The 57,671-nt window shown below is 70.9% G+C and carries 45 protein-coding genes and 1 tRNA gene (1 of these 46 only partly in view); 20 read left to right on the top strand and 26 right to left on the bottom strand.

Features of this window, described 5'->3' with window-relative positions; genetic code table 11:
- The first annotated feature begins 20 nt into the window (after positions 1-20).
- The 5 genes from ACX80F_RS01615 to ACX80F_RS01595 all read left to right on the top strand — a co-directional run bounded on the left by ACX80F_RS01615 (position 21) and on the right by ACX80F_RS01595 (position 4,024).
- Positions 21-1,010, top strand: a complete 990-nt coding sequence (locus tag ACX80F_RS01615; protein WP_459334631.1) for a J domain-containing protein — start codon at positions 21-23, stop codon at positions 1,008-1,010.
- A gap of 9 nt (positions 1,011-1,019) precedes the next feature.
- Positions 1,020-1,487 carry a tRNA (cytidine(34)-2'-O)-methyltransferase gene (locus ACX80F_RS01610; RefSeq protein WP_459334630.1) on the top strand — a complete coding sequence of 156 codons (468 nt, stop codon included), beginning with the start codon at positions 1,020-1,022 and terminating at the stop codon, positions 1,485-1,487.
- Positions 1,488-1,506: 19 nt separating this feature from the next.
- The gene (locus tag ACX80F_RS01605) at positions 1,507-2,364 is read left to right on the top strand and encodes a class I SAM-dependent methyltransferase (RefSeq protein WP_459334629.1); all 858 of its coding nucleotides are present in this window, start codon (positions 1,507-1,509) and stop codon (positions 2,362-2,364) included.
- A gap of 180 nt (positions 2,365-2,544) precedes the next feature.
- Complete coding sequence (gene sigK, locus ACX80F_RS01600) at positions 2,545-3,162, top strand: ECF RNA polymerase sigma factor SigK (RefSeq protein ID WP_459334628.1); 618 nt, start codon at positions 2,545-2,547, stop codon at positions 3,160-3,162.
- A gap of 16 nt (positions 3,163-3,178) precedes the next feature.
- Positions 3,179-4,024: an anti-sigma factor gene (locus ACX80F_RS01595; protein ID WP_459334627.1), complete on the top strand. Its 846-nt coding sequence runs from the start codon at positions 3,179-3,181 to the stop codon at positions 4,022-4,024.
- Between the two features lie 70 nt (positions 4,025-4,094).
- On the opposite strand, the gene ACX80F_RS01590 is transcribed toward ACX80F_RS01595, so the two are convergent.
- From ACX80F_RS01590 to ACX80F_RS01575, 4 genes are all read right to left on the bottom strand, one after another.
- Entirely contained in the window at positions 4,095-4,847 is a 753-nt protein-coding gene (locus ACX80F_RS01590; RefSeq protein ID WP_459334626.1) for a PIG-L deacetylase family protein, read from the bottom strand.
- Between the two features lie 2 nt (positions 4,848-4,849).
- Entirely contained in the window at positions 4,850-5,797 is a 948-nt protein-coding gene (locus tag ACX80F_RS01585) for an electron transfer flavoprotein subunit alpha/FixB family protein (RefSeq protein WP_459334625.1), read from the bottom strand.
- A 44-nt stretch (positions 5,798-5,841) separates the two neighbouring features.
- On the bottom strand, positions 5,842-6,669 hold the full coding sequence (locus ACX80F_RS01580) for an electron transfer flavoprotein subunit beta/FixA family protein (RefSeq protein ID WP_459334624.1): 828 nt from the start codon (positions 6,667-6,669) through the stop codon (positions 5,842-5,844).
- 152 nt (positions 6,670-6,821) lie between these two features.
- Positions 6,822-8,222, bottom strand: coding sequence for a S1C family serine protease (locus ACX80F_RS01575; RefSeq protein WP_459334623.1), 1,401 nt, complete (start codon positions 8,220-8,222; stop codon positions 6,822-6,824).
- Between the two features lie 344 nt (positions 8,223-8,566).
- Here ACX80F_RS01575 and ACX80F_RS01570 point away from each other — a divergent pair, with 344 nt between their 5' ends.
- The 5 genes from ACX80F_RS01570 (at position 8,567) to ACX80F_RS01550 (ending at position 15,002) form a co-directional block, all read left to right on the top strand.
- Positions 8,567-10,666, top strand: coding sequence for a TPM domain-containing protein (locus tag ACX80F_RS01570; protein WP_459334622.1), 2,100 nt, complete (start codon positions 8,567-8,569; stop codon positions 10,664-10,666).
- Between the two features lie 60 nt (positions 10,667-10,726).
- On the top strand, positions 10,727-11,533 hold the full coding sequence (locus ACX80F_RS01565; protein ID WP_459334621.1) for a PspA/IM30 family protein: 807 nt from the start codon (positions 10,727-10,729) through the stop codon (positions 11,531-11,533).
- A 125-nt stretch (positions 11,534-11,658) separates the two neighbouring features.
- Complete coding sequence (locus tag ACX80F_RS01560; protein ID WP_459334620.1) at positions 11,659-13,050, top strand: cryptochrome/photolyase family protein; 1,392 nt, start codon at positions 11,659-11,661, stop codon at positions 13,048-13,050.
- 34 nt (positions 13,051-13,084) lie between these two features.
- Positions 13,085-13,453, top strand: a complete 369-nt coding sequence (locus ACX80F_RS01555; protein ID WP_459334943.1) for a DUF7144 family membrane protein — start codon at positions 13,085-13,087, stop codon at positions 13,451-13,453.
- 157 nt (positions 13,454-13,610) lie between these two features.
- Complete coding sequence (locus ACX80F_RS01550) at positions 13,611-15,002, top strand: hypothetical protein (RefSeq protein WP_459334619.1); 1,392 nt, start codon at positions 13,611-13,613, stop codon at positions 15,000-15,002.
- Positions 15,003-15,087: 85 nt separating this feature from the next.
- Here ACX80F_RS01550 and ACX80F_RS01545 read toward each other — a convergent pair.
- The 3 genes from ACX80F_RS01545 to ACX80F_RS01535 all read right to left on the bottom strand — a co-directional run bounded on the left by ACX80F_RS01545 (position 15,088) and on the right by ACX80F_RS01535 (position 19,575).
- Positions 15,088-15,161 (bottom strand) — tRNA-Met (locus tag ACX80F_RS01545).
- 68 nt (positions 15,162-15,229) lie between these two features.
- Complete coding sequence (locus ACX80F_RS01540; RefSeq protein WP_459334942.1) at positions 15,230-18,163, bottom strand: UPF0182 family membrane protein; 2,934 nt, start codon at positions 18,161-18,163, stop codon at positions 15,230-15,232.
- 317 nt (positions 18,164-18,480) lie between these two features.
- The gene (locus ACX80F_RS01535; RefSeq protein WP_459334618.1) at positions 18,481-19,575 is read right to left on the bottom strand and encodes a YlbL family protein; all 1,095 of its coding nucleotides are present in this window, start codon (positions 19,573-19,575) and stop codon (positions 18,481-18,483) included.
- Between the two features lie 353 nt (positions 19,576-19,928).
- On the opposite strand from ACX80F_RS01535, the gene ACX80F_RS01530 reads away from it, so the two are divergent.
- Positions 19,929-21,347: a zinc-dependent metalloprotease gene (locus ACX80F_RS01530; protein ID WP_459334941.1), complete on the top strand. Its 1,419-nt coding sequence runs from the start codon at positions 19,929-19,931 to the stop codon at positions 21,345-21,347.
- Here ACX80F_RS01530 and ACX80F_RS01525 read toward each other — a convergent pair.
- The 3 genes from ACX80F_RS01525 to nudC are packed head-to-tail and all read right to left on the bottom strand — an operon-like array spanning position 21,344 to position 24,967.
- Entirely contained in the window at positions 21,344-21,919 is a 576-nt protein-coding gene (locus ACX80F_RS01525) for a M48 metallopeptidase family protein (RefSeq protein WP_459334617.1), read from the bottom strand. The genes ACX80F_RS01530 and ACX80F_RS01525 overlap by 4 nt on opposite strands.
- A complete protein-coding gene (locus ACX80F_RS01520) occupies positions 21,906-24,059 on the bottom strand; it encodes an ATP-dependent DNA helicase UvrD2 (protein ID WP_459334616.1) in 2,154 nt (717 codons plus the stop codon). Before ACX80F_RS01520 ends, ACX80F_RS01525 begins: the two co-directional genes overlap by 14 nt.
- Positions 24,011-24,967 carry an NAD(+) diphosphatase gene (gene nudC, locus ACX80F_RS01515; RefSeq protein ID WP_459334615.1) on the bottom strand — a complete coding sequence of 319 codons (957 nt, stop codon included), beginning with the start codon at positions 24,965-24,967 and terminating at the stop codon, positions 24,011-24,013. The genes ACX80F_RS01520 and nudC overlap by 49 nt, the downstream gene beginning before the upstream one ends.
- Positions 24,968-25,129: 162 nt before the next feature.
- On the opposite strand from nudC, the gene ACX80F_RS01510 reads away from it, so the two are divergent.
- Entirely contained in the window at positions 25,130-26,689 is a 1,560-nt protein-coding gene (locus tag ACX80F_RS01510; protein ID WP_459334614.1) for a phosphotransferase, read from the top strand.
- A gap of 30 nt (positions 26,690-26,719) precedes the next feature.
- On the opposite strand, the gene ACX80F_RS01505 is transcribed toward ACX80F_RS01510, so the two are convergent.
- The 3 genes from ACX80F_RS01505 to ACX80F_RS01495 are packed head-to-tail and all read right to left on the bottom strand — an operon-like array spanning position 26,720 to position 33,965.
- Positions 26,720-30,166 carry an ATP-dependent helicase gene (locus ACX80F_RS01505; protein ID WP_459334613.1) on the bottom strand — a complete coding sequence of 1,149 codons (3,447 nt, stop codon included), beginning with the start codon at positions 30,164-30,166 and terminating at the stop codon, positions 26,720-26,722.
- The gene (locus ACX80F_RS01500; RefSeq protein ID WP_459334612.1) at positions 30,166-33,474 is read right to left on the bottom strand and encodes an ATP-dependent helicase; all 3,309 of its coding nucleotides are present in this window, start codon (positions 33,472-33,474) and stop codon (positions 30,166-30,168) included. The genes ACX80F_RS01505 and ACX80F_RS01500 overlap by 1 nt, the downstream gene beginning before the upstream one ends.
- 56 nt (positions 33,475-33,530) lie before the next feature.
- Complete coding sequence (locus tag ACX80F_RS01495) at positions 33,531-33,965, bottom strand: MGMT family protein (protein WP_459334611.1); 435 nt, start codon at positions 33,963-33,965, stop codon at positions 33,531-33,533.
- Between the two features lie 92 nt (positions 33,966-34,057).
- Here ACX80F_RS01495 and ACX80F_RS01490 point away from each other — a divergent pair, with 92 nt between their 5' ends.
- The gene (locus ACX80F_RS01490; protein WP_459334610.1) at positions 34,058-34,831 is read left to right on the top strand and encodes an exonuclease domain-containing protein; all 774 of its coding nucleotides are present in this window, start codon (positions 34,058-34,060) and stop codon (positions 34,829-34,831) included.
- Between the two features lie 15 nt (positions 34,832-34,846).
- Here ACX80F_RS01490 and hemL read toward each other — a convergent pair whose 3' ends face one another.
- The 8 genes from hemL to hemE form a co-directional block, all read right to left on the bottom strand.
- Positions 34,847-36,193, bottom strand: a complete 1,347-nt coding sequence (gene hemL / locus ACX80F_RS01485) for a glutamate-1-semialdehyde 2,1-aminomutase (RefSeq protein WP_459334609.1) — start codon at positions 36,191-36,193, stop codon at positions 34,847-34,849.
- A gap of 26 nt (positions 36,194-36,219) precedes the next feature.
- Positions 36,220-37,206 carry a porphobilinogen synthase gene (gene hemB / locus ACX80F_RS01480; protein ID WP_459334608.1) on the bottom strand — a complete coding sequence of 329 codons (987 nt, stop codon included), beginning with the start codon at positions 37,204-37,206 and terminating at the stop codon, positions 36,220-36,222.
- Positions 37,203-38,075, bottom strand: a complete 873-nt coding sequence (locus tag ACX80F_RS01475) for a uroporphyrinogen-III synthase (protein WP_459334607.1) — start codon at positions 38,073-38,075, stop codon at positions 37,203-37,205. Before ACX80F_RS01475 ends, hemB begins: the two co-directional genes overlap by 4 nt.
- Positions 38,076-38,084: 9 nt before the next feature.
- The gene (gene hemC / locus ACX80F_RS01470) at positions 38,085-39,032 is read right to left on the bottom strand and encodes a hydroxymethylbilane synthase (protein WP_459334606.1); all 948 of its coding nucleotides are present in this window, start codon (positions 39,030-39,032) and stop codon (positions 38,085-38,087) included.
- Complete coding sequence (locus ACX80F_RS01465; RefSeq protein ID WP_459334940.1) at positions 39,029-40,186, bottom strand: ferrochelatase; 1,158 nt, start codon at positions 40,184-40,186, stop codon at positions 39,029-39,031. Before ACX80F_RS01465 ends, hemC begins: the two co-directional genes overlap by 4 nt.
- Positions 40,187-40,233: 47 nt before the next feature.
- Positions 40,234-40,953 (bottom strand): hydrogen peroxide-dependent heme synthase, encoded by a 720-nt coding sequence (gene hemQ, locus ACX80F_RS01460; RefSeq protein ID WP_459334605.1) that lies wholly within the window; start codon positions 40,951-40,953, stop codon positions 40,234-40,236.
- Between the two features lie 71 nt (positions 40,954-41,024).
- The gene (hemG, locus tag ACX80F_RS01455) at positions 41,025-42,539 is read right to left on the bottom strand and encodes a protoporphyrinogen oxidase (protein WP_459334604.1); all 1,515 of its coding nucleotides are present in this window, start codon (positions 42,537-42,539) and stop codon (positions 41,025-41,027) included.
- 2 nt (positions 42,540-42,541) lie between these two features.
- Positions 42,542-43,603: a uroporphyrinogen decarboxylase gene (hemE, locus tag ACX80F_RS01450; RefSeq protein WP_459334603.1), complete on the bottom strand. Its 1,062-nt coding sequence runs from the start codon at positions 43,601-43,603 to the stop codon at positions 42,542-42,544.
- A 182-nt stretch (positions 43,604-43,785) separates the two neighbouring features.
- Here hemE and ACX80F_RS01445 point away from each other — a divergent pair, with 182 nt between their 5' ends.
- Positions 43,786-45,156 (top strand): glutamyl-tRNA reductase, encoded by a 1,371-nt coding sequence (locus ACX80F_RS01445; RefSeq protein WP_459334602.1) that lies wholly within the window; start codon positions 43,786-43,788, stop codon positions 45,154-45,156.
- Positions 45,157-45,229: 73 nt separating this feature from the next.
- Here ACX80F_RS01445 and moeB read toward each other — a convergent pair whose 3' ends face one another.
- A complete protein-coding gene (gene moeB / locus ACX80F_RS01440) occupies positions 45,230-46,447 on the bottom strand; it encodes a molybdopterin-synthase adenylyltransferase MoeB (RefSeq protein ID WP_459334601.1) in 1,218 nt (405 codons plus the stop codon).
- 96 nt (positions 46,448-46,543) lie between these two features.
- On the opposite strand from moeB, the gene ACX80F_RS01435 reads away from it, so the two are divergent.
- Both ACX80F_RS01435 and ACX80F_RS01430 read left to right on the top strand, forming a co-directional pair.
- Entirely contained in the window at positions 46,544-47,164 is a 621-nt protein-coding gene (locus tag ACX80F_RS01435) for a TetR/AcrR family transcriptional regulator (protein WP_459334600.1), read from the top strand.
- A gap of 48 nt (positions 47,165-47,212) precedes the next feature.
- Positions 47,213-47,434, top strand: a complete 222-nt coding sequence (locus ACX80F_RS01430) for a DUF3107 domain-containing protein (protein WP_104165992.1) — start codon at positions 47,213-47,215, stop codon at positions 47,432-47,434.
- 111 nt (positions 47,435-47,545) lie between these two features.
- Here ACX80F_RS01430 and ACX80F_RS01425 read toward each other — a convergent pair whose 3' ends face one another.
- Positions 47,546-48,352, bottom strand: coding sequence for a ferritin-like fold-containing protein (locus ACX80F_RS01425; protein ID WP_459334599.1), 807 nt, complete (start codon positions 48,350-48,352; stop codon positions 47,546-47,548).
- A 125-nt stretch (positions 48,353-48,477) separates the two neighbouring features.
- Here ACX80F_RS01425 and ACX80F_RS01420 point away from each other — a divergent pair, with 125 nt between their 5' ends.
- The 3 genes from ACX80F_RS01420 to ACX80F_RS01410 all read left to right on the top strand — a co-directional run bounded on the left by ACX80F_RS01420 (position 48,478) and on the right by ACX80F_RS01410 (position 52,901).
- Positions 48,478-49,977, top strand: coding sequence for an RNB domain-containing ribonuclease (locus tag ACX80F_RS01420; RefSeq protein WP_459334598.1), 1,500 nt, complete (start codon positions 48,478-48,480; stop codon positions 49,975-49,977).
- A 254-nt stretch (positions 49,978-50,231) separates the two neighbouring features.
- Positions 50,232-52,025 carry a DEAD/DEAH box helicase gene (locus ACX80F_RS01415; RefSeq protein WP_459334597.1) on the top strand — a complete coding sequence of 598 codons (1,794 nt, stop codon included), beginning with the start codon at positions 50,232-50,234 and terminating at the stop codon, positions 52,023-52,025.
- 6 nt (positions 52,026-52,031) lie between these two features.
- Positions 52,032-52,901: a DNA-methyltransferase gene (locus tag ACX80F_RS01410; RefSeq protein ID WP_459334596.1), complete on the top strand. Its 870-nt coding sequence runs from the start codon at positions 52,032-52,034 to the stop codon at positions 52,899-52,901.
- 13 nt (positions 52,902-52,914) lie between these two features.
- Here ACX80F_RS01410 and ACX80F_RS01405 read toward each other — a convergent pair whose 3' ends face one another.
- The 3 genes from ACX80F_RS01405 to ACX80F_RS01395 form a co-directional block, all read right to left on the bottom strand.
- A complete protein-coding gene (locus ACX80F_RS01405) occupies positions 52,915-54,378 on the bottom strand; it encodes an HNH endonuclease (protein WP_459334939.1) in 1,464 nt (487 codons plus the stop codon).
- 715 nt (positions 54,379-55,093) lie between these two features.
- Positions 55,094-55,936, bottom strand: a complete 843-nt coding sequence (locus ACX80F_RS01400; protein WP_459334595.1) for a PHP domain-containing protein — start codon at positions 55,934-55,936, stop codon at positions 55,094-55,096.
- Positions 55,937-55,968: 32 nt separating this feature from the next.
- Entirely contained in the window at positions 55,969-56,205 is a 237-nt protein-coding gene (locus tag ACX80F_RS01395) for a hypothetical protein (protein ID WP_459334594.1), read from the bottom strand.
- A gap of 284 nt (positions 56,206-56,489) precedes the next feature.
- Between ACX80F_RS01395 and ACX80F_RS01390 the strand changes: the two genes are divergently transcribed.
- A protein-coding gene (locus ACX80F_RS01390; protein WP_459334593.1) for an aminopeptidase P family protein crosses the window boundary here: on the top strand, positions 56,490-57,671 show its 5' portion. Its footprint extends 399 nt past the window's final position; the window shows 1,182 of its 1,581 coding nt (coding positions 1-1,182); it begins with the start codon at positions 56,490-56,492; its stop codon lies beyond the right edge, outside the window.

Genomic DNA, 57,671 nt, shown 5'->3' with positions numbered 1-57,671 from the left:
ACACCAGAAAGGGCCCATCGATGGCAGAGGCAGCACGGCAGTCGTACTACGACATCCTCGGGGTGCCCCCCGACGCCGACGCCAGGGACATCAAGGGCGCCTACCGCCGTGCGGCCCGCCTGGCGCATCCGGACCTCGGCGGCAGTGCGGAACGGTTCCACGACATCGCCGTCGCGTACGAGACGCTGAGCGACCCGCGGCGCCGTGAGCGCTACGACGCCGACACCGGCCGTGGGCGGGCCTCGGCGACGGGGGCCACCGGTGGGCCCGGCACGGGCCGGACCCCGACCACCGCGACGGCCGGACGTGACGGGACACCGTCGCCCCGCAGCGCGACCCGCACCAGCGTCGAGGACGACGAGGCCGCCCGGTCGGCGCCGGACTACCTGCCGCCGTTCACGCCTTCGTCCCCGCCCGCCGTCCCCCTGATCCTCGCCGGCCGGCAGCTCCACGGCTCCCCGCGGCAACCGGGCATGTTCGCGCGGCTCTCGTCCGGAGTCCGCGCGAGGATCGACGGCGAGCTCCGCACCGCCGCGCTGCTCGAGCGGTCGCTCCTGGCGACCTACCCGGCGGCGCGACTGGTCAACGGTGTCCGGTTCGACGACCGGGACGGGACGACGGCGGGCCACGTACTGCTGGCCGGCTACCGGATCGCGGTGATCGACTCCTTCACCGCCTCCCCCGGCAACTTCTCCTGGGACGGGCAGTCCCTCCTCCATCAGGGGCGGCCGGTGGAGTTCCAGGTGCCGCGGACGGTGCGCGCGGTGCAGGACCTCTTCCCGGAGTGCAACGTGGCCGGCTGGGTGGTGATCCACGGGGCGCCGGACAACCCCTTCTCGCCGGTGATCGACGTCCCGCCGGGCTTCGACCGTGCGTCGACGACCCGCGTCCAGGTCGTGAATGCCGGCACGGCCGTCCGCACCATCCGTTCCTTCCTGTCCTCGGGGCCCACCCCGAACGTGTTGCAGCTCCCCGTGCTCGCGCGCCTGCTGGCAGCGGCCGGAAGCTAGGATGAGAGCGTGTTCCGCATCCTCTTCCACACACCAGAGATCCCCGGCAACACCGGGGCCGCCATCCGACTCGCGGCCGTGGCCGGCGCCGAGCTGCACCTCGTCGAACCGCTCGGGTTCAGCCTCGAGGATTCGAAGCTGAAGCGGGCGGGACTGGACTACCACGACCTCACCGTGCTGCACGTGCACCGGAGCCTCGAGGACGCGTGGGCCGCCCTGCAGCCGGACCGGGTGTTCGCCTTCACCTCCGAGGGCGATGTGTCCTACACGGACATCGCCTACCGGCCCGGCGACGTGCTGCTGTTCGGGCGGGAATCGGACGGACTGCCGCCCGCCGTGAAGCAGGACCCCCGCGTCACGTCCCGGGTCCGGGTGCCCATGCTGCCTGCACGCCGATCGCTCAACCTCGCCAACACCGCATCCATCGTGCTCTACGAAGCCTGGCGTCAACAGGGCTTCGCCGGAGCCCAACGATGATCCACGCCTAGGAGCCCCCATGTCCGCTCGTCATGCCGCAACACTGCCCGACGGCGGGGCCGAGGACTACGACCGCCTCGCTCCGGCCGTGTGGAACCCCGTGGGCAACGCGGTCGTCGCGGCCGCCGACCTCCTCGTCGGGGAACGGGTGCTCGACGTGTTCGCGGGAACCGGCACAGGGACCATTCCGGCCGCGCAGCTCACCGGACCGGACGGGCGGGTCGACGCCGTCGACCGTTCCCCGGCCATGCTGGACCTCGCCGAGGCGAAGGCGGAGGCCCTGGGCCTGGACGGTGTCTTCTTCCAGCGCGTGTATCCGGCCCGGTGGACACCCCAGGCGCCCTACGACGCCGTCGTGAGCTGCTACGGCGTCCTCCTCCTCGATCATCTGGACGCCGATATGGACCAGATCGTCCGCCTTCTGCGGCCCGGAGGGAGGGTGGCCCTGAGCACCTGGGACGACGGCGCGCTGGAACCGTTCGGGGACCTCCTCCTCGGGGTCCTGCGCGAGGAGAGCCGTGTGTCCACGGAACGGGCCCCCACCGACCCGGACGCCACGCGTCAGGAAGGCGCCGACGGTGCGGGCACGGCCTTCGTCGAGAACTGCCGGAAACTCGCCTCCGCCGACCGCCTGGCGGACTGGCTGCACGCACGGGGGCTGACGAACGTGCGGGTCGAGCGTTTCGCCCTGACGGTCCCGCTCGACCCCGACAGCGCGTGGTCGCTGGCGCTCGGCAGCGGATACCGCGGTCTGCTGCCCGAGGAGCCCGAGGCACTTGAGCGCGTGCGGTCGGCCTTCGCGGAAAGGATCGGGCACGGTTTCGTCCTCAACGCCGACTCCCTGATCGCGGTCGCCGAGTACCGGCCTGCGGAATAGGCGCGGCGCCCGGGGCCATCCGCCGACCCGCCAGCATCGAATACCACGTGACAGCGGAGAATTCGACATCGGCGGGGGCGCAGTATGGTGCTTGATCTACAGGGGCGTATCCGGGCACCGCGCCGCGCGGGGATCGGCTCCGTTCGGCACGGCGCCGGCAGCGCTTTATGCTGGAGCCCTATGGAAACGCCACGAGTAAGCCGGGTCGGCCCAGTAGCTCCCGCATCCGACGAGGTCGCCGCTGATCCTGGCGCCGGTCCTACCCTGACCGATCTGCTCCTCAGGATCGCCCGGCAAGATCGCACCGCCTTCTCGCTGTTCTACGAACAGACCTCGAAACGCGTCTACGGGCTGGCACGCCGGGTGCTCATCGATCCGGATCTCAGCGAGGACGCCACCCAGGAGGTCTACCTCCAGGTGTGGAACACCGCGGACCGGTTCGATCCGGGCCTCGGCAGTCCGATGGCCTGGCTCATGACCCTGGCCCACCGCCGCGCCGTGGACAAGGTCCGCTCGGAACAGAGCGCCACGGACCGCGAGGCGCGCTACGGAGCCGCCACCCAGACGGTGGACCACGACGACGTCGTCGACACCGTGACCCAGCGCCTCGAAGCGGAGAGCGTCGTACGGTGCCTGGACACGCTGACGGCAACGCAGCAGGAATCAGTGAAGCTCGCCTACTACGGCGGACTCACCTACCGCGAGGTGGCCGAGAGACTCGGTGTCGCAGTGCCGACCATCAAATCGAGGATCCGCGACGGATTACTCCGACTGAAGACATGCTTGGGGGTGACCTGAGATGCAGGACAAGGATATGAACCGACAATTCGCCGACGACCTCGGCACGGACCTCGCCCGGGGCCACGTCCTCGAGTGGGCCGAACTCTACGCGCTCGACGCCGTCAGCGCGGACGAACGCCGCATCATCGACGCGTTCCTCGCGGATGCCGATCCGGCGGTCCATGCAACGTTCCTCGAGCGCGTCCGCACGTGCCGGGAAACGGTGACGACAGCGTACGCGAGCACGGAACTGGACCCGCCGGCCGATCTCTTCGAACGCATCCTCGCCAAACTGCCCGCGGCCTCCGTCGAGACGGGCCCTGCGCACTCCGGCCCGGCAGGGTCGTCCGCAACCGGTCTGCCCGCCGTATCCGGTACCGGGCACGACGCCGGGGACGAGCTGGCCCGACGCCGGACGGCCAGGGCGTCGATGTCCTCGCGCGCCGCACGCTGGGTGGTGGCGGCCGCTGCTGCCACCGTGCTCGCCGTCGGTGGCGTCACCATCGCCCAGAACCTGCAGCAGTCCACGCTGCAGGAGCAGGTCCTCCAGGCCTCGGACGTCCGGACGGCCGAGCTCGCCCTCGCGCCCGGCGGGACGGCGGCACTCGCAGTCTCCGGCGAGGAGGACGCGGCCGTGGTCACGCTCAGCGGAGTCCCCGCACCGGATCCCGGGTACGTCTACCAGATGTGGCGGATCCCTGAGGACGGTACCGAGCCGGTGTCGGTCGGCACGATGACCGGAGAGGATGTCGCCGGGACGAAGGTCACGGAACTCGAAGACATCAGCGGATTCAGTGCGATCGCGATCACCGTCGAGCCCGACGGCGGGTCGGCGACGCCGACACTACCCATCGTGGCCCAGATCCCGCTCGGGGCCTGAGCACCTCCTGAACGCAGTCCGACCCCGGTGATGGATTCGCCGGGGTCGTAGTGCGTGCGGACGAGGACGGCTAGAAGCCCGCGATCGTCTCGTCGGTGTTGATGCCCACCACGTGGAAGGACTCGGCGCTGCTGCCTTCGGGCAGCCCGCCGCGACGCGCGTTGTCCCGGAGGATGTCCCGGACCCGGGACCGCATGCGCTCGACGTCGGGATGCTGGCTCCGGTGGGCGCTGATCGCGGCGATCTTGGTGTCCTCGGAGCCCGTGACGTCGACGAACCGGTTCTCCAAGTGCGCCGGCCCGCCGTAGAACCACAGCCAGGGCACACGGAAGCTCCTCAGTCCCGCGGCCTCGAGTTCCGGGTAGGCAAAGGGATTCTCGACCGCCGGGTAGATGGCACGTGTGACAGCCTCCCCGCAGGCGAGGTGGTCCGGGTGGCTCTTCTGGATCCGGTCCCAGCTGCGCTCGGGATGCATGGACAGGACGATGTCCGGGCGGACCTCCCGCATCCGCCGGACGATCTGCCGGATCACACCGTCGGTGGGCTGGAGGTAGCCGTCGGGCTCGCCCAAAAAGGTGACGTCGGTGACGCCCACCAGGGCTGCCGCTGCGATCTGCTCCTCGCGGCGGAGGGACGCGAGTCCGGGCCGGTCCTCGTCGGAGAATCCTCCGGCGTCACCGTCCGTGAGGATGCAGTAGCTGACCTCCGCGCCCGCGGCGGTCCACCCGGCGATCGTGGCGGACGCCCCGAAGTCGATATCGTCCGGGTGGGCGGCGAAGACGAGGACGCGCGCCGGCGGCGCGGCATCGGCTGCGGTCGACATCGCTACAGCCCGCGCTTCCGGATCTCCTCGGTGGCCTGCGGCAACACCGTGGTCAGGTCGCCGACGATCCCGAAGTCGGCGATCTCGAAGATGGGCGAATCGGCGTCCTTGTTGACGGCGACGATCACCTTCGAGGTCTGCATCCCGGCCTTCTGCTGGATGGCCCCCGAGATGCCCGCGGAGATGTAGAGCTGGGGCGAGACGGTCTTGCCGGTCTGGCCGATCTGCGCTGAATGCTCGATCCACCCGGCATCGGTGGCGGCCCGCGAGGCGCCGACCGCCCCGCCGAGCGCGTCCGCGAGATCCTCGAGCGGGCCGAAGTCGCCGTCGACGCCGCGGCCGCCGGCGACGATCACGCGCGCCTCCGTGAGCTCGGGCCGGCCGCTGACCGGCTTCTCCACCCGACCCGTGATGCGCGCGGCGGCCACGGGAAGCTCGACGGCCACGCGGACCTCCTCCGGGGAGGACGGAAGACCCGCCTCCACCGCCTCGAAGCTGTTCGGCTTGACGGTGAGGATGGTGACGCCGGTGGTCACCCGGCAGTGCACGGTGTAGGAGCCGGCGAAATCCGACTTCGTCGCCGTCAGGTCCCCCTCCAGCGACACGACATCCGTGATGACTCCGGAGTCGAGCTTGATCCCCAGCCGGGCAGCGATCTCCTTGGACTCGTAGGAGTTGCCGAGCAGCACGATCCCGGCGTCGGAGGCCCGCACGGCCTCGGCCAGGAACGCGGCCTTCCCGGCGACGAGCACCTTCGAGACGGCCGTGTCCTCCGGCCGGTAGTACCGCTGCACGCCGTAGGAACCGATGCCGTCGAGATAGGCCTGCCCGGCCTCGTCGGCGAGGGCGACGGACACGTCGCCGAGCGAGGCGGCGAGCGAGAGGAGTTCGCGCTCGCTCTTGGCGAGACTCGCTGCGGGGTGGTCGAGGAAGACGAGGACCGAGGTCATGAGGGAACCCTCCTGGAAGGAACGGACGAGCGGGCGGGCGCCGGCTAGAGCAGTTTTTGTCCGGCGAGGAAGTCGACGAGCCTGATGCCGGCGTCGCCTTCGTCGGTGATGACGATGCCGCGGCTGCGGGGCGGCCTCGGAGCGGCCGCCTCCACCGTCGTCCATGATCCGGCGAACCCGACCTCGTCCGGCTGCAGGCCGATGTCCGCCAGGGACAGGACCTGGATCTGCTTCTTCTTCGCCGCCATGATGCCCTTGAAGTTCGGGTAGCGGGGATCGTTGATCTGGTCGGTCACCGACACCAGTGCCGGCAGCGGGGCCTCGATGGTCTCCGCATAGGTGTCGCTGTCCCGCCGCGCAGCCAGCGTCCAGCCACCGTCGCCGGGCGCCAGGTCGAGTGACGCCGCGAATGTCACCTGGGGCAGGCCGAGCCGTTCGGCCAGCTGCGCCGGGACGAGGGAGGTCTCACCGTCCGTGGAGGCCATGCCGGTGAGGACGAGGTCGAAGGGCCCGATGTGCTGCACGAGGGCAGCGAGGGCCCGGGAGGTGGCGGAGGCATCGGAGCCGGTGAGGGCGTCGTCGGTCAGGTGGACGCCGTCGTCCGCGCCGATCTGGAGGGACTTCTTCACGGCGTTCACCGCGGCCGCGGGGCCCATCGTGACCGCTGTGATGCGGTGCCCGGCCGCCGCTCCCCCCTGGGCCTCGACGAGCTGGAGGGCCGCTTCGAGCGCGTACTCGTCGAGTTCCGAGAGGATGCTCTCCGAGCGGACGGTCGTCAGGTCGTCGCCGCTGATGTGGCGATCGAACTGGGCGTCGGGAACATGCTTCACCAGGACCGCGATGCGCAGTCCGCCTGCTGTGGCGTCGTCCATTGATGACCTTCCTCGTCCGGGGATCTTCCCATCGACTAGCTAACCATAGGGGACAACGAACAGGAGGCGGCCCCTGCTCCGGGACCGCCTCCTGCTGTGCCGTCGACATGATGTCCCGTCGACCCGCTGGGACGTCGACTGCGTTCGAACCCTTATTGGGCCGGGGCCTGGGCGAGCGTCACGTCCACAGTCCTGGGGGCGCCGTCGCGCACCACCTCGAGCGGCACCTGCTGTCCCACGGACTGGATGCGGACGGCGGCGGTGAGGGACTGGGCGTCGCTGATCGTGTAGGTGTCCACCTTGGTGATCACGTCGCCGGCCCGCAGTCCGGCGTCCTCCGCGGGCGATCCCGGCTCCACACGTTCCACGAGCGCCCCGGACGGGAATCGGGACGTGCTCTGGGCCCCGTCGCTGCCCGCCGCGGTGACGCTGACGCCGAGGAAGCCGTGCGTGGCCTCTCCCTCGGCAATGATCTCCTGGGCGATCCTGTCGGCGTAGTTGATCGGGATGGAGAACCCCACACCGATGTTGCCCGTGGACTCCCCGGAGCCGCCCGAGGCGATGGCGACGTTGACGCCGATGATCTGGCCGTCAGCGTCCACCAGCGCGCCGCCCGAATTGCCCTGGTTGATGGCGGCGTCGGTCTGGATCACGTTGAGGAAGATGGAGCCCTGCGCCTGCGGCTGCTGGCCGCCGGAACCGCCCGGGGGCAGGAAGTTGAACCCTTCGCCGTCGTCGGGCTGCGCGCTGTCCGGCTGTTCCTCCGGTACGGCGGAGGACGCGACGCTGATGGTCCGGTTCAGGGTCGAGACGATACCGTCCGTCACCGTGCCGCTGAGGCCGAGCGGAGCGCCGATGGCGATCGCTGTGTCCCCGACGTTCAGTTCGTCGGAGTTGCCGAGGGTCGCGGGGGTGAGGTCCGGTGCGTCGATCTTGACGACGGCGAGGTCGCTCAGCGGATCCGTCCCGACGACCGTCGCGGGGAAGACCCGTCCGTCGTTCAGCTTGACCTCCACCGTCGGATCCGAGACCTGGCCGCCGAGGGTCACGACGTGCGTGTTGGTGAGGATGTGCCCGTCGTCGTCGAGGATGATGCCCGAGCCGGACCCGCCGGAGCTGCCTCCGCTGACCGCGAGCGTGACCACACTGGGCGAGGCCTTGACAGCCGCACCGGTGATGGTGTTGACGTCGTCGGTGTTGTTCACCACGATCGATTCGGGTGCCGCCTGGGAGATTCCGACCCCCTGGCCGTCGTCCAGGGCGTTGAGGCTCACGGCCGCGACGCCCCCGCCGACCAGACCCGCAGCGAGGATACCGGCGGCAAAGGTCGCCATACCCACACGCGTGCGCCCCCCGGCACCCCTCCGCCCGGCGGCATCCGACCCGGTGTGGCCGGAGTCCCGGTTCTGCTCGCCGTAGAACGGCTGGTGACCCGCGTAGGCGGGGTGGGGAGCCTGCTGGGTCTCGGGGACGGGGCGGAACCCGCCCGCGGACGGCGGGGTCTGCGGCTCGGGAGGCAGGGGACGATCTGAGCTGACCGGCTGCTCGTTCATGGGGGTCCTTTCGTTGCTGTTGACCAGATCATGGCAACTCTTCCTGAGCCTTCCGCCTGCGTTCGCTGGACGGAGTCTGGGAGGTCGCTGGGGACGCTCCGCTGAGGCCCTCCCACCGAGGGGTCGTGTTCCAGTATCCACCGCGACCCTGTGGATGCGGTGGAGACGCCGCGGGCGGTCATTCGTGGACTCCGTGCCTTTCGCTAGGGGCATAGGCGTCGGTGGTGGACGCTCCCCCACGTCAACCATAGAATCGGGAAGACAGGGAGCCTCCGGCATCCACCGGCCTCAGTCCTGGGACCGGCAGGTCCGGAGGACGTGCTGAAGGGTCGAAAATGCGAAAGATGAGCAGGCGCATCCGCGTCTCTGCTGTCCTGGGCGCCGTCGTGGCGATCCCGCTGGTCTCGGGGACGGCGGCCTTCGCCGACGAGCCGGTCACCTTCCCGTCCGGCGACTACGTTCTCGACAACGCCGGGGTCCTCAGCGCGGAGGAGGAGAGCGAGCTCGAAGCCGCCGTCGCCGATCTGCAGTCCTCGGAGGGCTTCACCGTCCGGGTCGCCTACGTCAACACGTTCGAGAACCCGAGCAACGCCGGACAGTGGGCGGAGGAAGTGGCGCTCGCGAACGCCTCGTCGGCCGACGAGGCCGTCCTCGCCGTCGCGGTGGACCAGCGTGAAGTGGGCTTCGTGGCCGGAGAACAGTCGGGGGTCTTCTCGTCGGTCCAGGAGATCCGCACGGACTACGTCATCCCGGAACTGGCTGCCGACGACTGGTTGGGCGGCGGCCTCGCAGCCGTGGAGGGTATCGACCAGGCCCTCGCCGGCGGGACCGCGGACGGGGGGACGTCAACGGACGGCGGTCCGTCCGCGGGTGGCAGCGGCCTCGGCGGGCTCGTGCTCGTCGGCGGGCTCGTCGCCGTCGCGGGGGCCGGCGGGTACATGCTGCTGAAGAACCGCAGTGCCGGCAGCGCCCAGCGCAAGCGCGAGGAATACGGTTACGGACCGGTGCCGTCCGCGGAGGGTGAGATCGTGGACCCCCTCGCGGCCCTGAGCGTGGAGGACCTGCGCAAGCGGGCCGGCAGCCTCCTCATCGCCGCCGACGACGCCATCAAGTCCAGTGAGCAGGAGCTCGGCTTCGCGGAGGCGCAGTACGGGGCCGAGGCCGTCGCCATGTTCTCCCAGGACATCGCGACAGCGAAGCAGCACATGGGTGAGTCCTTCAAGCTCCAGCAGCAGCTCGACGACCACATCCCCGACACCGAGCAGCAGCAGCGCCAGTGGCTCGGCGAGATCATCCGACGCTGCGAGGACGTCAACGCCTCACTGCAGGAACACAAGGAGGACTTCGACGCCCTGCGCGAACTCGAGCGGAACGCGCCCGACGCCCTGCTCCGCGCGCAGGCAGCAGCCGACGAGGCCCGTCGGCGGTTCTCCGCGGCCGAGCAGACCCTGCGGACACTGCAGGGCCGCTACCTCGAGACGGCCACCACCCAGGTCTCCGACAACATCGAGCAGGCCCGGGAGCGCCTGGCCTTCGTCGGCAGCGCGGCAACGGAGGCACAGTCACGGATGGCCGACGGGGACACGGGGCGTGCCGTCGTCGCCGTCCGTGCCGCCGAGGAGTCCGTGCACCAGAGCACGGTCCTGCTGGATGCCATCGACAAGCGCGCCGAGGAACTCGCCGTCGCCGAGCGCGAGCTCGAGCGTGCGCTTCCCGACAGCGAGCAGGACCTGGCGCAGGCGCAGGCCATGGACCGCACCGGGCAGTACCGGGACCTCGCCGGCCCGATCGCAGCCCTGCAGTCCGCCGTGGGCACGGTACGGCAGGAGCGGCAGAACGGACGCAGCAATCCGCTGGCGCTGCTGCAGCGCCTGGAGGCGGCGCACGCACAGCTCGACGCCGCGCTGGGCGGCGTCCGTGACCAGGCGGAGAACACCCGGCGCGCCCAGGACGCCCTCCAGCACGCACTGATCGCGGCACAGTCGAGCATCTCGGGGACCGCCGACTACATCCGCGCACGTCGTGGCGGGGTGGGCAGCGAAGCCCGGACCCGCCTCGCCGAAGCCGAGCGCAATCTCGACTACGCCGTCGATCTCCAGCGCTCCGACCCGGTGACTGCGCTGTCCCACGCCCAGCAGGCGACGATGCTCGCCGAGCAGGCGGCCCAGCTCGCGGAGCAGGACGTCGACGGTTTCGGCGGTGGCGGTATGGGTATGGGTATGGGCGGTAGGTACGGCGGCCGAGGAGGCGACGGGATGGGCGGGGCCCTGCTCGGCGGCATCCTGCTGGGCGGCCTGCTCAACGGCGGAGGTTTCGGCGGCGGGCACCACGACGGCGGCGGCTTCGGGGGCGACGGCGGGAGCTTCGGCGGGGGCGGCTTCGGCGGCTTCGGCGGAGGCGGGGGCGGCTTCGGGGACTTCGGAGGAGGCTTCGGCGACTTCTGACCGCCGACACCCCTACCCAGCAGGACACATGGACCATTCGCAGAATCGAAAGGGAAATCAATGGTAAAGCAGTCGATATTCGGCAGGATGGCTCAGCTCACCCGGGCCAACATCAATGCATTGCTCGACCAGGCGGAGGATCCGCAGAAGATGCTCGACCAGATGGTCCGGGACTTCACCAACAGCATCGCCGAGGCGGAGAGCGCCGTCGCCCAGACCATCGGCAACCTGCGGATGATGCAGGATGACTACAACGAGGACGTCGAGAACGCCCGCAGCTGGGGCAACAAGGCCCTCGCGGCGTCTCGCAAGGCCGATGAGTACCGTGCGTCCGGCGACACCGCCGACGCCCAGAAGTTCGACAGCCTCGCCAAGGTCGCCATCCAGCGTCAGATGTCCGCGGAGAACGAGGCGAAGGGCGCCGAGCCGACCATCGCCTCCCAGACGGAGATCGTCGAGAAGCTCAAGGACGGCCTCAACCAGATGCGGGGCAAGCTGAACGAACTGACGGTCAAGCGCGACCAGCTGATCGCCCGCTCGCGCACCGCGCAGGCCCAGCAGCAGGTGCACGACGCCGTCAAGAGCATCGACTTCATGGACCCGACGAGCGAGGTCGGCCGATTCGAGGAGAAGATCCGCCGTGAGGAGGCCAAGGTCCGCGGTCAGCAGGAACTTGCGTCGTCGAGCCTGGACGCCCAGTTCGAAAGCCTCGAGGACCTCGGGGAGCAGACCGAGATCGAAGCCCGCCTCGCGGCACTGAAGTCCGGCTCGGGTTCGCAGTCCGCGATCGGCCAGGGCGCCGACAGCGACACGGAGAGCGACACCGCGGCCGCCGGCTCGCCGTCGAAGAGCGAGACCACCTACTGACCGGTTCCTGACCGGTTCTCCGGTCACCGACCGGGTGATGCAGGAGGGGACCGCGGCCCGCCGGGCTGCGGTCCCCTCCTGCGTCCACGGCCCGGACTGTCACACCCCGCCGGTAGATTGGGCGCATGGCTGTGACTCTGGTGTGGTTCCGCGACGACCTTCGGATCTCCGACAACCCGGCCCTCGCCCGTGCCGCGGAACAGGGGGACGACGTCGTCGCCTGCTACGTGCTCGATGACCGGACGGAGGGCATCCGACCCCTCGGTGGTGCATCCCGCTGGTGGCTCCACCACTCGCTCTCCGCCCTGGCCGGGTCACTGATCGAGCTCGGGATCCCCCTCGTCCTCCGGCGGGGTGCGGCGGGGGACGTCGTGCCGCGCCTCGTCGAGGAGTGCAAGGCGGAGACGGTCCTCTGGAACCGTCGCTACGGTCTGGCCGAACGCACGGCGGACGCCGCGCTGAAGGAATCGCTGACGGAGCAGGGCGTCGAGGCCACCAGCTTCCAGGCCAACCTCATGTACGAACCCTGGGAGGTGATGTCGGGCGCCGGCGAGGCCTACAAGGTGTTCACGCCCTTCTGGAGGGCCTGCCTCACCTTCCGCACCCCGCGTACTCCCCTGCCCGCGCCCGAGTCCCTCCGGGGCCCCCAGCTGGCGTCCGAGGACCTCGGCGACTGGGAGCTGCTCCCGACGGCGCCCGACTGGGCGCAGGGCCTGCGGGAGACCTGGACGCCGGGTGAGGCCGGGGCCCATGCCCGCCTGGACGATTTCCTCGACGGTGCCGCCCACGGCTACAAGGACAACCGCAACCTTCCCGCGGTCCAGGGCACCAGCATGCTCTCCCCGCACCTCCGCTTCGGTGAGATCAGTCCTTTCGAGGTCTGGCACGCCGCCCAGGACCACAAGGACGGTTCGACGGCGGAGGACATCCGCGTCTTCGGGTCGGAGCTCGGCTGGCGCGAGTTCAGCTGGCAGCTGCTGTACTTCAATCCCGAGCTCGCCACCGTGAACTACCGGCCCGAGTTCAACGCGTTCGCGTGGGAGCCCTCCTCGCAGGCGGAGCTCGAAGCGTGGCAGCGAGGACGCACGGGCTATCCCCTGATCGACGCCGGTATGCGCCAGATGTGGGAGATCGGCTGGATGCACAACCGCGTGCGCATGGCGACGGCGTCGTTCCTCATCAAGAACCTCCTGATCGACTGGCGCGTGGGCGAACAGTGGTTCTGGGACTGCCTCGTCGACGCCGATGCCGCGAGCAACGCGGCGAGCTGGCAGTGGGTGGCCGGATCAGGGGCGGATGCCAGCCCCTACTTCCGGATCTTCAATCCGGTGCTGCAGAGCAGGAAGTTCGACCGCGAGGGTCGATACCTCCTGCGTTTCGTGCCCGAACTGGCCGACGCGGACAACGTGCACGAGCCGTGGAAGGGAGCGGCTCCCGGGTATTCCGAGCCGATCGTGGACCTCAAGGTGAGCCGGGAGCGTGCCTTGAGCGCCTTCAAGGCCCTCTCGCAGGGCTGAACGCACTCCCCCGCAACAGCCCCGTGAAGGGGCCATCGGCGTAACCGTCCTCGCGGGCACGCTGATGACCATGATCGGCGCTTTCCACGCCTTCCAGGGCATCGTCGCACTCGTGAACGACACGTTCTACCTCGTGCTGCCCGAGTACGTGCTCCAGTTCGACATCACCGCGTGGGGCTGGGTCCATCTCGTCCTCGGTCTCGTCGTTGAGTTCGCCGGAGCGGCCCTGTTCCGGGGTGCCGTGTGGGGCCGGACGGTCCCCGTCATCATGGCCTGCGTCAGCATGGTCCTGAGCTTCGTGTGGATGCCCTCCTATCCGCTCCGGAGCCTCGTCATCATCGCGCTCGACATCTTCGTCATCTGGGCGGCCATCCTCCACGGGCGCGACATCGTCGCCGACTGACCGGCGGACCGCCGGGCTCGGGTCCCCGCGGAGCGGTGCGGTGCCCGCGATCCCCGGGAACCTGTGGACCCCTCACCGCCCCACGCCCATCGGTGGTACCGGCGCGAACCCCCGGCGTGGTCCCACGCCACCCTCCGATCCGAGAGGCGCAGTGCTCATGGATGTCACCGAGCCGCGAGACCAGGAAATCGCCAGACTGACGGCCGAGATCGACCGGCTGCATCTACAGCTTCGGGCTGATCCGGCCGCGACGCCACCGCCGGTGCGCCCGCGCCGGACCGGGCGGGGGCGCGGCTTCCTTGCCGTGCTGCTGATCGTCCTCGGGGCGCTCCTCGCCCCGATCGCCGTCGTCGCGGCGTGGACCAAGGCCGAGGTCACCACCACCGACCAGTTCGTGGCGACCGTCTCGCCGCTCATCGACGAGCCGGCCTTCCAGGCCTATCTGGTGGACGAGATCACCGCTGCGGTCAGCGAGAACATCGACATCGAGACGATCACCTCCGACCTGTTCGACGGGATCGCCACCCTCGACCTCCCGCCCAGGGCTGCCGACGCACTCCAGCTGCTCGTACAGCCGGCTGTGCAGGGCACCGAGTCCCTGATCACCTCCACGACGGAACAGCTCATCGCCTCCGACGGCTTCGAGCAGGTGTGGGGCCAGGCGCTGCGGACCAGTCACAGCGGGCTGGACTCCGCCCTCAGCGGTGACACCTCCGGCGCCGTCGTGATCGGCGACACCGGCGAGGCGGGCATCCAGCTCGGCCCCATCATCGCCGCGGTCAAGCAGCAGCTGACGGCCCAGGGCATCGCGCTCGCCGACCGCATCCCCGAGGTCGACCGCACGATCGTCGTCGCCCGGTCCGACGAGCTCGGCCAGGCCCGTACCGCCTACCAGGCGATCGAGGTACTCGGCTTCGTGCTCCCCTGGGTGGCGATCGCCCTGCTCGCCGCCGGCGTCCTCGTCGCGAAGCGCCGGGCGCGGGCGCTGATCTGGGCCGGCATGGTCCTGGCGATCGGCATGATGGTGCTCGCCGTCGGCGTGGCCATCGGACGCGTCACCACAGTCACCGCGATCTCGCCGCAGTACATGCCCTCGAGTGCGGCCGAAGCGATCTACGACACGCTCGTGCCCCTGCTCTACCCGACGGCCCTCGCCGTCGGGGTGGCGGGTGTGACGGCCGCGGTCGTCGCCTACCTCGCGGGACCGTTCAACGGGGCCCCGGCAGTACGCCGCCTCACGGTCGACACGGCCCGGCGGGCACGTGCGACGGCGGAGAGCAGCGGCGTGACCACCGGCCGGTTCGGCGAGTTCCTCCACCGGGCCCGCCGGTACATCCGCATCGCGATCGCCGTCACCGGCGCGGCGGTCGTCCTGCTGGTGAGGCCGCTGACACCGGCGGTGACCCTCTGGACGGCGTTCGGCGCGCTCGTCGCCATCCTGTTGCTCGAGCTGCTGCAGCGGCCACCTGCCGTGGAGGTCGATGTACGGGTCGACGGCGATCCCGTTGCCGGTGCGGCTGCACCCGAGTGGGAGGCCGAGCATGTCTGAGGACATTGTCGTCCCCCGGCAGAGCCTCTCCCCGGGGAAAGCAAGAAGTCCGGCCCACCAGATGGTGGACCGGACTTCTCTTCCGTTGCGGGGACAGGATTTGAACCTGTGACCTCTGGGTTATGAGCCCAGCGAGCTACCGAACTGCTCCACCCCGCGGCGTGTAACTAACGTTACCGGCCGCGGGACGGAGAAGCAAATCGGGCGGCTGCCCGGGCTCGATCGGCCTACTGTCCGCCGGCTGCGGCTCGTTCCTCGGCGTCGAGCGCCCGCTGGATGGCCTGCTCCAGGCGTTCCTGGGCCTCGCCGTAGGCGGCGAAGTCGCCGGCCTCCAGGGCGGCGTTGCCGTCCTGGATGGCGTCGTTCGCGTCGGCGAGTGCGGCACGCAGGTCTGCGGCCGGGTCTCCGGTCGCACCATCCGGGGTGCCGCCCTCGGCGGGCGTGGGCGCCGGAGCCGGAGCCTCGTCCCCCTCGACCGGAGGTGCAGCCGGGTCCTCGGGGGTCTCGCCGACGTTCTCCTCGTCGCCGGTCGTGGCGCCGGAGTTACCGCCGAACACCTGGTCCAGCGCCTCGGCGAGGGTTGGGGCGAACCCGACGGTCTCCCCGAAGCTCACGAGGACCCGCCGCAGGACGGGGAAGGACGAGCTGCCGGAGGACTGAACGTACACGGGCTGCACGTAGGCGATGCCGCCACCGATCGGCAGGGTCAGCAGGTTGCCGTTGATGACCTCGGAGGCACCCTGACGGAGCAGGTTGAGCTCCTGCGACACCGTGGTGTCCGAGTTGAACAGGTTCTGGGCCTGGCCGGGGCCCACCACGGAATCCTGGCCGGAACTGTCGAGCAGGGTCAGCCTGCCGTAGTTCTCGTTCTTGACGCCGTCCTCACCGGAGCCGGCGTCGCCGTTGGCGGCGAGGAAACCGTACAGCACGTTCCTCGGCGTCTGGCCCACCGGCACGAAGGGGATGAACGGTGTGGTCAGGGAGAACGCCGCCTGGTCCTGGTTCGGCATCTGGAGCGTCAGGTAGAACGGCGGCTGCCGCGGGGTGGATGCCGTCGCCGCGGCGTCCGACGCCGCGCCCGGATCGGCCGGCACGCTCCACGCCTCGCTGTTGTTGTAGAAGGCGTCGGTGTCGGTCACGTGGTAGCGCGCCAGGAGCTCCCGCTGCACCTTGAACAGGTCCTCGGGGTAGCGCACGTGGGCCATGAGGTCGGCCGACATCTCGCTGTAGGACGTGAGCGAGGTCGGGTACACGTTCTGCCAGGACTTCAGGACCGGGTCCTGGTCGTCCCACGCGTACAGGGTCACGGAGCCGTCGTAGGCATCCACGGTCGCCTTGACGGCGTTGCGGATGTAGTTCACGCGTTCGGCGGGGAGCGCGGTGGCCAGGCCCTCGGCGGTCTGCGCGTCCTGCGTCGCCTGCTCGAGCTCCTGCTGCATCGAGTAGGGGAAGCTGGCGCTGGTGGTGTACCCGTCGATGATCCACTTCACGCGGCCGTCGACGATCGCGGGGTAGCTGTTGCCGTCGAGGGTCAGGTACGGGGCCACCTTGCGGATCCGGTCCACGGGATCACGGTCGTAGAGGATCTGTGACTCGTTGTTGACCTGGTCCGACAGCAGCAGATCGGTGGACTGGAACTTGAGGGCGTAGACGAGGCGGTTGAAGGCATTGCCCACGTTCGGCCCGCCGTCGCCACTGAAGGTGGTACGCGACTCGTCGTCGGAGTTCTCGTTCTGCGGCCGGTCGATCTCCGCCGGGGACTCGCCCTCCGGAGCTCCGACGACCGAGTACACGGGGGATTCCTCGCCGAAGTAGATGCGCGGCTCATAGGTGGACTCATCGCCCAGCACGCCGGTCGAGGGGATGCCGGACTGCAGGAAGGACGGGCGGCCGTCGGGCTCCACGGTCGAACCAGCGGCTGCAACCACTCCGTAGCCGTGCGTGTAGAAGACGTGCTCATTCACCCAGCCGTCCGGCACACCGTTGACATCCAGTTCGCGGACCGCGATCACCGTGTCCTGGACCTCGCCGTCGATCTCGTAGCGGTCGACGTTCAGGGTCTCCGGGAACTGGTAGTACTGGCGGAACTGCTGGAGCTGGCTGAAGGCGTCCGAAACGAGGTTCGGGTCGAGCAGGCGGATGTTCGCCGTGGTCTCGCCGTCGTCGCCCAGTGCGCCCGCTGCGGGGATCGCCTCCGGGGCATAGGGCTCGACCTCCACCTGGTCCAACCCGTAGGCCTCGCGGGTGAGCTGGATGTTCCGCTCGATGAACGGCTCCTCGAGGCTGAGTTCGGAGGGCCGCACCTGGAAACGCTGCACGACCGCCGGGTACACGCCGCCGGCGAGCAGTGCCGTGATGATGAGCATCGCGGTGCCGATCAGCGGAAGGCGCCAGCGGCCGACGAACGCCGAGGCGACGAACAAAACGGCCACGATGATCGCGGCCACGGCGAGGATGGCCTTGGTGGGGATGACGGCGTTGACATCCGTGTAGAGCGCGCCGGCCCAGGTGCCCTGGTTCAGGAGTGTGTCGTACCGGTCGAGCCAGTAGTTGACGCCCTGCAGGATCAGGAAGAGGGCCGCGACGACAGCGATCTGCACGCGGGCCGCCTTGGTCGTGAACAGGCCTTTCTCCTCGAGGCGTATGCCGCCGTAGAGGTAGTGCGTGAGGATCGTGGCGATGGCGCTGATGATGACCACGCTGATCAGGAAGCCCGTCACGAAGTTCAGGAACGGCAGCGTGAACATGTAGAAGGCGTAGTCCAGGCCGAACTCCGGGTCCTGCCGGTTGAACGGCTCCTGGTTGATGAACAGCAGGACCTGCTGCCACTGCGAGGAGGCAGCCGTCCCCGCGAAGGCACCCAGGACCACGGGGATACCGAGCATCAGAAGCCGGCGGATCGGTTCCAGCTGCGCCTGGTACCGGTTCAGGTTGTCCTGGACGGCGCTGTCCGGCGCATAGATCGGCCTGGTGCGGAACGCGATGCGCAGGCTGAAGTACACCGCCGCGGCCATGACGAGGAAGGCGACCAAGAACAGGACGATGCGCGTCAGGTTCTCGGTCACGAAGACTTCGAGGAAACCGAGCTGGTTGTACCAGAGCACGTCCGCGTAGACCTGCGACAGGTAGACGAAGGCGATGACGATCACCGCCACGACGATGATGGTCGGTATCAGCGGACTGCGGCGCCTGCTGGTTGTTCCTGTTCCACGTGCTGGGCTCGGGCTACTGCCGAACGGACGGTCTGGTCCGGATGTCACATCTACCTCATCGTTAGCTGCTGCGGGTCACGCCGACCGGTCTTCCGCATCGCTCCCGGCCCGGCGAAGGGCGCAGGAAAGGTGCAGTCAGGCCCTTCGTGATCTCATTCTGCCCTGTTCACGCTCGGCCCGACCAATTAGGTTCCCGCCCCGGGCGAAGGGGACGGGGATCGTCACCGAACCGTGTCTTCCGGGCGGTCGCCCGGCGTGCACCCGGGTCAGCAGGCCGGCACGGCGGCCGCGTCACCACCGGCGCCCAGCGTCTCGACGGCGTCGACAGCGTCCTCCAGGGTCTCGACCTTCACCACCGTCAGGCCGTCCGGGATGTTGCCGACCACGTCGTCACAGTTGTCGGCCGGGGCCAGGAAGAATTCGGCTCCGCCGGCCCGGGCCCCGATGAGCTTCTGGGCGATGCCGCCGATCGGACCGACGACGCCGGCGGAGTCGATCGTGCCGGTGCCGGCGAAGTGCCTGCCACCGGTGAGGTCGCCCTCCGTCAGGTTGTCGATGATCCCGAGGGCGAACATGGTGCCGGCTGACGGCCCGCCCACGTTGTCCAGCTGGATGGACACGTCGAAGGGGAACTCGAACGTGGAGGCGAGCAGGACACCGAGCTGGAACTCGCCGTCGTCCGATTCGCGGGGCGTGACCTGGACCTCCGTGGCCTCGCCGTCCCGGACGATGCCGAGGGTGGCGGCCGCGCCGTCCGCGTCGGCCAGCGTGCCGCGAAGAGTCTCGATATCCTCGATCTCCCGCCCGTCGATGGTGCGCAGGATGTCCCCGACCTCCAGGATGCCCTCGGAGGCGGAGCCGTCGGCCAGCCCCGCGACGGACAGATCCTCGGTGTAGCCGATGCCCTCGTGGGAGAGCGCGGCGGCGACAGCCGCCTCCTGTGACGAGGTCATGGCGACGACGTTCCGCTCCTCGACGTCGGACGAGGTGGTGCCCTCCGGGTAGACCAGCTGCTCCGGCATGACGTCCGCGTCGGGGTCCGCCCAGGCCCGGAAGGTGTCGAGGACGTTCACCCGGCCGTTCGGCCCGCCGCTGACGAGAACGGTGGTGAGATCCAGGTGGCCCTCGGGCGGGAACGTCTCCCGGCCGTCCACCTGGATGACCGCCTGCCCGTCGATCTCCCCGATGGTGTTGAAGGTGGGGCCGGGAGATTCGATGATGTAGGGCGACGGCAGCAGCACTGCGGCCCCGCACAGGACGACGGCGAGCCCCCCGGAGACGGCCATGGCGCGGAAGCGCGGATCCCTCGGCCGGGCGGGTTCCCCGGGGCTGTAGGTCTCGAAGTGGACGGGCTGCGTCACTGTGCTTCTCTCTGTAGGCGCGTGCCGTGCGATGGCGCGGTCAGCGCCTCCGGCTTACCCAGAGTAGACGCTCCGGGGTCCCGCGATCCGGGGTGAAACCAGGGAATTACCCGTACGGCGGTTCCCTGCACCACGGATCGCCGCCGACCCCGGGACGGGCTTTGCCCTCAGCGAACGGTCGACGGCTCGAAGGACAGCGGCAGCGCCGTGCCGGTAGCGTGTTCCCAACAGCCGGCGGGAGCGGACCCCCTCCTGCCCGGACCCCGAGCTACTCCCCAGGACCGGTGGTATCAGTGACCAACCCATCCAACCCCTCGAACGACGACGACACACCCCAGGACCCCCTGTCCGAGATGCTGGCGAAGATGTTCGGTGGCGGGGCCGGCGGCTTCGATCCGCAGGAGATCGCGAAGGCGGCAGGCCTCCCCTCCGATCCTGCGGCGATGGCGATGATGATGCAGCAGGTCCAGGCGATGTTCTCCTCACCGAGCGAGGGACCCGTGAACTGGAAGATGGCCATCGAGCAGGCACGGCGGGTCGCGGCGTCCGACAACGACCCCTCGGTCACCCCCCTCCAGCGCCGGAGCGTGGACGAGTCACTGAAACTCGCGGAGCTGTGGCTGGATCCCGTGACCGAGTTCCCGAGCACCGGACAGCTCGGCCGGGCCTGGTCGCGCGCCGAATGGGTCGAGGCCACCATGGCCACCTGGCGGCAGCTCACCGAACCCGTGGCGACGAGCATCGCGAAAGCCCTCTCCGACACGATTTCCGGGCAGCTGCCCGACGAGATGAAGTCCATGATGGGCATGATGGGCGGCCCCGCCTCGATGCTCCAGAACGTGGGCGGCGCGATGTTCGGGATGCAGCTGGGGCAGGCCGTGGGTGCGCTGTCGAAGGACGTCGTCGGATCGACGGACATCGGCGTGCCGCTCGCCGACAACAGGATGGCCCTCCTCCCTGCGAACGTCGCCGCGTTCGGTGCCGGTCTCGACATCCCAGAGCAGGAGGTCCAGCTGTTCCTCGCCGTGCGCGAGGCTGCACACGTCCGGCTGTTCACGCACATCCCGTGGCTCAGGGGCCACCTCCTGGGCAGCATCGAACGCTATGCCCGGGGCATCCACATCGACATGGGCAAGATCGAGGAAGCCGCCCGCGACATCGATCCGACCAATCCCGAGAGCCTCCAGGGGGCGCTGTCCCAGGGCGTGTTCATGCCCGAGAAGACCCCCGAGCAGGACGCCGCCCTCGTGCGCCTGGAGACCACCCTGGCCCTCGTGGAGGGCTGGGTGGACGAGATGACGGCCGCCGCGGCGGCGAACCTGCCCTCGGCTGCTGCCCTGCGGGAGATGCTCCGGCGCCGCCGGGCCACCGGCGGCCCGGCCGAGCACGCCTTCGCCTCGCTGGTGGGTCTCGAGCTGCGGCCGCGCAGGCTGCGCGACGCCTCGGCCCTGTGGGCCCTCCTCACCGAGGAGCGCGGCATCGAGGGCCGCGATGCCCTGTGGCAGCACCCCGACCTGCTGCCCACGGCCGAGGACCTCGACGACCCCGCAGGCTTCGCAGGGCGCCGTCGGCTGCTCGACTCCTCCGACGCCGACGTGGACGCCGCCCTCCAGCGGCTCCTGTCCGGTGGCTTCGAGGACGACGGCGACACCGAGGTCGGAAAGGACGGCGACGCGGCGGCCCCGGACGGGTCCGACGACGGATCGGAGAGCGGGTCCGACGACGGATCGGGCAGTTCCGGCGGCGGTTCGCACGACGATCCGCGGTCCTAGTACTCCTCCGGTGCTCCGGTGAGGTTGCGGTGCGCGGCGAAGGCGGCGCCGTCGAGGTAGGCCTTGGCGGTCTCGGTGCGCGGGTAGGCCGTGAGCAGGTTCCAGAAGACGGCGTTGTGCGACGGCTCGATCAGGTGGGCCATCTCGTGCAGGATCACGTAATCGACCACCCACTCGGGCATCCCCTGCAACCTGTGGGAGAGGCGCACCGAGCGGTGTGCCGGGGTGGCGGAGGCCCAGCGGGTGTTCTGGTTCGTCACCCAGCCGATCGTCGTCGGCACTCCCATGCCACCGAGGTACCGCCGTGCCAGCGCCTCGGCCCTCCGCGTCAGCTCCGCGGCGGCCTGGTCGTCGTCGACGGCGGGCTGCGCGAGGTACTTCGCGGACATCCGCTCCACCATGCGCTCCACCCAGTGCCGCTCCTGGCTGGGTGAGAAGTGACCCGGGATCGAGACGCGCAGCACCCCGTCGCGGATGTCCGCGCTCACGGTGCGCTTCCGTCGGGCCGACCGCCTGACCTCGACCGGGAGCCGGGCGGGGTGGGTGTGCCCGCCGGGCTCAGGCGGTGTCACTGATGATCTCCAGGACCGCTTCGCCGTACCGCTCGAGCTTCGCGGACCCGACGCCGGCGAGCTCGCCGAGTTCGTCCAGCGTCTGCGGCCGCGCCTCGGCGATGGCCACCAGCGTCGCATCCGTGAACACCACGAACGCCGGTACGTCCTTCTCCTTCGATTCCGCGAGCCGCCAGGCGCGCAGCGCCTCGAATGTCTCCTCCTCGTAGGTGGCCGGGCAGTCGCTGCAGCGACCGATCTTGCGTTCGGCGCCGGAGAGGAGGGGTCGTTTGCACACCCGGCAGACCGCCGGCGCGGAGGACCTGCGGACGGCCTTCGCCCGGGGCTGGCAAAAGGACGCCTGCCCGGCGGTCGCGGGCCGCAGCGCATCGAGGAACCGCGAGGGCTTCCGGGTGGCGCGTCCCCCCGGGGAGCGCGACGTCGACCAGGACATCGACAGGTGGATCCGCGCGCGCGTGATACCCACGTAGAGCAGCCGCCGCTCCTCGTCGACCCCCTCCTGGGTGTCCGCGAACGAGATCGGCATGAGCCCCTCGCTCAGGCCCACGAGGAAGACGGCGTCCCACTCGAGGCCCTTCGCCGAGTGGAGGGACGCGAGGGTGACGCCCTGCACGGTCGGGGCGTGCTGCGCCGCGGCCCGCTCCTCGAGCTCGGCGACGAACGTCTGCAGGGTGAACGCCTCGCCGCGGACCCTGCTGAGCTCGTCCGCGAGCCCCACGAGGGCGGCTAGCGATTCCCACTTCTCGCGGACGGCGCCGGAGTTCTGCGGGGCGACGGACGTGTAGCCGAGGGATGCGAGGACGTCGCGGACCTGCTGCGGGACGTCGTCGTCGCCCTGGGTGCGCGCCGCGGCCCGGAGCTGCAGCAGCCCGTCGCGGACCTCGCGCCGCTGGAAGAACCGCTCACCGCCGCGCAGCTGGTACCCGATGCCGGCACTGGCGAGCGCCTGCTCGTAGGCCTCGGACTGCCCGTTCGTACGGTAGAGGATGGCGATCTCGCTCGCCTTGACGCCCTGGCCCAGCAGGATGCCGATGCGCCGGGCGCATTCGGCCGCCTCGGCGTCGTCGTCGGTGCATTCGGTGTACACCGGTTCGGGACCGGCAGGACGCTGCGCCACGAGTTCGAGCGGGGCCGACCAGGTCGTGGCGCCCGCGTTCCGGTCGACCCCGGTGCCCCGCGCCGCGAGCAGGGTATTGGCGGCGCGCACCACCTGGGGCGTGGAGCGGTAGTCGCGCACCAGCCTGACCACCTGCGCGCCCTCGTAGCGCTTGGTGAAGTCGAGGAGGTGGCGTGAGGTGGCCCCGGTGAAGGAGTAGATGGTCTGGCTGGCGTCACCCACGACGCACAGGTCGCGGCGCTCGCCGAGCCACAGGTCGAGCAGGCGCTGCTGGAGCGGGGAGACGTCCTGGTACTCGTCCACCACGAACTGGCGGTACTGCGCCCGCACCGTCGCCGCCACCTTCTCGTCCTCCTCGAGGATGGCGACCGTGGTGAGCAGGACGTCCTCGAAGTCGATGAGGTTGCGGTCGATCTTGAGGTCCTCGTAGGCCGAGAAGATCCGGGACACCGTGATGAGGTCCATGCCTGCCGGTTCCGCGCGGCCCGCGGCGGCCGCCGCGTAGGCGTCCGGGGTGAGCATCGAGACCTTGGCCCACTCGATCTCCGCGGCGACGTCGCGGATGGCGGCGCGGTCGGTGGACAGCCGCAGGCGGCGGGCCGATTCCGCGATCAGCTGTGCCTTGTGGTCCACGAGGGCGGGCAGGGGGCCGCCGACGGCCTGCGGCCAGAAGTACTGCAGCTGCCGGAGCGCCGCCGCGTGGAAGGTCCGCGCCTGGACCCCTCCGGCCCCGAGGTCCCGGAGCCGCGTGCGCATCTCCGCCGCGGCGCGTGCCGTGAAGGTCACGGCCAGGACCTGCTGCGGTTTGTAGACCCCGGTGTGCACGCCGTACGCGATGCGGTGGGTGATGGCGCGGGTCTTGCCCGTGCCCGCTCCCGCGAGCACGCACAACGGGCCGGACAGGGAGCTGGCCACCGCCCGCTGTTCGTCGTCGAGTCCCTCGAGGATGCTCTCCTCGAGCAGTTGTCCGGACACTAGGGGCGCGCCTCCGATGGTTCCTCGTCCAGCGGCCCGCCGTACCATCGCTCGATCATGGCCCGTGCGATGGAGACACCGCCCGCCACGACGATCTTCTCGTCGCGCACCTCGGCGAATAGCTCGTCCCGGGTGAACCACCGCAGCGACCGCACCTCCTCGCCGTCGGGGACGGCGTCCGTGGTCGCTGCCCGCGCGGTGAAGCCGAGCATCAGGGACGCCGGGAACGGCCAGGGCTGGGAGCCCAGGTATTCCGGGGACTGCACCTGGATGCCGGACTCCTCCCCGACCTCACGGACGACGGCGGCCTCGAGGGACTCGCCGGGTTCGACGAACCCGGCGAGTGTCGAGTAGCGGCCCTCCGGCCAGGCGACAGCGGATCCGAGCAGGATCCTGTCGTCGTCGTCGATAATCGAGACGATGATGGCGGGGTCGGTACGCGGGTAGTGCTCGGACCCGTCCCTCGGGCATCGGCGCACCCATCCGGCGTGGCTCGGCACCGTGCCGGCACCGCAGCGCGGGCAGTGGGTGTGGGTCGCGTGCCAGTTGGCGACCGCGGCTCCTGCCACGAAAAGGCCGGTGTCACGCGCATCGAGCGATGCGGCGATGTCGCGCAGGCCGAACCACTGGTCGAGGGGCGCGACGGCGGCGTCCTCCTCGTCGAGGACGGCCATGACGACGCGCCTCCCGGCGTCGGCGAACCCCTCGTCGACGCGGCCCAGGTACACGGTCAGCTCCGGGCGTGCGATGTCCCCGACGGCGAGGAGGCGGAGGGCACCCCCGACGACCGGCGCCTTTCCGTGGGCGAGCGGCAGGACGCGCGTGTCCGCGGACGCCCACAGGTCGTCGAGGAAGTGTTCGGAGGTCCGGGCGTCGCCGTCCCGGTCCGTGGCGGCACGCGACAATGGCAGCGATCCGAGGGGAGGGAGCACGAGGGTCCGGAGTGGATCGGTCATGGTTCCACGGTACGTTCTTGCACTCCCAAAACCCATTTTCCCGACCCCCGGTGGAGGGGTAGTGCGGAGCCCTACACCAGGTGTGCATCCGGCGACTCGCCGCGTTGCTGCGAGCGGCCGGCGCGGGAACGCCCTACGGTTGATCTTGTGAAACGGACACCCATGGAACTTGCAGCCATCGCCAGCGCCGCAGTACCTGGCCTCGCTCCGACCGGCGTCGCCGGCGCCCCCGATGACGCCGCGGATTTCGACTCCGCCCTGCTCGTCGACGACGCGGGGAAGCAGTGGCGGGTCCGTTCGCCCCGGCACGCCGAGGCGAGCATGCGCCTCGAGACCGAATTGCAGGCCCTGCGCGCCTTCACGCCCGCCGTCAAGGCGGAGCTTCCGTTCCTCATCCCGCACATGGCCGGCAGCGTCCGCCAGGGCGAGCTCAGCACGTTCGTGTATTCGCACCTGGCCGGCACCACCCGCCCGCTCGACGCGCTCTCCGCCGGCGGGCGCACGATGGCCCAGGAACTCGGCCGGGTGATCGCCGCCATCCACGCACTGTCCCCGGAGATGGTGCAGCGGGCAGACCTGCCCGGCTATGAGGCCGACGAGTACCGCCAGCGCAAGCTGAACGAACTGGACCAGGCCGCGACCACGGGGAAGATCCCTTCGATCCTGCTGCGCCGCTGGGAGCACGCGCTCGAGGACGTCGCCCTCTGGCGGTTCAGCCCGACCGTGGTCCACGGCGACCTCCACGAGGACCACCTCCTCATCGCGGCGGGCCGCGTCTCGGCGGTCACCGGCTGGACCGACCTGTGCGTCGGCGATCCGGCCGAGGACTTCGCCTGGCTGGCCGCTGCCGAGGACACCACCTTCGTCGACGCCGTGTACGAGGCCTACGCGGCCGCCAGGACCACCTCCATCGATCCCCACCTGTCCCGGCGCGCAGCGCTCGCCGCGGAGTTCGCGCTGGCGCAGTGGCTGGTGCGGGGGGTCGCCCTCGAGGACGCCGTCATGATCGACGAGGCGGAGGACATGCTCGCCACGCTCGAGGCCGACGTGGAGTCGATCGAACGCGAGCAGCACGAGGCCGCGGAGCGGGCACGGCACGACCACGAACAACGCCTCGAATGGGGCGACGAGTCGGGCACGGACGTCGACGGTCCCCACCCCTCGCAGGGCGGGGATGCCCCCGGCGAGGGGGCCTTCACCGGCGACGCTGCGCTCCGCCCGGCCGGCGGTGCCCTCGCTACCGCGGGCGTCGATATCGGACGTCCGAGTGCCGGGAGTGCCGGTACCGACAGCCCGGGTACCGACACCTCCGGTACCGCGAGCGCGGATACCGACAGCTCCGATACTGGAGGTCGCGCGGCGCACGAGCTCGCAGGTTCCGCGTCCGACAGCACGGACGGTGCGCGCCACGAGGCTCCATCGGGTCCCGCCCCGGCCAAGGACGCCGTCGACGTCCCGGAGCGGACCGGCAGCCACGTCGTCGATCCGAAGGCCGCAGCGAACCGGGTGCATCGCCGCCTGACGCCCTCCGACGACGACCGGCACCAGGACCACGAGGCCCCCTCAGGGTCTTCCCTGGCGCACGCGCGCCTCGTGGCGGCTCGTCAGCGGCCCGCCGCGACCTCGTCGAAGGTCACGGTGCTGAAGGGCTCCGACCCCGGGGCAGGGCCATCCGACGACGTCGCCACCTCCGCCCTGCCGATCGTCCCGCTGCGCCGCTGAACCACCGATGCTCACAGGACCACCCGATGCTCACAGGCGCGAGGTGTCGGCCGCCCGGATGATCCTCTCGAGTTCTCCGGCATCGGCGAGATCGTGCGGCCGGACCACCAGGTTGTCGGCGACGTAGAAGAAGGCGGCGCGCACCTTCTCGAGGGGCACCTCCTTCAGCCGTGACCACGCGAGCCGGTAGACGGCGAGTTGCACCGCCTTGGCGGCGCGCCGGTCCGGCGACGGAGGCCGACCCGTCTTCCAGTCGATCAGGTCCCAGCCGCCGTCTGCATCGCGGAACACCGCGTCCACCCGGCCACGCACCACGATGCCGCCGATCTTCGTCTCGATGGGCGCCTCGATCGCCGCGGGCTCCCGCAGGGCCCACTCGGACTGCTCGAAGATGGCCGCCATGTCCGTCAGCCCCAGCGTCTCGTCGACGTGCGCATCCGCGCCGCCGGGGTACTCGCCGAGATCGAGCATCCCTCCTGCCCCGTAGAACTCCTCGATCCACGCATGGAACGCGGTACCCTTGCGGGCGGCCGACCCCGGCCGCCGGGGAAGCGGCCGCCGCAGCTGCTGCATGACCGCGGCGGCATCCTCGCGCAGTTCGACGAGGGTCGAGGCGGAGATGTGCGACGGCAGGGCAAGGGGCATCCGCTCCCGTTCGCGGGCCTGCCGTGCCAGGGCCAGCCGGACCTCCCGGCTCCACCGGCCGCCCTCCGTTTCGCCGTCGGGGGTCGGTGCGGCGGCCTGCTCGAGGACCGCCTGCGCCGCACGCTCCATGGACGGCCGCCGGGCGCCGAGCGGATCGAACGGCCACCGCGCCCGCTCCGGGCGCGCGTTCGCGGGATTCGCATCACCCTCGTCCCCCTCCGGGAGCCAGTGCGGCAGGACGATCCCGGCCGCCCCGGCGTCAGCCAGCGCTACGAGGTCCATGAGGTAGGACGACGGCGCCGACGGTTTCGACCGCCCCCCACCCCACGCCGAGGACGTGCACACCAGGGCGTGCTTCGCGCGGGTGAAGGCCACGTAGGCGAGCCGCCGTTCCTCGCGCTCCGCGTGCGCCCGCGCCTCGTCGGTGAACTCCTTCTCGCTGGCCAGCCACTCCTTCTGGTCCTGCTGCTCCCAGTCCCACTGCGGCAGTTCGGGTGCGTCGCCGCGCAGGGGCCAGGGGATGGCGGAGTCGCCGCTGCTCCAGCGCGAGTCCTTGCCGCTCGGGAACGAGCCGTCGTTGAGACCCGGCACGAAGACGACGTCCCATTCCAGGCCCTTGGACGCGTGCACAGTCAGCAGTTGGACCGCGTCACGGCTCGCTTCGAGCTGCGTCACCGGCAGTCCGTCCTCCTCCTGGTCCGCGGCCTCGAGCCAGGCGAGGAACGCCGGGAGGTCGACACGCTCTGCGGTGGACACGAAGCCGGCGACGGCCTCGGTGAACGCATCGAGATTGCGGCGCGCCTCGTGGATGCTGACGCCCGGTTTCGCGGCCACCTCGATGTCCAGCAGGATGGTGCGCTCGACCTCACCGATCATGCTGCCCAGGTCGTCACCCACGAAGCTCCGGAGTCCGCGGAGTTCGTGGCGCAGCAGCTCGAGCCGCTGCCGGGCGGCACCGCTCAGGGTCCTCCCGGCAGACGACACCCAGTCACGGGGCGGAAGGTAGTCGACGGCCTCGACCAGGCTTCCCGCCTCGGCCAGATCGGGGGCCACGACGGCGTCCCGGGCCTTCTCGCGGTCGAGCTCGCCGTCGGCGCCACCGTCGGGCTGACCGACGGATGGGCTGCCCCGGCGGAACATGGCCTCGCGTGTCCGGGCGAGCTGTCGGGACCAGTCCCCGAGGGCCATCAGATCCGCCGGGCCGAGCCGCCACCGCGCGCCGGACAGCAGGCGCAGCATCGAGTCGGAGCGGTCCGGGTCGCCGAGGACCCTCAGGGTGGCGAGGAGGTCCACGATCTCGGGGGTGCGCAGCAGTCCGCCGAGACCGACGACCTGCACGGGGACGCCGGCGCGCTCCAACTCGCGCCTGATCGGCTCGAACTGTTTGCGGCCGCGGCACAGGACCGCCATGGTCGGGCGGAGCGGCGACCCGTCGTCGTCGGTCTCGAAGCTGCGCCGGCGCTGCCGCAGAACCTCTCGGGCCACGGCCCCGGCCTCGCTGAGCGGCATGTCGGCAGCGTCCGCCTCGCCGGCGTCGTCGGAGCCGGCCGCGTCGTCGGAGCCGGCCGCGGGCGCATCCGTGAGGAACCGTCCGAGCAGGACCTCGCCGAGGGGCGCCCCCGGCCGTGCCACGAGGCCGGGGACCTGCTGGACCGTGGTGTTGCGGAGCCAGGGCGCGGGCACGTTGAGCGGAGCCGACACCGTGTTCGCTGCCTCGAGGATGTACGTCGAGTTCCGCCACGCGACCGACAGGTGCGCCACCTCCGAGGGCGCCCGGCCCTCGGGGGTCAGCCTCGGGAACGCCGTGCGGAAGGTACCGAGCTGCCCCGCGGACGCCCCCCGGAAGCCGTAAATGGACTGGTGGGGGTCACCGACGGCCGTGACGGAGCGCCCGTCCGCGAACAGCCGCGAGAACAGGACCATCTGGGCATGCGAGGTGTCCTGGAACTCGTCGAGCAGCACCACCCGGTACTTCTCGCGCTCCATGGCCCCGGCTTCGGGGATGTCGCGGGCGATCCTGGCCGCGAGCGAGACGAGGTCACCGAAGTCGAGCTGCCGGCGCGCGAGCTTGGCGGCGGCGTAGTCCTCGGCCAGTTCGGTGACGGTGACCCGGGTGCGCAGCTTGTCCAGCAGGTCCTGGACCTTCTGCGTCGCTGCCCTGCTCGACCCTGCGACGTAGGACCGGCCTGCCACGTGCTCGATGTGGCGCCGGATGTCGCTGCGCACCGTCGCCGGGCTGACCAGATGTTCGGCGCACTCCCCCGCCATGTCGAGCACCGCCTTCACGAGCGTGCTCTTCGCGGCCGTGAAGTGCTCCCAGTCGCCGTCGTAGGCTTCGACGACGGCGTGCGCGAGCTGCCACGACTGGGCGGTACCGAGCATCACCGAGTCACGCTCCACCCCGATCCGCAGCCCGTAGTCCTGGACGATCCCGTTGGCGAACGAGTGATAGGTCGAGATGGCGGGGTCGAGCCGGTCCAGCGCGTCCTCCCCGGCGGGCGCAGGGGCGTCCTGCGCGAGCGCGGCGTAGAGCTGGGCCAACCGCTGCCGGACCCGCGACGCTAGTTCCCCGGCGGCCTTGCGGGTGAAGGTGACGCCGAGGACCTGCTCGGGGCGCACGAGGTCGTTGGCGACGAGCCACACGACACGGTCCGCCATGGTCTTGGTTTTCCCCGAACCCGCGCCGGCGATGACCAGGAGCGGCTCGAGGGGCGCTTCGATGACCCGCGCCTGGTCGTCGGTCGGGTACTGGACGGGGCCGTCCGGGTCCGTGTGCAGCAACTCGGCCAGTCGCCGGGCCGAGTACCGCGCCTCTGGTCGTGCGGTAGCCACTACTGCGTCACCTGCTTTCCTTCTTCGCACAGGGGGCAGACCTCGGGCAGCCGGCACCCGCTGCCGCCGAACCCCGACCGGCGGGGGTCGTGGATGGTGTCGAAGGTCGCGGCGGACATCAGCGCGGCGGCGTCCTCGATCATCGCCCTCGCCCAGGTGTCCTCCGGACCCACCGGGGGCTGCACCTGCACCGCGACACCCTTGGTCTTCGTGCCCAGCTGGACCAACGCCGCGCCCCCGGGTGCGGTGGGTCCGGCGTCCACCGCGTCCCCGTCCTGACCGCCGAGCTGCGCACCCGCGGCGAGGGCGGTCTGGTAGGCGGCGAGTTGTGGGTGACGCGGGATGTCGGCCCCTGCCGGCGTGCTCTTGCCCGTCTTGAGATCGACGATCACGAAGCGACCCTCGGCGTCGACCTCGAGGCGGTCGATCTGCCCGCGTAGGCGTACAAGCCGCTCGGCGTCCCCCAGGCGGACCTCGAGGTCCACCGCGAAGTCCACCTCCGTGTCCAACAGGCTCCGTCCGTCCTTCCGCATGGAGAGCACGTAGGCGGCGAGCTTCCGCACCATGGTCTCGGCGCGCCGGAAATCGGACCGGCTTTCCCAGGTGTCCTTGATCCCCAGCTGCGGCCAGCGCCGCTCGAGCTCCCTCACGTACTCGTTGCCGGTGGCCTCCGGCAGGTCCTGGGCGATCTGGTGGACGAGTGTGCCGAGGGACCGGGCGAAGTCGGTGGTCCGCTCCCCGCCGGCAGCGGACACGAACCAGCTCAGGGGCGAGGTGAGAACCGACTCGACCTTGGACGGCGAGACGGGGATCGGCTGCTCCACAGGCACCACCGGGTCCTCGCTGGTCATGCCGAGTACGCCCCACCACTGGGCAGGATGGGCGCCCGGCACCGGCGGCTCCAGTGCCGCCATTCGTCCGAGGTGGTGCGCGGCCTCCCGTGACAGGGCCGGGGCGGCCTGCGGATCCTGCGCGAACTTCCGCAGCTCGGCAACGAGCGCGCGGAGTGTGACGGGGCGCAGGACCTCGGTGCGCGGCCGTATCGCGGCTCCGGGCGGCAGGGGGTCGAGCACGTCGAGGAACGGTGAGGGCTGCTCGTCCTGGGAGGCGACGGCGCAGCACACCAGCTCCTGCGTGGCGCGGGACACGGCGAGCGAGAAGGTCCGAAGCTCGTCGAAGCGGATGTCCTGCAGCAGGGACACCGGGTCGCGGTTGCTGCGGAACGATTCGCCGTAATCGAGCAGCGCACGCAGCTCGCCGGATCCGAGCAGTTCTCCGCGCAGCCGGAGGTTCGGCCACACGCCGTCCTGCACGCCGGCCACGATCACGAAGGGCCAGTGCCGTCCGGCGGCGCTCGCCGGCGTGAGCACCGAGACGGACGCCTGACGGGCGGTGCGCGTCGTCAGCGTGTCCATGGGGATGTCCTGGCTGAGGACGTAGTCGAGGAACAGTTCCGGGTCCGCGCCGGGCATCTGTTCCACGAAGCGCTCCGCGGTGTGGAACAGGGCCATCATCGCGTCCAGGTCCCGATCGGCACGGCTCGAGGACGGCCCTTCGGACAGGGCGGCGGCCGACCACTGTTGCGCGAGTCCCGATGCGGACCAGAGCGCCCACAGGACGGTCTCGGGGTCACGTCCGGGGTCGGAGGCTGCGGATCGTCCTGCATCCAGCATGCGGGCCAGTCTCCGGACCGGCGCGCCCTCGGACGGCAGGGCGGCGATCTGCTCGGGGGCGGAGAACAGGGCAGCGATGAGCTCATCGCTCGTGCGCCCCCCGCCCTCCTGCAGCTCAGTCCGCCGGAGGATCTGGCGCAGGCGCCGCAGGTCGAGGCTGCCCGCCCCTCCGATCCGCGAGGTGAGCAGGGAGATGCACAGCTCGGTGTCGAGTTCGGCGCGGCCCACGACGACGGCGAAGAGGTCGAGCAGGGGCCGCACGGCGGGTTCCTCCCGGATGGCGGTCTCCGCAGCAGGGACGTTCACGGCGATGCCCTGCGCCGTGAGGAACCGCTGCACCGCCGACACCTGCGTGCCGTTGCGGACGATCACGGCGATGTCGTCGAGGCTGCGTTCCCCGAACAGGTGCGCCTCGAGCACCCGCTGGGTGATGAACCGCTGTTCATGGAACGCGCTGTCGAGGACGTGGGCGGACATGGCCGGGTCGTCCGACGTTGCGCCGTCGGGCCTCGTGCCGTCGTCCGGCCCATGGGCCGGACGCGCGTCCCGCGTCCTGGTGGAGGAGGGGACGGGACCCTCGACGTGCCGGTAGGTGGTGCTGATGCCCGGGGTTGCGATGCGGGCGGCGACGTTGCTCCAGGCCTGGGCGAGAGGCCCCCGCAGGGTCAGCGACCCGGGAAGGGTCACCGTGGTCAGCCCGCCGCGGCGGAAGAGGGTGGACAGGCGTCCGGTGAGCTCGGGCCGCGCTCCGCGGAAACCCTGCGCGACCGTGTCCGGGCAGGAGGTGATCACGACGTCGTTCCCTGCTCCGATGAGCCCCAGCAGGGCGTGCACGGCGGGGTTCGCCTCCTGGTAGTCGTCCACCAGGATCAGCTGCAGGCGCTCCCGCTCCCGGTCGAGGAAGTCACGGTCCGTCTCGAGGATCTCCCGGGCGGCGGTGAGGATCCCGGCCGGGTCGAAGGCCTCGGGCATGCGGAGGTCGAGGACGTCGCGGTATTCGCGGTAGAGCGCGGCCGCCGCGACCCAGTCCGGGCGGTCGAACCGCTCCCCCCAGGCCGAGAGCTCCTCCGCGGAGACCCCGTATTCGCTCACGCGGTCGAAGAGGTCGCGGATCTCCTGCCGGAAACCGCGCGTGGGCAGGGCGAGGGCGAGGCCGGGGGGCCAGTCCAGAGCGGGCGCGCCGTCGCGGCCGTGACCGGAGAGGAGCTCCTTGATGATGAGGTCCTGTTCCGCGCCCGACAGCAGCCTCGGCGCACGCGTGATGGCGGGCGTGCGTCCCTCGGCCCTGGCGCGGCGGATGAGGTCGAAGGCGTAGGACGCCCAGGTGCGGGCGGGTGCCGTGCTGATGCTGCGGTCCAGGGCGGCGGTCAGTTCGTCCCGGAGCCGCGTCGAGGCTGCCCGGGTGGGCCCGAGGAGGAGCAGTCCTTCCGGTTCCACGGTCCCCGCACCGATACGCGCGACGGCGAGATCGGTGAGCAGGGAGGACTTGCCGCTGCCAGGAGCGCCGAGGACCAGCACCTGCCCGCTGACGGCCGCGATCGACCGCAGGACGGCGTCGTAGCCCTCGGCGGGAGTCGTGGCCGCCGTAGCGTCGCCGAGGACTGCCGGCGGGGCGTCAGGGAGGGTGCTGGTCATGGTTCAAGACCATCACACGCCACGGACAAACAGCGGCAGCGCGCCGGGGCCCGGCGTCAGGACCCGGCGGGTCGCAGGGACGCGCCGACGTCGTCGAGGAGGGTCTGTTCCTCCGCCGTCGGCCACCAGCGGGCGGAGCCCAGGTCCACGCGGTATTCGCCGGGGTCGGTGCTCCCCGGCGGCACAGCGAGCGGGGTGCCCTCCGAGTCGTAGTGGGCGCGGGCCGGCAGTGCCAGGCCGCGTGGCGGGTGGCCGCCGGCGCGCAGGACGCGCCACCACGGGACGTCCCGGAGGCTGCGGGAGAGCGCCCTGCCGACCTGGCGGGGCCCGCCGCGGTCGAGGAGTTCCGCGACGTCCCCGTAGGTCAGCACCTTGCCGGCGGGGATCAGCCCGGCGACGGTGAGGACGGCCTCGCAGTAGTCGTCGAGGTCTGCGCCGGGCACGCCGGCGGACCCGGGGCCGGGAGCGTCCCCGTCGACTCGTCGATCCATGCGTTCCACCCTAGCCCGGCAGATCTTTCAGGTCGGCGGGGTCCGCAGGGTGACTGATCCATTTGGTCGGAGCCCGCCCGTACGGTGGTGCCATGACGAGCTGGCATGAGGGTCCGAGGGCCGGGTTCGACCTGGAGACGACGGGGCGGGACCCGCTGACCGCGCGCATCGTCACCGCGACGATCGTCCTCGTCGACGGTGACGGCGGGGTACTCGAGCACCACGAGTGGCTGGCCGACCCGGGCATCGACATCCCGGAGGGCGCCGCGGCGATCCACGGCGTCACGACGGCGCACGCGCAGGCGCACGGCCTGCCCGCGGCGGACGTCGTCCACGGGATCTCGTCCGTCCTGTCGCGCCTCTTCGCCGCCGGTGTCCCGGTGCTGGCCTTCAACGCCCGGTACGACTTCACGGTGCTGGCGCAGGAGGGGCGCCGCCACGCCGTCCCGGTGCCGGTGCCCTCGCCCGTGATCGACCCGTACATCATGGACAAGCAGGCGGACCGGTACCGGCGCGGCAAGCGGACCCTGACGGCCATGTGCGAGCACTACGGGATCCCGTTCGAGAACGCTCACACCTCCGCGGCGGACGTCCTCGCGACGCTCCGGGTCGGGGCGGTGCTCGCCGAGCGGTTCGCGTTCCTGCGGCGCCCGGCCGCGGACCTGCATGCCTCGCTCGTCGTGTGGGCCGACCGTCAGGCGGCGAACTTCGAGGAGTACCTGCGCCGGACCGAGCCCGACGCCGTGATCGAGCGGGCGTGGCCCGTCGTCGGCTGCACGCCCGAGCGCCAGGACAACAGGCAGGACGACCGGCAGGACGACAGGCAGGACGAATCTGCGCTGCGACCGGTCGCCTCCGTTCCCTGAGGCGGGGCGGGGACGCTAGTCGACCGGCACGGCCGCTGCTGCCGCCCGCGCGGCCGCCGGAAGGGCCGCGTGGATGCGCTCCATCGCGGTGTCGTCGTGCGCCGAGGAGAGGAACCACGCCTCGTACACGGACGGGGGGAGGTACACGCCCGAGTCGAGCATGGAGTGGAAGAACGGCCCGTAGCGGAACGCATCCTGACCGGTTGCGTCGGCGTAGTTCCGGACACCGTGCTCGGCCGTGCCGAAGGCGACGCTGAACAGGTTCCCCGCCCGCTGGATGGAGTGATCCACGCCGGCCTTCGTCAGCTCGGCCGTGAGGGCGTCGCTGACCTCGAGCGAGCGCGCGTCGACGTGCCGGTAGACGTCGTCCGTCGCGGCCGTGAGCGTCGCGACGCCTGCCGCCATGGCGATCGGGTTCCCCGACAGGGTGCCCGCCTGGTAGACCGGCCCGATCGGCGCGAGGTAGTTCATCACGTCGGCACGCCCGCCGAGCGCTGCGGCCGGGATACCGCCGCCGATGACCTTCCCGAAGGTCAGCAGGTCCGGCGTCCACGGGTGCTCCGCGTCGTCGGCGCCGCCGGTGAGCTTCCAGTACCCGCCCGGGTGGGTGCGGAATCCGGTCATGACCTCGTCGACGATGAACAGCGCGCCGTGCTCCGAGGTGATGCGGCTGAGGAAGGCGTTGAAGCCCGGCGCCGGGGTCACGACCCCCATGTTCGCGGGAGCGGCTTCCGTGATGACGGCGGCGATGTGCTCGCCGTGGGAGCGGAAGGCCTCCTCGACGGCTTCGACGTCGTTGTACGGCAGGACGAGCGTCTCCGCCGTCGTCGCCTCCGTGACGCCGGCGGAGCCGGGCAGCGCCAGGGTGGCGACGCCCGATCCGGCGGCCGCGAGGAGGCTGTCCACGTGCCCGTGGTAGCAGCCGGCGAACTTGACGATCAGGTTCCGTGACGTGAAGCCCCGGGCGAGCCGGACGGCGGTCATGGTCGCCTCGGTCCCGGTGGACACCATGCGCAGCAGTTCCACGGCGGGCACGCGCTCCTTGACGAGCTGCGCGAGGTCGGCCTCGGCCGGCGTCGAGGCGCCGAAGGTGAGCCCGTGGTCGACGGCGCGGTGCACGGCCGCGATGACATCGGGATGGGAGTGGCCGAGCAGCGCCGGGCCCCACGAGCAGACCAGGTCCACGTACTGCTTGCCGTCGGCGTCGGTGACGTACGCGCCGTGCGCGTCGACGAGGAAGCGCGGGGTCCCGCCGACCGAGCCGAAGGCGCGGACGGGCGAGTTGACCCCGCCGGGCATGAGGGCGCGGGCGCGCTCGTAGAGGTCGTCGGACGTGCTCGCTGGTGTCGCTGCGGTGGTCATGGGTGCGGTTCCTTCGGTGTGGGAGGTCAGTGGGAGGGCTCGTCGAGCCAGAGCGCGAGCTCCGACGCCCAGTAGGTCAGGATCAGCTGCGCGCCGGCCCGCTTGATCCCGAGGACCGATTCCTCGATGGCGCGGCGGCGGTCGATCCACCCGTTGGCGGCCGCGGCCTCGATCATCGCGTACTCCCCCGAGATCTGGTACGCCGCGACGGGGACCGGCGACATGGCGGCGACGTCGGCGAGGATGTCCAGGTAGCTCATGGCCGGCTTGACCATGACCATGTCGGCGCCCTCCTCGATGTCGAGTTCGACCTCGAGGATCGCCTCGCGGCGGTTCGAGGCGTCCATCTGGTAGGTCCTGCGGTCGCCGACGAGCTGGGAGTCGACGGCCTCGCGGAAGGGGCCGTAGAACGCGGACGCGTACTTGGCGGCGTAGGCGAGCACCACGGTGTCCTGGTGTCCGGCCTCGTCCAGCGCCTGGCGGATGACGGCGACCTGGCCGTCCATCATCCCGGAGGGGCCGAGCACGTGCGCGCCGGCGCGTGCCTGCTCCACGGCCATCCGGGCGTACAGCGCCAGCGTCGCGTCGTTGTCCACCGAGCCGTCGGCGGCGAGGACGCCGCAGTGCCCGTGGTCGGTGAACTCGTCCAGGCAGACGTCGCTCATGACGACGAGGGAGTCGCCCACCTCGGAGCGGACGTCCGCGATCGCGCGGTTGAGGACGCCGTCCGGGTCGATGCCCGCGCTGCCGGTCGCGTCGCGGTGCTCGGGGATGCCGAACAGCATGATGCCCCCCACGCCACGCTCCACCGCCTCCGCGGCCGCCCGCTTCAGGGAGTCCGTGGTGTGCTGCACGACACCGGGCATGGAGAGGATGGGGGCGGGCTCGCGGAGTCCCTCCCGGATGAACGCCGGGAGGATCAGCTCGGAGGGATGGACGCGGTACTCGGCCACCATGCGCCGCAGTGCGGGCGTCGAGCGCAGCCTCCGGGGCCGGTGCTGGGGGAAACTCATGGCTGATCTCCGTTCGATGGTGCGATGTGCAGGTGGGGCTCGCCGCCCTGTGCGAGGGCGTCCGCCGCCGCCCGGGCGATCCCCTGCGGTGTGGGATCGACGGCCGTGGACGCCGGCGCCCATCCTTCGGACCGCAGCGCACCGGCCGTGGTGCGGCCGATGGCGACGGGCCGGAAGGACAGCGCACCGACGTCCAGCCTGTCACGGAACTGGCGGACGGTGCTCGGGGCGGTGAAGACGACGGCGGGCTGGACACCGCCGGAGGCGAGCTCCAGGACGTCCTGGACGGACAGCACGGGCGGTCTCGGCCCGTCCTCCTCGACGCCGGGAACGCGCCGCGCAGGGGACGCCGGGTAGGGCACGGTGCGGTAGGCCTCGACGCGGTGGACGGACCGGCCCGAGGCTGCGAGTCCTTCGCGGAGGTCGTCCGGGGCGAGGTCCGCCTGGGGCAGGAGCACCGCCCCGCGGCCGGGCGGGAACGCGGCCAGGAGGCCGCCCGAGGACGCTTCCCCGGGCACCAGGTCGACGACGACGCCCGCTTCCGTCAGCGCCCGCGCGGTCGCGGTGCCGACCGCGGCGACACGCGCTCCCCCGCCGCGGACGAGGGCGGCGAGCCGTTCATCGCCGGCGCCCGCCAGCATGCCCAGGGCCTGGACCGCGTTGGCGCTGGTGACGACCAGCCATTCGTACGCGCCCTGGCCGAGAGACGCCAGGGCGCGGGTCGCGGCGTCGATGTCGGCGGGCAGTTCCGTGTCCGTGAGGGGCAGCGCGTAGGGCGTCATGCCGCCGGCGCGGAGGGCGTCGGCGATCCGGACCGCCCGTGCCGGGTGCCGGAGGACGACCACCGGCCGGTCCCCTGAACGGCTCACCGCGTGCGCCTAGCTGTTCAGGGGCGCGACGTCGGCTGCGCCCGCGGCGAGCAGTTCCTCGGCGAGTTCGAGACCGAGCTGCGCGGCGGCGACGGCATCCGTGGCGGGCGCCGAGCGGGTCAGACGGATCATCGACCGGCCGTCCGTGCTGCACACCACCGCTTCGAGGGAGAGGATGTCACCCTGCAGCCGCGCGAGTGCACCGATGGGGGCGGAGCAGCCTGCTTCGAGCTGCAGGAGGACGGCGCGCTCCGCCGTCACCGCGAGCCGTGTGGGCAGGTGGTCGTAGGCGGCGAGCGCCTCGCGCACCCCGGGGGTGGCTTCGCGCTCACGGCACTCGATCGCGAGGGCGCCCTGGCCCGCGGCGGGCAGCATGACGTCGGGGTCGATCAGCTCGGTGATCGCGGCCTCGCGCCCGAGCCGCCGCAGTCCCGCGGCGGCGAGGACGACGGCGTCGAGGTCGCCGGGCGCCCCGGGGACGAGTCCGGCGACGCGACCGAGGCGGGTGTCCACGTTGCCGCGGATGTCCACGACCTCGAGCCCGGGGCGTGCAGAGCGCAGCTGGGCGGCCCGCCGCGGGGACCCCGTGCCCACACGCGCACCGTCCGGGAGGGTGGCGAGGGTGAGTCCGTCCCGGGCGCAGAGGGCGTCGCGGACGTCCTCCCGCTCGGGCACCGACGCCACGGTCAGGCCCGGGGCGGGCAGGGTGGGAAGGTCCTTGAGCGAGTGCACCGCGAGGTCGCACCGATCCTGGAGGAGGGCGTCACGGAGGGCTGCGACGAACACACCGGTGCCGCCGATCTGCGAGAGCGAGCCCTTGAGGATGTCGCCCTCCGTCCGGACCCGCACGAGCTCGTACGGCAGGCAGGCGAGGTCGGAGACCCTCTCCGCCACCGTCGTCGTCTGCGTCATCGCGAGGGCGCTGCCCCGCGTGCCGACCCGGATGCCTGTGCTCATTCCGTACCGGGGTTGGGCAGCGGCGTGCCCACGGTGGAGTCGACGGCGGCGACGGTCGGCTTCTCCCCGCGACGGTTCGCGCAGCAGTTCGGGCGGCATACGTCGTACCAGGGTCCGAGGGCCGTCGTGGACGGACGGTCCGCGATGTTGTTGTCGATGGTGCGCTCGAGGATGAGGTCCACGAGACCCTCGACGAACGTCCGGTGGGTGCCGGGCGTGGGCACGCGGTCGGCGACGATCCCGAGCTCACCGCAGGTCTCCAGAGCCTCGGTGTCGAGGTCCCAGGCGACCTCCATGTGGTCGGAGACGAAGCCGAGCGGGACGATCACGACGCCGCGCGTGCCGGCCTCGTAGCGGTCGCGGAGGGCGTCGCTGATGTCCGGCTCGAGCCACGGGATGTGCGGGGCTCCCGACCGGGACTGGTAGACCAGGGACCATTCGACGCCGGCGGCCTCGGGGATGCGGTCCAGCACCGCCTGCGCGGTGGCGAGGTGCTGCGCCACGTACGCGCCCTCCTCGTAGGCCGGTCCGCCGTCGGCGTCGCGGGGTCCGGCGGCGTCGGCGTCGCCCATCGGGATGGAGTGGGTGGAGAACATGATGTGCACGGGCGCCTCGGGGGTGCCCTGCTCGCCGAGTCCGGTCCGGACCTTCGCCAGGCCCTGGGTCACACCCTCGACGAATGGCTCCACGAAGCCCGGGTGGTCGAAGTACTGGCGGACCTTGTCCACCTCGAGCCGGCCCTCGAGTCCGGTCTTGACGAGCGCCATGCCGAGGTCCTCGCGGTACTGGCGGCAGCTCGAGTAGCAGGAGTAGGCGCTCGTGGTCACGGCGAGCACCTTGCGGTGCCCGGCGTCGTACGCCTCCTGCAGGGTGTCCGCGATGAACGGCTCCCAGTTGCGGTTGCCCCAGAAGACGGGCAGGCCGATGCCGCGACGGCGGAGCTCGGCCTCGATCGCGGCCCGCAGGGCACGGTTCTGGCTGTTGATGGGGCTCACGCCGCCGAACGCGCGGTAGTGGTGCGAGACCTCCTCCAGACGCTCGTCGGGGATGCCGCGGCCGCGGGTCACGTTCCGCAGGAAGGGAATGACGTCGTCCTGTCCCTCCGGCCCGCCGAAGGATGCGAGCACGACGGCGTCGTAGGCCTTCGGGGCCATCCGCCCGTTCTCGTCGACCCCGTCGAGGGGGTTGAATGCCTGTGTCGTCACTGGAGCACCTCTGCAATCTCGTCGTGGCTGATCCGCCGGCCGGTGTAGAACGGCACTTCCTCGCGGACGTGGCGCCGCGCTTCGGTCTCCCGGAGGTACCGCATCAGGTCCACGAGGTCCACGAGCTCGGGAGCTTCGAGTGCCAGGATCCATTCGTAGTCGTTGAGGGCGAAGGATGACACCGTGTTGGAAATCACCTGCGGGTACTTCCGCCCCTTCAATCCGTGGTCCATGAGCATCTCGCGGCGCTCGTCGGTGGGCAGGATGTACCACTCGTAGGAGCGCACGAACGGATACACGCAGACCCACTCCGCCGGCGCGACCCCGCGGGAGAACGCCGGACTGTGGGACTTGGAGAACTCGGCGTCACGGTGGACGCCCATCGCCGACCACACCACGGTGGTCCCGGCCAGGGCGTCGGTGCGGCGCAGCTTGCGGACGGCGGCCTGGAGGTCCTCCGGGCGGGGTCCGTGCAGCCAGACCATCACGTCGGCATCGGCGCGCATGCCGGAGACGTCGTAGAACCCGCGGAGCACGACGCCATCCTGTTCGAGACCGGAGAGGACCTCCGACATGGGCTGTGCGCCCGAGGCCGGGGTGGCGGCACCCCGCGCGAAGACGGTCCAGAGGGTGTAGAACAGCTCACCCGGGGCGTCGGCGCCCCCTACGGTCTGCTGTGGAGCGTGGGCGGGCATGCTACCGGTGGGCTCAGTCATGGTACTAGTCTGCCCCTGCCCGCAGGCGAACCGAAATTCTTCCCTTCTACAATGTGTAGAAGAGATGAAGGTCACATCGGGGGTGTCCGGTCGCTCCCCGCGAGGGCGTCCGCGAGCGCGACGGCGCGGGCCCGGGCGTCGTCGATGACGGCGACCAGACCGGTCCCGGCGAGCCAGCCGCCTGTCACGGCGAGGGACGCCGACTGCTCGGCCACGAGGGTCCGGATACGTGCGACGCGATCCCGGTGCCCCACGGAGGCGTGTGGCAGGGCACCGGCCCAGCGCACCACGTCCCAGTCGAGGACGTCGGCCTCACCGATGGGCACGCCGAGCAGGGCCGAGGCGTCGGCGAGCGCGGAACGGTAGAGGACGTCGTCGGGCGTCGCGAGTCCGACGGCGGTGGGCTCGTCCCCTACACGGCCGAAGGACAGCCGGAGGACGTGGGAGCCGGGGCCGGCCTGGTCGCGGAGCCACGCCCACTTGGCGGTGGCGTGGGTGAGCGCCTTGGCCGTGACGCCGTCGACCCCACGGGCCACGAGCACCCCCGTGCCGCGGGGTCGGGCGTCGAGTTCCGGGACATCGACGATCAGGGTGACGAGGGCGACGCCGGGCACCGGGTCCGGACGCTCCGCCGCGAGGGCGGGCAGCTCCCTCGTGAGGAGATCGACGGCGCTCCTGCCTTCGGTGGCGACGAGTACGGCGTCGGCGTGCAGCCGTCGCGTGAGGCCCGAGTGTTCCGTCGTCACGACCCACCCGGCACCCGAGCGGGCGAGGCCCCCGACGTGCTCGCTGGTCCGCAGGTCCGCGCCGTCCTCCCTGAGCTGGCGGACGAGGGCGTCGCGGAGCTGGGCGATGCCGCCGACGAGGCCGCCCACGGCGGCACCTGCGGGTGCCGCCTGGCGCAAGGCACCGGCTGCGGCACCGAGGGAGCCCAGGCGGCCCATGGTCGAGCGCAGGCCCGGCGCCACGGAGTCGACGTCGAGGTCGTCGGGGTCGGCGGAGAAGACCCCACCCGCGACGGGCGCCACGAGGCGGGTGAGGACGTCCTCCCCCATCCTCGTGCGCACGAGCTCGCCGAGGCTGACCCGGGGGCGTGTGGCGAGGGCACCGACCGGGAGCACCTTGTCCAGGGCCGCCCGGAGGGAGCCCGCGCGGCCGAGGATCGCGCTGATCGTCGGATCGGAGGGATCCGCGGGAATGCCGAGGATGCCGGAGTTCGGCAGCGGCTGCGCGGCCGCCCGCAGGTCCCTGCCGGGCAACTGGACCCAGGCGCCCGTGGCATCAGGGGCCACGATCCGGTCGCCCAGGCCGAGCTCACCGGCGAGCGCGGGCACGGTGGCCGATCGGGTGGAGAAGGATTCGGCGCCGCTGTCGAGCAGGAACCCTCCGAGGGAACGGCTGTCCACGGTACCGCCGAACCGGTCCGACTGCTCGAGCACGGTCACACGCAGGCCCCGCTGCAGGAGCGTCCGCGCCGCGACGAGGCCGGCCATGCCGCCGCCCACCACGACGACCGTCCGCGGTCGGGCGGGCGCGGCCGTCTCCGGTTCCGCAGGGACGCCGTCCGGCCCCGCCGCCTTCGGCACGGCTACGGCTCCACGGAATGGATGAGGTCAACCACGCGGGTCAGGACGTCAGGGTCGGTCTCCGGCGGGACACCGTGTCCGAGGTTCACCACGTGCCCGGGCGCCGATGCACCCGCCGCGAGGACGTCGCGGACATGCTGCTCGAGGACGGGCCACGGGGCGGGCAGGAGGGCCGGGTCGATATTGCCCTGGAGGGGTACGGTCCCACCGAGGCGGCGGTTCGCCTCGTCGAGCGGCAGCCTGTAGTCGACGCCGATGACGTCCACGCCGACCTCGTGCATCGCCACGAGCAGCTCCGAGGTGCCGGTGCCGAAATGGATCAGCGGCGCGCCGGAGCCCCGGACGTGGTCCAGGGCCCTGCGGGAGGCCGGTGCCACATGCCGGCGGTAGTCCGCGAGGCCGAGGGATCCCGCCCACGAGTCGAACAGCTGGGCGGCGCTGGCGCCAGCCTCCAGCTGTGCCCGCAGGAACATGCCGGAGGCGTCCGCCGCCCACTCGGTCAGGGCGCGCCATGTGTCCGGATCGGCGTGCATCATGGTGCGGGGGCCGAGGTGGTCCCGTGACGGCTTGCCCTCGACCATGTAGGCCGCCAGCGTGAACGGGGCCCCGGCGAAGCCGATCAGCGGCGTGGATCCCAGCTGGGCGACCGTGAGGGCCACGGCCTGGCGGATCGGTTCCAGCGCCTCGTCCGTCAGCGTGGGCAGCGCGGCGACATCGGCGGCGGAACGGATGGGCGCGCCGAGGACGGGGCCCACCCCGGGCACGATGTCGACGTCGACCCCGGCCAGCTTGAGCGGGATGACGATGTCGGAGAAGAAGATCCCGGCGTCCACGTCGTGCCGCCGCACGGGCTGGAGGGTGATCTCCGATGCCAGTTCGGGATCGAGGCAGGATTCGAGCATGTTGGTGCCCTCCCGCAGGGCGCGGTACTCCGGCAGCGACCGTCCGGCCTGGCGCATGAACCAGACGGGGCGCCGATGCGGAGCCATGCCACGGTAGGCGGAGATGAGGGCCGACCCGGACGTGCGTCCGTCGATCAGCGGGTGCGATGCTCCAAGGTCCATACCGCCGATTCTGCCGAAGATCCTGCGGGATGGATAACCGGAGACCGCCGGCCGGGCCCCCCGTGGCCAAGATCACGCTGCCCGCGGAGGGTACTGTCCCGCAGGAATCCGCGGGAAGCAATGTCCGGGTAAGCCTTACCTATTCGGTGGATGTCCCCTGTCCTCGATATGATCGGAGCGCTGTGGTACTTCTTTCACTTGTCGCGACACATTCGAATGTGGACCTGGAAACCGTTGCCCGACTGAGCGTCGGGGCGCCCCAGGTCCCTTCCGCTGCGCTCGCCGAGGATCCCTCCGTCACCGGAGCCGTCGTCCTGGCCACCTGCAACCGCTTCGAGATCTACGCCGAGGCACCGTCCGAGGAGGACGTCGAGGCCGCCCGCTCCGCGATCGTGACGACCGTCAGCGAGTACTCGGGCATCCCCGAGCAGTCCGTGTCCTCGTCCTTCGAGACGCACACCGGCCAGGACGTGGCCGAACACCTCTTCGCCGTCGGAGCCGGCCTCGACTCCGCCGTCATCGGCGAACGGGAGATCGCCGGGCAGGTCCGACGGGCGCTCATGGAGGCCCAGGGGTCCGGTGCCGCCAGCGGCGGCCTCGTCCGCCTCTTCCAGGCCGCCTCCCGGACCGCGAAGGACGTCGGCGCGCAGACGGTGCTCGGCAGCCGGGGTCGGTCCATCGTGTCCGTCGCCATCGAACTGGCCGGAGACATCTCCGAGGACGCCGACTGGTCCACCAAGAGCGTGGTGCTGTTCGGGACGGGAGCCTACGCGGGTGCCACGATGGCAGCCCTCCGGGACAGGGGATGCACCGATGTCTCGGTCTTCTCCTCGTCCGGCCGGGCCGAGGCCTTTGTCGCGACCCGTGGCGGGACCGCCCTCACCGCCGCGCTCCTGCCCGAAGCGATGCGCCGGGCCGACGTCGTCATCGGCTGCAGCGGCAGCGACGCACGCATCGATGCCGCCGACATCGAACGGGTCCGCGCGGCCAGCGACCGCCCGCTCGTCATCATCGACCTCGCGCTGAGCCACGACTTCGACCCCGCCGTCGCGAACCTCGACGACGTCGAACTCATCACCCTCGAATCCGTCCGCGCAGCGGCGCCCGAGGAGCAGGCCGAGGCCCTGTCGCGGGCCGGCGACCTCGTACGCGAAGCCGCACGCTCCTTCGAGGAACAGCAGGCGACACGGGCGATGAACGCGGCGATCGTCGCGCTCCGCCAGCACACGCAGACCGTCCTCGACGCCGAGATGGAGCGCGTCCGCGCCCAGCACGGTTGCACTGCCGCCGCGGAGGAGGTCGAGTTCGCCCTGCGGCGCATGGTCCGCCAGCTGCTGCACGTCCCCACGGTGCGGGCCCGCGAGCTCGCCGCCGAGGGTCGCCAGGACGAGTACACCGCAGCGCTCGAGGCCCTCTACGGCATCGACGTCATGCCCGCGCCGTCCGCCGCTCCCGCCCCGGAGTTGCCTGCCGCTGCCGCGCATGCCGGTCATGCGCACCCCGAGGGCGCCGTGTGCCCCGTGGACCACGAGCGGCCCGCCCAGAGCGCCTGACCCAGCGGCGCCATTCCGTCGCCCGGCATTCCGTCGCCCGGGCGGACCCGGACATCGGCTCTGGGGAGGACACCTAGTAGGTCATCTTCTGCGGTTCTATGGTCCGCACCCATTCCACGATGCCGCCGTCGACCGACCAGACGTCCCTGTGTCCCCGGTCGCGGAGGTGGCGGACGACGTCGGCCGAGCGCACCCCGGACTTGCAGTGGACGTAGACCGTCCGCGTACTGTCCACGGCCGCTGTGCCGTCGAGGATCAGGGGCGTCGGGACCAGCACCGCGCCGTCGATCCTCACGATCGCGTACTCCTCCGGGTTCCGGACGTCCAGCAGGTCGAAATCGGCCGAACCCGACGCCCGTGCGGCGAGGAGCTCCGCGAGTTCCTCGACGGAGACGGTGGGCACCGTCGCCTGATCCGTGCCGGCGGCCGCCGCGGACGGCAGTCCGCAGAACTGCTCGTAGTCGATCAGCTCGGTGATGCGCGGGGCGGTGGGATCCGGCCGCACGCGCACTTCCCGCCAGCTCATGTCCAGGGCGTCGAACACCAGCACGCGGCCCAGCAGGGTCCTGCCGAGGCCGGTGATGAGCTTGATGGCCTCGTTGACCATCACGGACCCGATCTGCGCGCAGAGGACGCCCAGCACGCCGCCCTCAGCGCAGGACGGCACGGAGCCGGGCGGCGGGGCGTCGGGGTACAGGTCACGGTAGGTGGGGCCTCGGTCCTGCCAGAAGACGCTGACCTGCCCGTCGAACCGCAGGATGGATCCCCAGACGTAGGGTTTGCCGAGGATGGCGGCCGCATCGTTGACGAGGTAGCGCGTGGCGAAGTTGTCGGTGCCGTCGACGATCAGGTCGTACCCGGAGAAGAGCTCGAGGGCGTTGGATCGGTCGAGCCTCTCCCCGTGCAGCACCACCTCGACCAGCGGATTCAGGGCCAGGATGCTGTCGCGCGCGGATTCTCCCTTCGGCCGGCCGAGATCCGGGACGCCGTGGATGACCTGGCGCTGCAGGTTGGACAGGTCGACGTCGTCGTCGTCGACGATGCCCAGCGTGCCGACGCCGGCAGCCGCCAGGTACAGGAGGGCCGGTGAGCCCAGCCCGCCGGCTCCGATCACGAGCACGCGGGCGTTCTTCAGCCGCAGCTGCGCCTCGGTGCCGAAGCCGGGGATGATGAGGTGCCGCGAGTAGCGCAGGGTCTCCTCCCGGGTCAGGCTCCCGACGGCCTCGACCAGCGGCGGCAGGTCCGCCGGTGTGTTCCCGGGAGCGTGCACGGACGGAGTGGAAACGGTCATGCCCAAGGGTATTCCCCGCCCGCACGGCCGGGCCAGCCGCCGTGGGTACACTTGACCGAGCCCCGCCCCCGACCGCTGAACCGAGGACCGCCCCCCGTGAGTGTTGAACCGACCGCCGCAGGAAAGGCCGTCCGGCTGCCGCGGGACGAGCGCCGGCGCCAGCTCCTCGCGGCCGCCCAGGAGGTCTTCGTCAGCAACGGCTACCACGGGGCCGTCATGGACGACATCGCGGTGGCCGCCAGGGTGAGCAAGCCCGTGCTCTACCAGCACTTCCCGGGCAAGCGGGACCTGTACCTCGCGCTGCTGGACAGCCACCTGGCCGAACTGACGCAGCTGCTGGTGGATGCGCTGCGCTCCACCGATGACAACAAACTGCGCGTGCACGCGACCATGCGCGCCTACTTCCAGTTCATCGCCCAGGACAGCAAGGCGCACCGACTGGTCTTCGAATCCGACATCAGCAACGAACCCGACGTCAGCAGCAGGCTGGAGGCCTTCAACGCCCATTTCGCAGGCGCGATCGCCGGAGTGATCGCCGGCGACACCCAGTTGTCGATGGTGGAGGCGACCCTGCTGGGCCGGGGCCTGGCCGGCATGGCGCAGATCAGCGCACGCTACTGGCTGGAGACCGACGGCAGCCTCGACATAGATGGCGCGGCGGAGCTGATCTACCGTTTAGCTTGGCGCGGAATCAGCCGTTTCCCCAAGGAGATCTAGGGTAGGTTTCGAAGCAGCAACAGGCTCAGACAACAGGAGGCACGCGCCGTGGAAGTCAAGATCGGTATCCAGAACGTCAACCGGGAGATCATCCTCGAATCCTCCGAGAGCGCGGACGCCATCGCCGAGCTCGTCGGGCAGGCCCTGGGCGGCACGGAGCTTCGGCTCAAGGACTCCAAGGGCCGCCTCGTGATCGTCCCGACGGGCGTCCTCGGCTACGTCGAGATCGGCGCCGAGGAGACCCGCCGCGTCGGGTTCGGCGCGCTCTAGTCCAGACCCGCAGATGCACGACGGCCGGCGAGCAGCACCGGCCGGCCGAGGACCCGCAGCCACCGGCTGCGGGTCCTCCTGCGTTCCGGGACGTCGCGCGTCGGGTGGACGCTACGCCGTCAGCCCGAGAGCGCTCATGCGCCGCGAGTGGTTGCGGGTGAGTTGCGAGAAGAGCGCCGTCGTGTGCTGGTTGTGGTCCGCCTCGTCGGCGAACAGCAGCCCTGCCAGGTACTCGCGTTCGATCCCCACGCGCTGTGCCTGGGTCAGTGCCTCGCCCACGAGCCGGCGTCCCCATAGGGCGAGGCGCGAGGCCAGTCGGGGATCGTCGGCGAGCGCCTCCGTGAGGCGGCGCTGCAGGTGCGCGGCCCCGTCACCGGAGTCGATGGTGCTGATGAGTTCACGCGTCCGCGGATCGAGGGTGTCGGCCAGCGAACGGTAGAAGTCTCCGGAGAAGGCGTCGATGACGTACGCCTTCATGAGTGACTCGTACCAGTCGCCCGGGCGGGTGCGTTCGTGGAAGGCGTCGATCGACGCCTGGAAGGGTGCCATCGCGTCCTCGATCGAGACGCCGAGGTCGCCCACGAACCGGCCCACCAGCTCGAAGTGTTCGAACTCCTGGACGGCGAGGCGGCCCAGGCTCGCACGGTCCGCGAGGCTCGGCGAGAACCGTGCGTCCGAGGACAGACGCTCGAAGCCCGACAGCTCGCCGTAGGCGATGACGCCGAGCAGATCGGTGACGAAGCGTGCATACCGGGGATTCGCAAGGGCGTCGTCGGCGGCGCTGGCCGGAGCGGCGGATGGGGTGCGGCTGGTCGCATCCGCCCCGTCAGCCGTTGTCGGCGAGGCCGCGGAGCCCTTGGCCGGGGCGGGATGCCCGGGAGCGGGGACGGCTGTGCGGTGGGGGTAGCCGTTAGTCATTCTGCTAAGAGTACGCACTTCCCGTTCCCGGGCAACCCGTACTGCGGCGCGGGGACGCCATGAACAGCGCGGCGCCCGCGGTGTGCCCCTGCCCGAAGTCGGTGACGTGCACTACCGTATTGCCTGTGCCTGCACAGCATATGGACCTCAGGGACCGGGAGTCCCACCAGCGCCTCACCGAGTCGCTGCGGTCCCTTCGTGAGGAGCTCGGCGTCCGCGAACAGTTCCCCGAGGACGTCCTGCGTGAGGCCGACGCCTCGGTCGCCGCCCATGTCCTGCCGTCCGCTGATCTCCGCGCACTCCCCTTCCTGACCATCGACCCGCCCGGCTCCACCGATCTCGACCAGGCCGTGCACCTCGCCCGCCGGGGAGACGACGCCGCGGGGTACGAGGTCTGGTACGCCATCGCGGATGTCCCGCTCTTCGTCGGAGCCGGTGGGGCGATCGACGCCGAGGCCCGGCTGCGGGGGCAGACCCTCTATGCGCCGGACGGCCGGATCTCGCTCCATCCCGAGGTCATCTCGGAGAACGCGGCGAGCCTGCTCCCGGACCGCGACCGCCCGGCCTACGTCTGGCACTTCCTGCTCGACGCCGCGGCGGAGGTCGAAGAGGCCACGGTCCGCCGTGCCACCGTCCGCAGCCGCCGCCAGCTCACCTACGCGCAGGTCCAGGCGGAGATCGACGCCGGCACCGCCGACGACCAGCTCGGGCTCCTGCGGGACATCGGCCTGCTCCGGATCCAGCAGGAACTCGACCGTGGAGGGGCGAGCCTCAACCTGCCGCGCCAGGAGATCATCTACGCCGGCGGGAGCTACGGCATCATCACGGAACCGGCCCTGCCGTGCGAGGACTGGAACGCCCAGATCTCGCTCATGACGGGCATGGCCGCGGCGCGGATGATGATCGAGGGAGGCATCGGAATCCTGCGGACAATGCCCGAACCGGACGACGGCGCCCTCGGCAAGTTCCGGCGCCAGTCCGAGGCACTCGAACACCCGTGGCCCACGCACATGCCCTACGGGGCCTTCCTCCGCACCCTCGACGTCGCCGTTCCACGGCAGCTCGCCCTCATGCACGCCGCCGCGTCCCTCTTCCGCGGCGCGGGGTACACGGCGTTCGACGGCGAGGTGCCGGACGCCGTCGTCCAGTCGGCCATCGCCGCGCCCTACGCGCATGCCACCGCTCCCCTGCGGCGGCTCGTGGACCGCTTCGTGCTCGTCATCTGCGAGTCGCTGTGCACCGGGAGCCCGGTGCCCGACTGGGTCCGGACGGCCCTGCCGGAACTCAACGGCCTCATGGCGTCCTCCAACCAGACGGCGTCCCGCCTCGATGCGGGAGCCATGGACGCGGTGCAGGCCGCCCTGCTGAGCAACCGGATCGGCGAGGCGTTCTCCGCCGTCGTCCTGCAGGGCTCGCCACCGGCCATCGAGGATGCGCCCGGCAAGCAGGCACCCCGCCTGTCCGGGACGGTCCAGATCACCGAACCGGCGCTCGAGGCGACGTGCTACGGCGAACTCGTGGCCGGGGAGCGCGTGACGGTGGTCCTGCTCGAGGCCGACATCGCACGCCGCCGCATCCGCTTCGAGGTGAAGCCGACGGACGCGCCCACCCGCAGCCCGCGATGACGCCGTGCGGGGGACGGGCAGGGTAGTCTTGCTGTGTAGTAATGGATGCCCGGTCGTTATCCCTCGATAACCCGCAGTACCTACTCGATCCCGAGTTACCCCGCAGGCGCAGGTCCAACCCCGCCCGCATGCAGTCGCAAGCCCGCGATCGGCTTCCACTGGACGCCCTGCGCCCGCCGATACGCTCCGCCCCGGATGAATCCGTTCGAGGCGTCGAGCCTCAGCGGCCGCTCGGCCTGAATGAACGGTAGAACGTGCACAACACAGACCACGATACGAACACCGGCGCCGGCCACACCGCGGCGACCGACAGCCACCACCTCGTTGCGGACAACTCCCCGGACGCCATCGATGTCGAGGAAACGCTCGTCACCACCGCCGAGCCGCACGCGCCCGTGCCGGAGACCTTCGCGGACTTCAACGTCCGGCCCGACATCGTCGAATCCCTCGCCGACGCAGGCATCATCCACCCCTTCCCCATCCAGGCGATGACCCTGTCGATCGCCCTCGGCGGCCACGACATCATCGGCCAGGCGAAGACCGGCACGGGCAAGACGCTCGGGTTCGGCATCCCCGCCATCCAGCGCGTCGTCGGCCCCGAGGACGAGGGTTACGACCGGCTCCCGGTACCCGGGGCGCCGCAGGCCCTCGTCGTCGTGCCGACCCGTGAACTCGCGGTCCAGGTGGCGAGTGACCTGACGACGGCGGCGAAGAAGCGCAATGCGCGCATCGTCACCATCTACGGCGGACGCGCGTACGAGCCCCAGATCGAGGCCATCAAGAAGGGCGTCGAGATCGTGGTCGGCACCCCGGGACGCCTGATCGACCTGTACAAGCAGAAGCTCCTCGTCCTCAAGAACGTGAAGATCGTGGTGCTGGACGAGGCCGACGAGATGCTGGACCTCGGATTCCTGCCCGACGTCGAGACGCTCATCGCCGCAACTCCCCCGGTGCGCCAGACGCTCCTGTTCTCCGCGACGATGCCCGGCCCCGTCATCGCGATGGCCCGCCGCTACATGACGCAGCCCACGCACATCCGCGCCGCGGATCCCGAGGACGAAGGCATCACCAAGAAGGACATCCGGCAGGTCATCTACCGCGCACACAACCTGGACAAGGCCGAGGTCGTCGCCCGGATCCTGCAGTCCCGCCAGCGCGGTCGCACGATCATCTTCTGCAAGACCAAGCGAACCGCCGCGAAACTCTCCGAGGAGCTCATCGACCGCGGCTTCGCGGCCGGCGCCATCCACGGTGACCTCGGCCAGGGCGCCCGCGAGCAGGCACTACGCGCGTTCCGCGGCGACAAGATCGACGTCCTCGTCGCCACCGAGGTGGCCGCCCGCGGCATCGACGTCGAGGACATCACCCACGTCATCAACTACCAGTGCCCCGAGGACGAGAAGGCCTACCTGCACCGCGTCGGCCGCACGGGTCGTGCCGGCAAGAAGGGTACCGCGGTCACCTTCGTGGACTGGGACGACCTCCCGCGCTGGGGGCTCATCAACAAGGCCCTCGGCCTCGACGCCCCCGAGCCCGTGGAGACCTACTCGTCGTCTCCCCACCTGTACACGGAACTCGACATTCCCGAGGGCACCAAGGGACGCCTGCCCCGCAAGGACCGCCACCTGGCGGGCATCAACGCCGAAGTGCTCGAGGATCTCGGCGAGACGGGCAAGCGCGGCGGCGGCGGGCGTCCGGACGCACGCACCGACGGTCGGCGTGACGGTGGACGCGACGGCGGACGGGGACGATCGCAGTCCGGTGGACGCGGCGGACAGCGCCGCGACGGCGACTCGGGCGAAGGATCGGGCGAAGGCTCACGCAGTTCGCGCAGCCGGGGCCGCGGCGGCCGCAGCCAGGACGCCGACGCACCTGTCGCCCAGGGCGCTCCCGCAGTGTCGGATTCCGCCACGGCCGGTTCCTCGGGTGGCGGCCGTCGTCGGGCCGGCGAGGGCGAGGCCCCGTCCGGTGACCGGCCACGCCGCAGCCGGACCCGGCGCCGCAACGGCGAGGTCGTCGCCAATCCTGCCGGCGGCACAGAGGACTAGCGCTCGGTGACCGAGCTTCCTGCGCCGTCCGAGGCTCCCGCCTGGAGCCCGGACGGCGCCAACCTCGTGGTGCACGCGGACAACGCGGAGTACCTCGCCGTCCTGCCGGACGCCGCCTTCACGATGATCTACGTGGACCCCCCGTTCAACACCGGGCGGGCGCAGCGCCGCCAGCAGACCACCATGGTGCGTGCGGTCGGAGGAGCCGGAGACCGGGTGGGGTTCAAGGGCATGTCCTACTCGACGGTCAAGGGCGTGCTCTCGAGCTACGACGATGCCTTCGAGGACTACTGGGACTTCCTGGCGCCGCGCCTCGCGGAGGCCTGGCGGCTCCTCGCCGATGACGGCACCCTCTACGTGCACCTGGACTACCGCGAGGTGCATTACGCGAAGGTCATGCTGGATGCCCTGTTCGGGCGGGAGTGCTTCCTCAACGAGATCATCTGGGCCTATGACTACGGCGCCCGGGCGAAGCGCCGATGGCCCGCAAAACACGACAACATCCTCGTCTACGTGAAGAACCCGTCCGGCTACCACTTCGACAGCGCCGAGGTGGACCGCGAACCGTACATGGCGCCGGGCCTGGTGACGGCCGAGAAAGCCGCCCTCGGCAAGCTGCCGACGGACGTCTGGTGGCATACGATCGTCTCTCCGACAGGCCGCGAGAAGACGGGCTATCCCACCCAGAAACCGGAGGGCCTGCTGCGCCGCGCCGTAGCGGCGAGCAGCCGCGAGGGCGACTGGGTGCTGGACTTCTTCGCGGGGTCCGGCACGCTCGGCGCGGTTGCCGGGAAGCTCGGCCGCCGCTTCGTGTGCGTGGACAGCAACCCCCAGGCCATCGACGTCATGCGCGCACGCCTCGCACCCTGGATATGACCTCCGGCTGCTGTTACGCGTAGAAGAGTTCGGCTCGTCGCGAGTGGCGAGCAGGCCGCGTCAGCGTACCGTCGTCATTCCGGGCATCGCCCCCCGACGCCGGCGGGTGGGCTGGCCTGATGCCGTGCTGCTCCTGTCGTTCGCGCTGTTCGTGGTTTCTGCCGTTCGGCCCGCTGCAGGGAAGGGGTGGGGCGGTGGAGTGGTAGGTGTGTCCCGTCGGCGTGCTGACTTCGCGGGTGTGCCTGAACCCCGGCGTCGCAATAGTTCGTGCGTTCCAGCCGTCGAGTTCCTTGGTGTGGTTGCACGCCTCGCAGAGTCCTGCACCGTTGGACAGACTGGTGGGTCCGTTGGTGTGCCAGGGGATGATGTGGTCGTGGTGCCGAATCGGTGCGTCACAGTACGGGGTGCGGCAGAGGTGGTCGCGGGCCTGGATGAATCGGCGCTGCCCGGTAGTGAACAGACGGGACCTCGACTCGACGCCGACCAACTCGCCGGTCCCGGGCGCGGTGTACAGGCGTCGGAGCCACACCTCGTAGCCCGGCCCCGACTCTGTCGGTAGCCCGCTTGCGGGACCGGAAGCCAGACTTGTCACCTGCCCCGCGCTCCCTGCGAGTCCTGCTACGTGATCGGCTGACTGCCCGGCCTTATCGTTCGTGAGGAGGTTGCGGGCCCAGCCGGCGGGGACGATCCCGTAGCCCGGGAGCCGGGCCGGCTCACTGTCGCCCTGGAGCAGGGTCCGGTCGGTCATGATGAGCTGGACCTCGATGCGGGAGAACCCGTCCGGTGTGCCGGTGGTGCGTTCCACGAGGGCGTCGGCCATCAACTGGCCGCGGCTGCGCTCATCCCCTGCGGCGCGCTGGGCATCGGCGTGCCGGGTCAGCTCCGCGTGCACCGCCACGCCCTGGGCCACCGGGAGCAGAGCGGTCAGGTAGGTCATGGTGTCCGGTGCCGGGCGCAGACTGACGTGCCGGTCCTTCACGGCACGGCTCGCCCGCTCGGTCACACTGCGGGGGTCCCGCCGGTACGCCGCCGCCCGCGCCGCAGCCACCAGCGCCCGATCCCCGACACCGTCGAACGCACCTGTATCGGGGCTGAGGTCCTCGTCGACCGCGCACCGGTCCGCCGCGGACAGGCACGCCGTCTCGCGCACCAGCAGGGTCGCCCGCCACTCATTCAACTGACCCGCCTCCAGGGCGGTGAGGGTGTGGGGCATTTCCGTGACCAGCGCCCGCGCCAACCCCAGCAGCCGGCCACCCCGGGCAGGAGACTCCCGACGGGCCAGGGCGATCTGCGCCGCCACCCCCTGCCCCCGCTCAGCAGCAGGGACACCAGCCTGTGCCTGCGACTGACGCTGCGCCAGATCGAACGCCACACTAACCCGGGCCTGCCGGCCGGCGATCGCGGACTTCAGATCCTCCAGGGCACGCATCTCATCGATCAGCTCCGAACCGTCCGCCGGGAGGGCAAGGGAGGCCATCGCATCGATCAGCTCCCACACCCGGGCCGCCGAGGAAGTGCCAGCCGAGGAACTGCCAGCCGGGACGGCGACCGACGGGACCGCAACGGACGGGACGGCGACGGACGGGACGGCGACCGACGGGACGGCGACCGACGGGACGGCGACCGACGGGACCGCAACCGACGGGACCGCAACCGACGGGACCGCAACGGACGGGACCGGAACGGACGGGACAATCACCGACCGGACCGGATTCGACTGGGCGACGGCCTGCCGCGAAGCGCCACCGAGATAGGTCGCTTCGTGAGGAGCATTCCGGCTGCTGTCCATACTGAATTCTCCCAACCACCACCGACATTTCGAGGTGGCTACGGGCCGGCACCAGGATCCCGGAGCACCTACGATCCGAGCTCACGACGGGCCGATACCGGAGGTCGAAACTACCTCCACCCCGAGACGCTACGGATTGTCACCGGAAACCTGAATCACCCACGACCCGAAAACGCTACGACGTGACATCGAGGCACGATCATCGAAGGACAACGGTGTTCATGGCTTGCCGTCCTCGGTGCGGCACGGCAGGTGCCGCACCGGGCACCGAAACCGCCCGGCAGCGCGTCGGGAAGCTCGTCGACGGTCCACAACCGCACTCCAGGAGGAGTGACAGGAGCCGCACCAGACCCGCAGCACGTAAACCCCCTCATCGGAGAGGAACTCCGGCCGAAACCGGCGCTCAGCCGACCCGGGTACCCGTGGCGAGGGCCCGGATGGCGTCGAACGTCTCAGCCGTCGTGGTGTTCTCGCCGAGCAGGTTCGGCTTCCCGAGCCCGTGGTAGTCGCTCGACCCCGTCATGAGGAGCCCACGGTCCCGCGCGATCTGCCGCAGGGTCACGCGCGCGCTCTCGGGGTTGTCCCGGTGCTCCACCTCGAGGCCCAGCAGGCCGGCGTCGATCATCTCGTCGAGGACCGCGCCGCCCGCCACGGCTCCCCGGGTGAAGGCCGATGGATGGGCGAAGACGGGGACCCCACCGGCGTCGCGAATGAGCGCGACGGCGGTGGCGGGATGCGGTGCGTAATGGCTGACCCAATAGGGTGAGCGCGCGGTCAGGATGCGATCGAAGGCCTCGGCTCGCGTGGTGACGATGCCGAGCGCGATCAGCGCATCGGCGATGTGGGGGCGCCCCACCGTGGCGCCCTCCGTCACGTGCTGTTCGACGAGTTCCCAGGTGATCGGGAAGTCCTGCGCCATCAGTTCGACCATGCGGTGCGCCCGCGTCAGGCGCGCTGTCCGCGACTTCTCGATCTCGGCGAGCAGTCCGGGGTGCAGCGGGTCGTGCAGGTAGGAGAGCACGTGCACGCTGATTCCGGTGTCCGTCCGGCAGGAGACCTCCATGCCGGGGACGAAGGCGATCCCCAGGGACGCGGCGGCGGCCTGCGCGCGGCCCCAGCCGGCAGTCGAATCATGGTCGGTCAGGGCGACGGCGTCGAGGCCCGCCGCGACGGCCGACGCAATGAGGACCCCAGGGTCCTCGGTGCCGTCCGAGACGTTGGAGTGCGTGTGCAGATCGATTCTCACCGAACCAATCTACGCGCCGCAGACCGTCATCCTCACCGGCGGGGCCGCTCCACGGGCAGCACGAGGGACAGCAGCCGCCGCAGTTCGTGCACGTCATCGATGCTCAGGGCATCGAAGCACGGCATGATGGCGTCGATCCAACCGCACTGGAACTCGTCCACCTCCGCGCGCGCCTGATCGGTCAGGGTGACGATCAGGGCCCGCGCGGCCATGGTGTCGATCGCCTCGGTCAGGGACCTCTCCCGCTCGGCGTCCCGCTCCCCTCCCATCAGTAGCTCACCAGCGGAAGCCGGTGCAGGAAGGTGCAGTCGTGCACCTGCTGGAAGAGGAATTCCGCGGGGTCGGTCCGGCCGACGGCGGTACTGGCGTCCACGCGCACCCAGCCGACGCGGTACACGCCGGTGTACGGCTCGTCCTGCCGGTGCCGCCGAAGACCTCGATGGTTGCCAGGAGGGTGCCGTTCGTCGACGGGAGGCTCGCCAGTTACTTCAGTTCCTCAATTAGCTGGATGCCGGACTTTCCCGTGGTGTAGCCACGGTGGGAGGATGACGGGGTGAGCCCTGACGACACCGCATCCGCCGCCCTGAATCCCACCGACTCCCCCGAAGGCCAGCCCCTCTCGGACCGGAACGACAACCGGTCCCAGCGACCCGACTCGGAGGCCTTCAAAGCCTTCATGGCGGGCAGTTGGGCACCTGCCTCGGATGACCTTCCCGCCGCATCGCCCGTAGCTCCGCACGCGGCGCGCCGCCGTCGTGCAATCTCCGACCGCTTCCCGGGCGAGCGCATCGTCGTGCCCGCCGGCCCCTTCAAGGTGCGTTCGAACGACACCGACTACCGCTACCGGCCGCACTCCGGTTTCGCGCACCTGACCGGCCTCGGACTCGACCACGAGCCCGACGCCGTGCTCGTCCTCGAACCCGTGGAGCAGGGCGCGGGCGACGACGGCGGCAACCACGTCGCCACGCTGTACTTCCGGGAGCCCGCCGGACGCGACAGCGACGAGTTCTACGCGAACGCCCGCTACGGCGAGTTCTGGATCGGCCAGCGCCTGTCCATGGCACAGATCGAGGCTCAGCTCGCGCTGAGGACCGCGGATCTCGCAGGGCTCGAAGTCGCCATCACGAAGGACGCCGGAGTGGTCGAGATCGGCGGCGTGGGCATTCGCCTGCTCCGCGAGGTCGACTTCAACGCCGATGCCCTCGTGGACACCTCACGCATCAACACCGGGGTGGACCTCGAGAAGGCCGACGCCCTCGATGCCGTGCTCGCCGAGGCGCTCTCCGAATTGCGGCTCGTGAAGGACGCCTGGGAGATCCGGCAGATGGAGACGGCAGTCGCCGCGACCGTCGAGGGTTTCCACGAGGTGGTGCGGTCGTTCCCCCGCGCCATGACGCATCCGCGGGGCGAGCGCGTCGTCGAAGGCGCGTTCTTCACGCGTGCCCGTGAGGAGGGGAACGACCTCGGATACGACACCATCGCCGCCTCCGGGAACAACGCCACCACCCTGCACTGGATCCGCAACACGGGACAGGTCAGGGCCGGCGATCTGCTCCTGCTGGACGCCGGGGTCGAGGCCGAGAGCCTCTACACCGCCGACATCACCCGCACACTGCCCGTGAACGGGCGGTACACCGACGTACAGCGGCGGATCTACCAGGCGGTGCTCGACGCCGCCGATGCCGGTTTCGCCGCCGCGCAGCCCGGCCGTAAGTTCCGGGAGATCCACCTCGCC

The sequence above is a fragment of the Arthrobacter sp. TMS2-4 genome (genome assembly GCF_054511075.1).
The sequence above is the reverse complement of the archived record's forward strand: the minus strand, read 5'-3'. Positions and strand labels throughout refer to the sequence as shown.

Coding starts and splice junctions, on each gene's coding strand:
- ACX80F_RS01605 (WP_459334629.1), top strand. CDS start 1,507: ATGTCCGCTCGTCATGCCGCAACACTGCCCGACGGCGGGGCCGAGGAC.
- ACX80F_RS01490 (WP_459334610.1), top strand. CDS start 34,058: ATGACGAGCTGGCATGAGGGTCCGAGGGCCGGGTTCGACCTGGAGACG.
- ACX80F_RS01550 (WP_459334619.1), top strand. CDS start 13,611: ATGGATGTCACCGAGCCGCGAGACCAGGAAATCGCCAGACTGACGGCC.
- sigK (WP_459334628.1), top strand. CDS start 2,545: ATGGAAACGCCACGAGTAAGCCGGGTCGGCCCAGTAGCTCCCGCATCC.
- ACX80F_RS01585 (WP_459334625.1), bottom strand. CDS start 5,797: ATGACCTCGGTCCTCGTCTTCCTCGACCACCCCGCAGCGAGTCTCGCC.
- ACX80F_RS01560 (WP_459334620.1), top strand. CDS start 11,659: ATGGCTGTGACTCTGGTGTGGTTCCGCGACGACCTTCGGATCTCCGAC.
- ACX80F_RS01425 (WP_459334599.1), bottom strand. CDS start 48,352: ATGACTAACGGCTACCCCCACCGCACAGCCGTCCCCGCTCCCGGGCAT.
- ACX80F_RS01590 (WP_459334626.1), bottom strand. CDS start 4,847: ATGTCGACCGCAGCCGATGCCGCGCCGCCGGCGCGCGTCCTCGTCTTC.
- ACX80F_RS01465 (WP_459334940.1), bottom strand. CDS start 40,186: ATGGCCCCGAAGGCCTACGACGCCGTCGTGCTCGCATCCTTCGGCGGG.
- ACX80F_RS01580 (WP_459334624.1), bottom strand. CDS start 6,669: ATGGACGACGCCACAGCAGGCGGACTGCGCATCGCGGTCCTGGTGAAG.
- nudC (WP_459334615.1), bottom strand. CDS start 24,967: ATGACCGATCCACTCCGGACCCTCGTGCTCCCTCCCCTCGGATCGCTG.
- ACX80F_RS01570 (WP_459334622.1), top strand. CDS start 8,567: ATGAGCAGGCGCATCCGCGTCTCTGCTGTCCTGGGCGCCGTCGTGGCG.
- moeB (WP_459334601.1), bottom strand. CDS start 46,447: ATGACCGTTTCCACTCCGTCCGTGCACGCTCCCGGGAACACACCGGCG.
- ACX80F_RS01405 (WP_459334939.1), bottom strand. CDS start 54,378: ATGGCCTCCCTTGCCCTCCCGGCGGACGGTTCGGAGCTGATCGATGAG.
- ACX80F_RS01500 (WP_459334612.1), bottom strand. CDS start 33,474: ATGACCAGCACCCTCCCTGACGCCCCGCCGGCAGTCCTCGGCGACGCT.
- ACX80F_RS01520 (WP_459334616.1), bottom strand. CDS start 24,059: ATGGTACGGCGGGCCGCTGGACGAGGAACCATCGGAGGCGCGCCCCTA.
- hemE (WP_459334603.1), bottom strand. CDS start 43,603: ATGGACCTTGGAGCATCGCACCCGCTGATCGACGGACGCACGTCCGGG.
- hemC (WP_459334606.1), bottom strand. CDS start 39,032: ATGAGCACAGGCATCCGGGTCGGCACGCGGGGCAGCGCCCTCGCGATG.
- ACX80F_RS01615 (WP_459334631.1), top strand. CDS start 21: ATGGCAGAGGCAGCACGGCAGTCGTACTACGACATCCTCGGGGTGCCC.
- hemL (WP_459334609.1), bottom strand. CDS start 36,193: ATGACCACCGCAGCGACACCAGCGAGCACGTCCGACGACCTCTACGAG.
- ACX80F_RS01395 (WP_459334594.1), bottom strand. CDS start 56,205: ATGGGAGGGGAGCGGGACGCCGAGCGGGAGAGGTCCCTGACCGAGGCG.
- hemB (WP_459334608.1), bottom strand. CDS start 37,206: ATGAGTTTCCCCCAGCACCGGCCCCGGAGGCTGCGCTCGACGCCCGCA.
- ACX80F_RS01495 (WP_459334611.1), bottom strand. CDS start 33,965: ATGGATCGACGAGTCGACGGGGACGCTCCCGGCCCCGGGTCCGCCGGC.
- ACX80F_RS01510 (WP_459334614.1), top strand. CDS start 25,130: ATGGAACTTGCAGCCATCGCCAGCGCCGCAGTACCTGGCCTCGCTCCG.
- ACX80F_RS01575 (WP_459334623.1), bottom strand. CDS start 8,222: ATGAACGAGCAGCCGGTCAGCTCAGATCGTCCCCTGCCTCCCGAGCCG.
- ACX80F_RS01595 (WP_459334627.1), top strand. CDS start 3,179: ATGAACCGACAATTCGCCGACGACCTCGGCACGGACCTCGCCCGGGGC.
- ACX80F_RS01530 (WP_459334941.1), top strand. CDS start 19,929: ATGCTGGCGAAGATGTTCGGTGGCGGGGCCGGCGGCTTCGATCCGCAG.
- hemQ (WP_459334605.1), bottom strand. CDS start 40,953: ATGACTGAGCCCACCGGTAGCATGCCCGCCCACGCTCCACAGCAGACC.
- ACX80F_RS01565 (WP_459334621.1), top strand. CDS start 10,727: ATGGTAAAGCAGTCGATATTCGGCAGGATGGCTCAGCTCACCCGGGCC.